The organism is Neptunicoccus sediminis (genome assembly GCF_001719615.1).
Taxonomy (GTDB): Bacteria; Pseudomonadota; Alphaproteobacteria; order Rhodobacterales; family Rhodobacteraceae; genus Amylibacter; species Amylibacter sediminis.
On record NZ_MDVX01000011.1, the window covers coordinates 226,876 to 284,546 of the forward strand.

49 protein-coding genes (2 of these 49 only partly in view) are annotated in these 57,671 nt (G+C 57.8%); 23 read left to right on the plus strand and 26 right to left on the minus strand.

The window, feature by feature from the left end; all coding sequences use genetic code 11:
• A protein-coding gene (gene xdhA, locus BFV97_RS12200; protein ID WP_069300714.1) for a xanthine dehydrogenase small subunit crosses the window boundary here: on the minus strand, window positions 1–449 show its start. The gene continues 1,012 nt to the left of window position 1, outside the view; only the first 449 of its 1,461 coding nucleotides appear in the window; the start codon lies at window positions 447–449; its stop codon lies off the left edge, out of view.
• 158 nt (window positions 450–607) lie between these two features.
• On the opposite strand from xdhA, the gene BFV97_RS12205 reads away from it, so the two are divergent.
• Window positions 608–1,507 (plus strand): LysR family transcriptional regulator, encoded by a 900-nt coding sequence (locus BFV97_RS12205; RefSeq protein ID WP_069300640.1) that lies wholly within the window; start codon window positions 608–610, stop codon window positions 1,505–1,507.
• Between the two features lie 9 nt (window positions 1,508–1,516).
• On the opposite strand, the gene BFV97_RS12210 is transcribed toward BFV97_RS12205, so the two are convergent.
• Window positions 1,517–2,191, minus strand: a complete 675-nt coding sequence (locus tag BFV97_RS12210; RefSeq protein ID WP_069300641.1) for a GntR family transcriptional regulator — start codon at window positions 2,189–2,191, stop codon at window positions 1,517–1,519.
• On the minus strand, window positions 2,188–3,126 hold the full coding sequence (locus BFV97_RS12215; protein WP_069300642.1) for an aminotransferase class IV: 939 nt from the start codon (window positions 3,124–3,126) through the stop codon (window positions 2,188–2,190). The genes BFV97_RS12210 and BFV97_RS12215 overlap by 4 nt, the downstream gene beginning before the upstream one ends.
• Window positions 3,127–3,357: 231 nt before the next feature.
• Here BFV97_RS12215 and BFV97_RS12220 point away from each other — a divergent pair, with 231 nt between their 5' ends.
• A complete protein-coding gene (locus BFV97_RS12220; RefSeq protein ID WP_172827916.1) occupies window positions 3,358–4,071 on the plus strand; it encodes a GntR family transcriptional regulator in 714 nt (237 codons plus the stop codon).
• Here the strand turns inward: BFV97_RS12220 and kynU are convergent.
• The 8 genes from kynU to BFV97_RS12260 form a co-directional block, all read right to left on the minus strand.
• Complete coding sequence (gene kynU / locus BFV97_RS12225; RefSeq protein ID WP_069300643.1) at window positions 4,064–5,314, minus strand: kynureninase; 1,251 nt, start codon at window positions 5,312–5,314, stop codon at window positions 4,064–4,066. The genes BFV97_RS12220 and kynU overlap by 8 nt on opposite strands.
• Before the next feature lie 168 nt (window positions 5,315–5,482).
• On the minus strand, window positions 5,483–6,880 hold the full coding sequence (locus BFV97_RS12230; protein ID WP_069300644.1) for a M20 family metallopeptidase: 1,398 nt from the start codon (window positions 6,878–6,880) through the stop codon (window positions 5,483–5,485).
• Window positions 6,877–8,457 carry a gamma-glutamyltransferase gene (locus tag BFV97_RS12235; RefSeq protein WP_069300645.1) on the minus strand — a complete coding sequence of 527 codons (1,581 nt, stop codon included), beginning with the start codon at window positions 8,455–8,457 and terminating at the stop codon, window positions 6,877–6,879. Before BFV97_RS12235 ends, BFV97_RS12230 begins: the two co-directional genes overlap by 4 nt.
• Window positions 8,457–9,473, minus strand: coding sequence for an ABC transporter ATP-binding protein (locus BFV97_RS12240; protein WP_069300646.1), 1,017 nt, complete (start codon window positions 9,471–9,473; stop codon window positions 8,457–8,459). The genes BFV97_RS12235 and BFV97_RS12240 overlap by 1 nt, the downstream gene beginning before the upstream one ends.
• Complete coding sequence (locus BFV97_RS12245; protein WP_069300647.1) at window positions 9,470–10,465, minus strand: ABC transporter ATP-binding protein; 996 nt, start codon at window positions 10,463–10,465, stop codon at window positions 9,470–9,472. Before BFV97_RS12245 ends, BFV97_RS12240 begins: the two co-directional genes overlap by 4 nt.
• Window positions 10,466–10,469: 4 nt before the next feature.
• A complete protein-coding gene (locus BFV97_RS12250) occupies window positions 10,470–11,381 on the minus strand; it encodes an ABC transporter permease (protein ID WP_069300648.1) in 912 nt (303 codons plus the stop codon).
• A 1-nt stretch (window position 11,382) separates the two neighbouring features.
• Window positions 11,383–12,300: an ABC transporter permease gene (locus BFV97_RS12255; protein ID WP_069300649.1), complete on the minus strand. Its 918-nt coding sequence runs from the start codon at window positions 12,298–12,300 to the stop codon at window positions 11,383–11,385.
• Window positions 12,301–12,426: 126 nt separating this feature from the next.
• Complete coding sequence (locus tag BFV97_RS12260) at window positions 12,427–13,920, minus strand: ABC transporter substrate-binding protein (protein ID WP_069300716.1); 1,494 nt, start codon at window positions 13,918–13,920, stop codon at window positions 12,427–12,429.
• A gap of 216 nt (window positions 13,921–14,136) precedes the next feature.
• Between BFV97_RS12260 and BFV97_RS12265 the strand changes: the two genes are divergently transcribed.
• Together BFV97_RS12265 and BFV97_RS12270 are read left to right on the plus strand one after the other, a co-directional pair.
• A complete protein-coding gene (locus BFV97_RS12265; protein ID WP_069300650.1) occupies window positions 14,137–14,922 on the plus strand; it encodes an IclR family transcriptional regulator in 786 nt (261 codons plus the stop codon).
• A 95-nt stretch (window positions 14,923–15,017) separates the two neighbouring features.
• Window positions 15,018–16,091 (plus strand): hypothetical protein, encoded by a 1,074-nt coding sequence (locus tag BFV97_RS12270; protein WP_069300651.1) that lies wholly within the window; start codon window positions 15,018–15,020, stop codon window positions 16,089–16,091.
• A 6-nt stretch (window positions 16,092–16,097) separates the two neighbouring features.
• Here the strand turns inward: BFV97_RS12270 and BFV97_RS12275 are convergent, their stop codons facing one another.
• The 9 genes from BFV97_RS12275 to BFV97_RS12315 all read right to left on the minus strand — a co-directional run bounded on the left by BFV97_RS12275 (window position 16,098) and on the right by BFV97_RS12315 (window position 26,115).
• Window positions 16,098–17,024, minus strand: a complete 927-nt coding sequence (locus BFV97_RS12275; protein WP_069300652.1) for a carbohydrate kinase family protein — start codon at window positions 17,022–17,024, stop codon at window positions 16,098–16,100.
• Window positions 17,021–18,499 carry a mannitol dehydrogenase family protein gene (locus BFV97_RS12280; RefSeq protein ID WP_069300653.1) on the minus strand — a complete coding sequence of 493 codons (1,479 nt, stop codon included), beginning with the start codon at window positions 18,497–18,499 and terminating at the stop codon, window positions 17,021–17,023. The genes BFV97_RS12275 and BFV97_RS12280 overlap by 4 nt, the downstream gene beginning before the upstream one ends.
• An 82-nt stretch (window positions 18,500–18,581) precedes the next feature.
• Window positions 18,582–19,586, minus strand: coding sequence for an ABC transporter ATP-binding protein (locus tag BFV97_RS12285; RefSeq protein WP_069300654.1), 1,005 nt, complete (start codon window positions 19,584–19,586; stop codon window positions 18,582–18,584).
• Window positions 19,587–19,597: 11 nt separating this feature from the next.
• On the minus strand, window positions 19,598–20,428 hold the full coding sequence (locus tag BFV97_RS12290; RefSeq protein WP_069300655.1) for a carbohydrate ABC transporter permease: 831 nt from the start codon (window positions 20,426–20,428) through the stop codon (window positions 19,598–19,600).
• A gap of 13 nt (window positions 20,429–20,441) precedes the next feature.
• Window positions 20,442–21,308, minus strand: a complete 867-nt coding sequence (locus BFV97_RS12295; RefSeq protein WP_069300656.1) for a carbohydrate ABC transporter permease — start codon at window positions 21,306–21,308, stop codon at window positions 20,442–20,444.
• A 135-nt stretch (window positions 21,309–21,443) separates the two neighbouring features.
• On the minus strand, window positions 21,444–22,739 hold the full coding sequence (locus tag BFV97_RS12300) for an ABC transporter substrate-binding protein (RefSeq protein ID WP_216635960.1): 1,296 nt from the start codon (window positions 22,737–22,739) through the stop codon (window positions 21,444–21,446).
• 108 nt (window positions 22,740–22,847) lie between these two features.
• The gene (locus BFV97_RS12305; RefSeq protein ID WP_069300658.1) at window positions 22,848–23,876 is read right to left on the minus strand and encodes a LacI family DNA-binding transcriptional regulator; all 1,029 of its coding nucleotides are present in this window, start codon (window positions 23,874–23,876) and stop codon (window positions 22,848–22,850) included.
• A 171-nt stretch (window positions 23,877–24,047) separates the two neighbouring features.
• Entirely contained in the window at window positions 24,048–25,217 is a 1,170-nt protein-coding gene (locus BFV97_RS12310) for a M20 aminoacylase family protein (protein WP_069300659.1), read from the minus strand.
• Window positions 25,218–25,308: 91 nt separating this feature from the next.
• Window positions 25,309–26,115, minus strand: coding sequence for an IclR family transcriptional regulator (locus BFV97_RS12315; protein ID WP_069300660.1), 807 nt, complete (start codon window positions 26,113–26,115; stop codon window positions 25,309–25,311).
• A 124-nt stretch (window positions 26,116–26,239) separates the two neighbouring features.
• Between BFV97_RS12315 and BFV97_RS12320 the strand changes: the two genes are divergently transcribed.
• The 3 genes from BFV97_RS12320 to BFV97_RS12330 all read left to right on the plus strand — a co-directional run bounded on the left by BFV97_RS12320 (window position 26,240) and on the right by BFV97_RS12330 (window position 30,877).
• Window positions 26,240–28,108, plus strand: a complete 1,869-nt coding sequence (locus BFV97_RS12320; protein ID WP_069300661.1) for a TRAP transporter permease — start codon at window positions 26,240–26,242, stop codon at window positions 28,106–28,108.
• Window positions 28,109–28,120: 12 nt separating this feature from the next.
• Entirely contained in the window at window positions 28,121–29,152 is a 1,032-nt protein-coding gene (locus BFV97_RS12325; protein ID WP_069300662.1) for a TAXI family TRAP transporter solute-binding subunit, read from the plus strand.
• A gap of 99 nt (window positions 29,153–29,251) precedes the next feature.
• Window positions 29,252–30,877 (plus strand): alkaline phosphatase family protein, encoded by a 1,626-nt coding sequence (locus BFV97_RS12330; protein ID WP_069300663.1) that lies wholly within the window; start codon window positions 29,252–29,254, stop codon window positions 30,875–30,877.
• Between the two features lie 19 nt (window positions 30,878–30,896).
• Here the strand turns inward: BFV97_RS12330 and BFV97_RS12335 are convergent, their stop codons facing one another.
• The gene (locus BFV97_RS12335; RefSeq protein WP_069300664.1) at window positions 30,897–31,577 is read right to left on the minus strand and encodes an IclR family transcriptional regulator; all 681 of its coding nucleotides are present in this window, start codon (window positions 31,575–31,577) and stop codon (window positions 30,897–30,899) included.
• Window positions 31,578–31,755: 178 nt separating this feature from the next.
• Here BFV97_RS12335 and BFV97_RS12340 point away from each other — a divergent pair, with 178 nt between their 5' ends.
• The 5 genes from BFV97_RS12340 to dddP all read left to right on the plus strand — a co-directional run bounded on the left by BFV97_RS12340 (window position 31,756) and on the right by dddP (window position 38,515).
• A complete protein-coding gene (locus BFV97_RS12340) occupies window positions 31,756–34,086 on the plus strand; it encodes a cytochrome P450/oxidoreductase (RefSeq protein WP_069300665.1) in 2,331 nt (776 codons plus the stop codon).
• A gap of 49 nt (window positions 34,087–34,135) precedes the next feature.
• Window positions 34,136–35,164: a TRAP transporter substrate-binding protein gene (locus BFV97_RS12345; protein WP_069300666.1), complete on the plus strand. Its 1,029-nt coding sequence runs from the start codon at window positions 34,136–34,138 to the stop codon at window positions 35,162–35,164.
• 78 nt (window positions 35,165–35,242) lie between these two features.
• Complete coding sequence (locus tag BFV97_RS12350) at window positions 35,243–35,722, plus strand: TRAP transporter small permease (protein ID WP_245667738.1); 480 nt, start codon at window positions 35,243–35,245, stop codon at window positions 35,720–35,722.
• Window positions 35,715–37,016 carry a TRAP transporter large permease gene (locus tag BFV97_RS12355; RefSeq protein WP_069300668.1) on the plus strand — a complete coding sequence of 434 codons (1,302 nt, stop codon included), beginning with the start codon at window positions 35,715–35,717 and terminating at the stop codon, window positions 37,014–37,016. The genes BFV97_RS12350 and BFV97_RS12355 overlap by 8 nt, the downstream gene beginning before the upstream one ends.
• Before the next feature lie 149 nt (window positions 37,017–37,165).
• Complete coding sequence (gene dddP / locus BFV97_RS12360) at window positions 37,166–38,515, plus strand: dimethylsulfonioproprionate lyase DddP (RefSeq protein ID WP_069300669.1); 1,350 nt, start codon at window positions 37,166–37,168, stop codon at window positions 38,513–38,515.
• Here dddP and BFV97_RS12365 read toward each other — a convergent pair.
• Entirely contained in the window at window positions 38,512–39,066 is a 555-nt protein-coding gene (locus BFV97_RS12365) for a TetR family transcriptional regulator (protein ID WP_083225622.1), read from the minus strand. The genes dddP and BFV97_RS12365 overlap by 4 nt on opposite strands.
• A gap of 391 nt (window positions 39,067–39,457) precedes the next feature.
• Here BFV97_RS12365 and BFV97_RS12370 point away from each other — a divergent pair, with 391 nt between their 5' ends.
• Both BFV97_RS12370 and BFV97_RS12375 read left to right on the plus strand, forming a co-directional pair.
• Entirely contained in the window at window positions 39,458–40,510 is a 1,053-nt protein-coding gene (locus BFV97_RS12370; RefSeq protein ID WP_069300671.1) for an efflux RND transporter periplasmic adaptor subunit, read from the plus strand.
• A 10-nt stretch (window positions 40,511–40,520) separates the two neighbouring features.
• Complete coding sequence (locus BFV97_RS12375; protein WP_069300672.1) at window positions 40,521–43,550, plus strand: efflux RND transporter permease subunit; 3,030 nt, start codon at window positions 40,521–40,523, stop codon at window positions 43,548–43,550.
• Window positions 43,551–43,586: 36 nt separating this feature from the next.
• Here BFV97_RS12375 and BFV97_RS12380 read toward each other — a convergent pair whose 3' ends face one another.
• From BFV97_RS12380 to BFV97_RS12395, 4 genes are all read right to left on the minus strand, one after another.
• Window positions 43,587–44,006, minus strand: a complete 420-nt coding sequence (locus BFV97_RS12380; protein WP_069300673.1) for a DUF4112 domain-containing protein — start codon at window positions 44,004–44,006, stop codon at window positions 43,587–43,589.
• Entirely contained in the window at window positions 43,978–44,136 is a 159-nt protein-coding gene (locus BFV97_RS12385) for a YqaE/Pmp3 family membrane protein (RefSeq protein ID WP_069300674.1), read from the minus strand. The genes BFV97_RS12380 and BFV97_RS12385 overlap by 29 nt, the downstream gene beginning before the upstream one ends.
• A gap of 178 nt (window positions 44,137–44,314) precedes the next feature.
• Window positions 44,315–45,262: a mechanosensitive ion channel family protein gene (locus tag BFV97_RS12390; RefSeq protein ID WP_069300675.1), complete on the minus strand. Its 948-nt coding sequence runs from the start codon at window positions 45,260–45,262 to the stop codon at window positions 44,315–44,317.
• 101 nt (window positions 45,263–45,363) lie between these two features.
• Window positions 45,364–46,002: a DUF998 domain-containing protein gene (locus tag BFV97_RS12395; protein WP_069300676.1), complete on the minus strand. Its 639-nt coding sequence runs from the start codon at window positions 46,000–46,002 to the stop codon at window positions 45,364–45,366.
• 205 nt (window positions 46,003–46,207) lie between these two features.
• On the opposite strand from BFV97_RS12395, the gene BFV97_RS12400 reads away from it, so the two are divergent.
• From BFV97_RS12400 to BFV97_RS12440, 9 genes are all read left to right on the plus strand, one after another.
• Window positions 46,208–47,884, plus strand: a complete 1,677-nt coding sequence (locus BFV97_RS12400; protein ID WP_069300677.1) for an amidase — start codon at window positions 46,208–46,210, stop codon at window positions 47,882–47,884.
• A gap of 247 nt (window positions 47,885–48,131) precedes the next feature.
• Window positions 48,132–48,644: a MarR family winged helix-turn-helix transcriptional regulator gene (locus BFV97_RS12405; RefSeq protein ID WP_069300678.1), complete on the plus strand. Its 513-nt coding sequence runs from the start codon at window positions 48,132–48,134 to the stop codon at window positions 48,642–48,644.
• Window positions 48,641–50,530 (plus strand): TRAP transporter permease, encoded by a 1,890-nt coding sequence (locus BFV97_RS12410; protein ID WP_069300679.1) that lies wholly within the window; start codon window positions 48,641–48,643, stop codon window positions 50,528–50,530. Before BFV97_RS12405 ends, BFV97_RS12410 begins: the two co-directional genes overlap by 4 nt.
• 35 nt (window positions 50,531–50,565) lie before the next feature.
• A complete protein-coding gene (locus BFV97_RS12415) occupies window positions 50,566–51,579 on the plus strand; it encodes a TAXI family TRAP transporter solute-binding subunit (RefSeq protein WP_069300680.1) in 1,014 nt (337 codons plus the stop codon).
• Between the two features lie 124 nt (window positions 51,580–51,703).
• Window positions 51,704–53,164 (plus strand): amidase, encoded by a 1,461-nt coding sequence (locus tag BFV97_RS12420; RefSeq protein WP_083225623.1) that lies wholly within the window; start codon window positions 51,704–51,706, stop codon window positions 53,162–53,164.
• Between the two features lie 31 nt (window positions 53,165–53,195).
• Window positions 53,196–54,842 (plus strand): amidohydrolase, encoded by a 1,647-nt coding sequence (locus BFV97_RS12425; RefSeq protein ID WP_069300681.1) that lies wholly within the window; start codon window positions 53,196–53,198, stop codon window positions 54,840–54,842.
• A 191-nt stretch (window positions 54,843–55,033) separates the two neighbouring features.
• Window positions 55,034–55,936 carry a metal ABC transporter substrate-binding protein gene (locus BFV97_RS12430; RefSeq protein WP_069300718.1) on the plus strand — a complete coding sequence of 301 codons (903 nt, stop codon included), beginning with the start codon at window positions 55,034–55,036 and terminating at the stop codon, window positions 55,934–55,936.
• A gap of 87 nt (window positions 55,937–56,023) precedes the next feature.
• Entirely contained in the window at window positions 56,024–56,917 is an 894-nt protein-coding gene (locus BFV97_RS12435) for a manganese/iron ABC transporter ATP-binding protein (RefSeq protein ID WP_083225624.1), read from the plus strand.
• Window positions 56,917–57,671, plus strand: the 5' portion of a protein-coding gene (locus BFV97_RS12440) for a metal ABC transporter permease (RefSeq protein ID WP_069300720.1). It continues 130 nt past the right edge of the window; only the first 755 of its 885 coding nucleotides appear in the window; the start codon lies at window positions 56,917–56,919; the stop codon falls past the right edge of the window. Before BFV97_RS12435 ends, BFV97_RS12440 begins: the two co-directional genes overlap by 1 nt.

Below are 57,671 nucleotides of genomic sequence, written 5' to 3' on the forward strand. Positions count from 1 at the left end.
GTGCAACGGCACAGATTGCCTTGCAGCGCGGTTTCGATCTCGGCTTCGGTTGGATCAGGATTTTGCATCCAGAGCGCATAAAGCGACATGACAAAACCCGGCGTGCAAAACCCGCACTGGCTACCATGATGTTCCACCATCGCCTGCTGAACGGGGTGCAAACGGCCTTGGGGTCCGCGCAGGTCTTCGATTGTGACCACGTGGCACTGGTCAAGCGAGGCCATCAGCCGGATGCAGGCATTCACGGCCTCATAGCGCAGACAGCCCTGATGCAAGCGGCCCACAAGGATCGTGCAAGCGCCGCAATCCCCCTCGGCGCAGCCTTCCTTGGTGCCGGTCAAACGTTGGTCCAGCCGCAAAAAGTCCAGCAGCGTATCGCTGGCGGAAACATTGCTCAGACGCATATCGCGGCCATTGAGCAAAAAGCGAATTTCGGTGCGTGGGGTCATCGTCGTATCCTCCCGACGTTGGTTCGCCTGCTGTCTTGCACCAGAATTTTCTTCATAAAAACACGGCTGAATGGTAATCTTTTTCAACGTTTCATTGATAATCACCGATTCCAGCCTGAAATGGCGGGGTTTTACCTACAAGAAGAAAGGCTAACGCCATGCCATATCTGGAAAGTTTGCGGGTGTTTGTGCGGGTGGTCGAACTGGGCAGCATCACGGCAGGCGGGCGGGATTTGCGCCTGACCCCCGCCGTGGCAAGCAACCGGATCAAGGAACTGGAGAGCCGGCTGGCGGTGCGCCTGTTCAACCGGACCACCCGTAAACTCTCTCCCACAGATGCAGGCATCAGCTTTTACGACCACGCGCGGCTGGTGATTGAAAACCTTGAAAATGCCGAAGCGGTGATTGCAGGATTTGCCGGAAATCCGCGGGGAACCATTCACGTGACAGCCCCCCTTGGCATAGGCAAGCGGATCGTCGCGCCGCTGGTGCCGGATTTTGTCGATCAATACCCCGATATTTCGGTACGCCTGCGCCTGTCCGATCGCAAGGTGGATATTCTGGAGGACGGACTCGACGTTGCCTTTTTTGTCGGTACGCCACCGGATTCCACGCTGAAACTGCGCAAGATCATTGACTGTCCCCGCGTATTATGCGCCGCGCCGTCCTATCTGGAAAAGCACGGCATCCCCGAAACCCCGCAGGATCTGACAGAGGGGGATCACAACTGCCTGCTGCTGCGCTATCCCCGTTCGCCGGAATATTTCTGGACCCTGCAAACCCCGGACGGTCCGCAAAAATGTGAGGTCGCGGGCAAGTATGACAGTGACGACGGAGATGTGCTGACCGACTGGGCGCGGGACGGGCGGGGGATCGCCAATAAACCCCGCTTTGATGTTGAGGCCGACCTGAAGGCGGGGCGGCTGGTGGAACTGCTGCCTGACACGCCGCCGGTTGGCTCGGTCATGGGGTGTCTTTATCCGCACCGGCGATTGCAGGACCCCAAGGTGCGCAGCTTCATTGATTTTATGATAGAAGAAGCCCGACACAGGCTGTGAAAAGGTCGCTCAGGCGGTGTTTATAAAACCGATTGTGGTTTCCAGACCCTGCCGCATGTGATCGTTCAGATGATCCAGCATCGCCTCCAGATCGGTGCCGCTGGCCAGCCGGATATACAAATCGTGCGACTTGCGTTCGGGGCCCTGGCGCGCATGGGCCTGCTGGTGCATGGCAAAATAGAATTGCAGGTTCGGTTTCAGCCGGTTCCAGCTTTGTAGCAACAGACTATGGCCGGAGAGTTCATAACACCAGCTGTGCAGATGCAACTCGGCCTCGATCGGGCCAAACGGATCGGACCCCGTTCCAATGGTTGTGATCAGCCTTTCGTTGCGGCTGTTCAGATCTTCCAGCGCCTCGGGCGTGCGTTTGTCCCATGCCTCCTGAAAGGCAAATTTTTCCAGCATGGTGCGCAGGGAATAGATTTCTTCCAGATCCTTGCGGGTGATTTCCCGCACGAATAACCCTTTGTAGGGTTTGGACACCAGCAGGCCGATGTCCACCAACTCGCGGATCGCCTCGCGCAGCGGTCCGCGGCTGATGCCAAGGGCGCAGGCCAGTTCGGTTTCCGTCAACCGCATCCCCGCCGCCAGTTCACCCGTCACCACAAGGCGGCGCAACTGGTCTACAGTGCGCCCCCGTATGGTGGTGTCTTCCAGCGGTTTCAGGGATGCGAGACTGCTCACGCGGAATGCTCTGCGATGTTCTGGCGGATCAGCTCTTTGTAAAGGCCCTGAATACGCGCCATCACAGGGCGTTCGCCGGTGCCGATGGTCTTGCCGTCGATCTGCGCTACAGGGGTTTGCGCACCAAAGGTTCCGGTCAGAAATGCCTCATCCGCGCTATAGGCTTCATAAAGCGAATAGTTCTTTTCATAGACCGGAATGTCATTTTCGCGGCACAGATCAATGACCTTTTGACGGGTCACACCGTTCATGCAGTAATCGCCGGTAGAGGTCCAAACCTCGCCCTTGCGCACGATGAAAAAGTTACAGGCGTTGGTGGTGTTCACAAAGCCGTGCGGGTCCAGCATCAGCCCTTCATCCGCACCGGCCTGTTCTGCCTGCAAACAGGCAATCACGCAGTTCAGCTTGGAGTGGCTGTTGAATTTCGCGTCCTGACTGTTGGGCAGGCCGCGCACCTGCGGCACAGCGGCCAGACGGATACCCGCACTGTGCAGACTGTCGACCGGCTTGGAATGCTCCATGATGATCACCAGCGTCGGACCGGAGCGGCTGAGCGAGGGATGCTGGAAGGGTTTGACCTTGGTGCCCCGCGTCAGCATCAGGCGGCAGTGCACATCCGTGGTCATATCGTTCGCAGCAGCGGTTTTGCGCAACGCCTCCAGAATGCCCGCGCGATCCATCCCCACATCCAGCGAGACCGCTTTGCAAGAGCCGAAAAACCGGTCCATATGTTCGTCAAAGAAGGTCCAGACCCCGTCATAAAGCCGCATGCCCTCCCACATCCCATCCCCGAGCATGAAGCCGCTGTCATAGACCGAGACTTTGGCCTCGTCGCGATGGAACAATTCGCCGTTGATGTAGATTTTAATGTCCTTGTTGCGAATATCTTCGTCCGCGTCATGGGTGGTGTGGCTGGCGGCTGTCGAGTCGGTCATTTGCGGGTCACTCTTTGTTCTGGAATTGCAGGATCGGTGTTCCGCGCAAGATGACCCCCGATTGTCGGATTGTCAACAATTCGGCTTTGGTCCGGTGCGCCCTGATCAGGTTCGGGTTGCTTACTTGTGGCCAAAGCGAAAACTTCTGATTGTCCTGCGGGGGGCGATATATATACTCGGGCTAAATGCGCTGTGGAATATATCGCGGCCATCTTGCAGGAGCCGTCCACCGTGTCCAAGACTGACGATGCCTATCACGCTCTTAAACAGGATATTCTGTTCACGCGACTGGCGCCTGACACGCCGTTAAATCTCAAAAAACTCGGTGCCCAATACGGGTTCGGATGGACCCCCATGCGCGAGGCGCTGGCGCGTCTGGAATCCGAACAACTGGTCCATTCACGGGAGAATCGCGGGTTTATCGTGGCACCCGTGTCAGAGGCAGAGTTACACGACCTGACTAATGCGCGCCAGACTGTTGAACTGGCCATGCTGCGCGATGCGATGGAACAGGGCGGCGAGGACTGGGAAGAATCTATTGTAACGGCCCATTTCCGTCTGGGGCGTTTCAAGGTGGATGCTGGGCAACTGACCGAGGCAGATTTTGACGCTTGGGAGACGCTCCACGACAGGTTTCACCGCGCCTTGCTTGCGGCGAGTCCGTCCAAAACGCTGCATTACTTTTACGATCACGTGAACGCGCAATTGCTGCGGCACCGCAAATACCTTGCCATCAGTCCGGCCATTCGTGCCGCGCAAACAGACGGGGCAGAGCGTGACGCCGTTGTTGCCCGTCTTGCAGAGGCGCTGTCCCTTGAAGGACATACAGCGATCATGGAAGCGGTAATCGACCGGGACAAAAAACGCGCCGAACAGTTGCTCGGCGCGCATATTGAACTGACGCGTCAGGTGTTTACAGCCGCAACCGGCGTGGCGGTCAGGTAACGGCCTGACGGGTTTTGAATTTCTCCTGATCCCACTCGTTTGTCTCCATGATCTCGCGCAGGTGACGGACCGAGTTCCAGATGTCCAGATAGGTCACATAAGGTGCCGCAAAACCGAACCGCAGGATGTCAGGCGCGCGGAAATCCCCGATGACGCCGCGCGCAATCAACGCCTGCATGATCGGATACCCCTCGGCGTGGGTCAGGGAAACCTGACTGCCCCGCTTGGCCCCGTCCCGCGGGCTGGCCAGTTCAAAGCCCATACCCGCCAGTTCCTGTTCCACCAGCGCGATGAACAGGTCGCCAAGCTGCTGGTTCTTTTTGCGAAGCGCTGTCATATCCACATCAGCAAAAACCCCGAGTGCTTCTTCCAGCGCGATCAGGCCCAGCTGCGAGGCTGTGCCGGTCAGCATCCGGTCGATCTTGGCGTGGGGTTCATAGCCTTGGGTGAATTCAAACGGTTTGGCATGGCCGTGCCAACCGGTCAGCGGCTGGTGCATATCGGACAGGTGGCGGGTAGCCACAAACAGGAACGCGGGCGCACCCGGTCCACCGTTCAGGTACTTATATCCGCAGCCCACAGCGAAATCCGCATTGCAGCCGTTCAGGTCCACGGGCAGCGTACCGGCGGAATGGGCCAGATCCCAGATCACAAGCCCCCCGAGCGCCTGCGCCTGCGCGGTGATGCCTTTCATGTCGTAGATGCGGCCCGTTTTGTAATGCACATGGGTCAGTTGCACAGCAGCAAGGCTCTCGCCAGCCTCGGCAATGGCTTGTTCCACCTCTTCAGGTGCGACGCAGCGCAGTTCGCAGCCCATCATATCGGCAACTTCGGCGTTGATATAAACGTCGGTTGGAAAGTTACCCTTTTCAGAGATGATGACCTTGCGATCCTTGCGCATCCGCAGCGCCCCGACGAGCACTTTATAAAGGTTCACAGAGGTAGAGTCGCAAACGATGACTTCATCCGCTTCGGCGCCGATCAGACGGGCAATCGCCGCGCCGGTTCTTTGGGGGGCCGGATACCAATCCGCGTCATTCCAGCTGCGGATAAGACCTTTGCCCCATTCCTCTGTCACTGCTTTTTGCAGCCGCGCATCAACGCCTTTGGGCAGCGCACCAAGAGAGTTGCCGTCGAGATAGATCACGTCTTCGGGCAATTCAAAGCGATCTTTCAAATGGGCCATAGGGTCGCTGGCGTCCATCTTTTCGATCAATTCACGGGTGTAGGTCTGTTGGGTCATGTCGGGCTCCGGTGAGGGTTGTGGGTGTCTCTATATATATTGTACGGTGAATTTCAATGATTATATATAATTTTTCTAACGACCCGGTCCGGAGTTCGCAAAACCCCCTTAAACGAAAAAGGACCGCACAGTGGCGGTCCTTTCTAACGTTTCGGGTGAGGACACCCTTTAGATTTTTGCAGGCACAGCATCCTTATCTGCGCCGATGTCCCAAAACAGACCTGCCATCACTTGCAACGCATCACGGCAAACGGGTTTAAGCACATGCTCGTTCGGGGCATGTTGCGAACACCCGCGATAGCTGTGGGGGACCCAGACGGTCGGAAGTTCCAGCACTTCGCTGAACGTGTCGTTCGGCAGCGACCCTGCGAGATTGGGCAGCACATGGGGTTCCTGCCCTGCGGTGCGGGTCAGGCTGTTCTTTACATAGGCCACCCAAGGATGGTTCGGGTCCAAACGGGTCGCCGCAAAGAATCCCCGATCCTGCGGGGTGATTTTCACATCCTCATACCCGTTTGCGTCCAGATGGCGGCGCAGGGCGGGCAGGATGTCGTCTGTTTCCGTTCCAACCACGTAGCGCAACTGACAGGTGGCCCGCGCAGAGGCGGAGATGGCATTTACCGGCGCTTCGGGCACGCCAGAGGTCATGGCGAGTACTGCAAAGCTGTTCCAGCCGTAAACCCGTTCCGCAGGGGTAAGGCTCTCCTCGCCCCAATCCGCATTGACCTCGGGGCCGTCCCCTTCGGACACCGGCAGGTCTTTGAGGGCGGCGCGAATATCATCTGTCAGGCTGGTCGGACGCCACTCGGGGATCTGGATCTGGCCGCGTCGGTCACATATCGTTGCCAGCGCATGGGACAGGATCATCGCAGGATCCGCAAGCAATCCGCCCCAATTCCCCGAATGATGCGCTCCTTCACGCAACTCAAGCGTCAGATCAAAGCCGATACCGCCCCGTGACCCCATAAACATGGTCGGACGGTCCGGTTGCAATCGCGGCCCGTCAGATGCGATCAGTACATCGGCGGACAGGCGGTCTTTTTGCGCGTTGAAAAATTCACGCAGACCGGCAGAGCCTGTTTCCTCGCTCATCTCGATCACGATTTTGACGTTAAAACCAAGGGAGCCACGCTCTGCCAGAACGGTTTCCAGCGCCGCGATATTGATCAGGTGTTGGCCCTTGTTGTCCGCCGTGCCACGCCCGTAAAGCCGCTCGCCCTCTTCAACCAGCTTGAAAGGATGCAGACCCTCGCGCCACTGTTCGGTTTGGGCGCGGATCACATCGCCGTGGCCATAGGTCAGAACCGTGGTCAGGGCAGGATCTTCGATCCGCTCCCCGATCAGCAGCGGACCGCCGGCGGGGTTGGGGTTTGGGAAGATCTCGCAGGTGAAACCGGCAGCTTCCAGACGGGGCTGCATGGTTTTTTCAAGGTACAGTCCCAGTTCTTCCTTGCGCTCGGGGTTCTGGCTTTCGGTTTCGTGAGAGACCAGCTCGGCCAGTTCGGACTGGAAAGTGCCATTGTCAAAATAGCTGCTGATACGTTCTATTGCTGCGTCGCGGGTCATATCTGATCCTCGGATATTGCATCGCCCCACGGCGACATGATTTCGGTGCAGCCGGCATTTTTCCCGTTCCGTCGCATGACACCTGCGGTGCAGGCAAAAGCGTAGGGAAAGATCGTCCGGCGGGTGGTGTGGATCGGGTGTTTCTCTGCCAGTCCGGCCTGAACATCCGCTGGCAGACTGTCGTCCACCACCACGGTATCCCCGCCCGACACATCAATGCGCGGGTGGTGAAACGCGTCCGACAGGGACATGCCGTAATCGCTGACAAAAGACGAAAGCTGAGATACAGCGCCAACGATCTTGCGCCCGCCCGATGCGCCAAAGGCAAAGCGTGCGCCATCGCCGGTTTCCCCGATCACAGGGCAGACATTCATCAGACAGGGTTTGCCCGCGGCCAGAGAGTTCGGCTTGCCCTGTGTCGGGTCGAACCACATGATGCCGTTGTTCATCAGAAAGCCGGTAGAGGGAGACACAACACGGCTGCCGAAAATCGACAGCAGGGTCTGGGTCTGGGCGACCATATTGCCGTGACGGTCCACAACCGAAAAATGCGTGGTGCAACCGGGGGCTTCGGGGGATTCCCCGTCATGACCCATCTCAGCCAGTCGTTTGGCATAGGCCGCTTTCAGCCCGTCCACATAGGCGGCATAGGCCGCTCCGTCCGGCGTTGTGCCATTCATCGTCGCAGGGTCGAGGTGTTGGAACACCTGCTGGAAGGTCGGACCAGCGGTCAGACCGGGCAGAACGTTGAATTTCGCGCTGCCGTGGCTGAATTGCAGCGGCGCATGAAAACTGGCGTTATAGGCACGCAGGTCCTCATGGCTCAGACTGCCACCTTTGGCCTGAACATCCGCAGCCATCATGGCCCCCAGATCGCCGTCGTAAAGGGTGCGGTGGCCGTTTTCCGCAATCTCTGCAAGGGACTGGCCCATAGCCTTCATGTCCAGACGTTTTTCAGCAACGCTGGTCCATCCGGCAATGGTCGGCCACTGGCCGTCCTCCAGAAACAGCGCAGCCGCATCAGGGTCTTGCGCCAGCGCGCGGGTGGTAGAAGCGATGATCAGCGCCGCGTACCAGTCCACATAAAGACCCTCATGAGCCAGATCGACTGCAGGCTGCACCAGATCGCGCCAAGGCATTTTGCCAAACCGTTCGTGCGCTTTGCCCACGCCATCCACAAGCCCCGGTACGGCGATGGATTTGGCACCCTGAACGTTGCGGTCGTCCACAACCTTTTCCCATGGGAACAGGTCATCGGCCTTGCCCGCACCCGACAAAGGATAATCGGCAATGTCGAGGTTCTTGGGAGAGCGCATCCCGTAGTTAAGCGCGTAAGCCTTTTGTTCGTCCGCGCGCCAGAGCATCATCGCCCCGCCACCGGCAGGGCCTGACATCCAGGGTTCTACAACACCGATCGCAAAGGAGACAGCCGTGGCCGCATCCACCGCATCGCCCCCCGCCGCGAGCACTTCGGCCCCGATACGGGCCGCGCGGGAATGCTGTGCCGCAACCACGCCGTGCTCGGTTTCGATCACGGTCTTGCGAATTGTCTGGCTGTTAGAGAGGTTGGGGATCATCACACAGCCTCCCGCACCAGTGGTGCGCCGGTGTTATACCCGTTTTCCGTGTCGAACAGGTGACATTCCACATGGCCTTCCGGTGTAGGAACCGGGCGCGGTGCAATCTCTGCGCAGTGGGTCATGGCCATCGGACAGCGGGGGTGGAAATGACAGCCGCTTGGCGGGGCGATGGGGTTCGGATACTCCATCCCGAGTTCGGTGTCCGGCACGCCTTTGCCCGCTTCCGGTGTCAGCACCGATTTCAGCAAAGCCTGCGTGTATGGGTGTCCCGAAGTATCGAACAACCCGCCCACGGACGATTCTTCAACGATCCGGCCAAGATACATCACAGCCACGCGGGTGGCGAGATGTTCGACAACGGCAAGATCGTGACTAATGAACAGGTAGGTCAGGTTAAACTCGGCCCGCAAGTCGTTCAGAAGGTTGAGGATCTGGCTTTGCACCGACACGTCAAGCGCGGAGGTCGGCTCGTCGCAAATCACGATTTCCGGCTTCATGATTAGCGCCCGCGCGATGGCTACGCGCTGGCGCTGGCCGCCGGACATCTGGCTTGGATAGGTGCGCATCACCCGTTGTGGCAGGCCGACGATATCCAGAATCTCCCGAACGGCCTTATCCTGTGAATTACTGTCGCCAATGTGATGCACCCGCAGGGGCAGCGAGATAATATCCTCGATAGATTTGCGCGGGTTGAGAGAGGAATACGGATCCTGAAAGATCGGCTGGATCCGGCGGGCGAGCGTTCGCCTGTCCGTTGCGCCGATGACTTCGCCGTCGACCCGCACTTCCCCTTTCGTCGGGTCTTCAAGGCCCAGCAGGATTTTGGCGAGCGTGGACTTCCCGCAGCCGGATTCACCGACAAGGCCAAGGACCTCCCCCCGTTTGAGGGAGAGAGACACATCATTGATCGCCTTTAGCGGCTTGGGCTTGCCAAACATCCCCTGTTTAACGGTGTAGGTTTTGGAAACGTTGCGCAGTTCCAGCACCGGCTGGTTTGTGTCGGGATTGCTCATACGGCGGTCTCCGCGGTTTGGTGGCCTGTCTCATGGACGCAGCGGAAACGGTGGTTCTCCGCAGGCTTTCTATGGGGGATTGCGTCGCGGCAGGCCGCAACAGCATGATCGCAACGGGTGCGGAAAGGGCAGCCGGTTACACCGCCCACAAGGTTTGGCACGATGCCCGGAATAGTGCCAAGTCGCGCACCCCGTTCGGTTTTACCCGGTTGCGGGATACAGCGCAGCAGGCCACGGGTGTAGGGGTGCATCGGCGCGTTGAACACTTGTTCCGCCGATCCGGTTTCCACCAGTTCACCCGCATACATCACCGCGACTTTATCCGCGACACGGGCCACAACGCCCAGATCGTGCGTGATCAGGATCATCGCCATATTCATTTCCCGCCCGAGGTCCACCAGCAGACGCAGGATTTGCGCCTGAATGGTCACATCAAGCGCGGTCGTAGGTTCGTCCGCGATGATCAGTTCGGGTTCGCACATCAGCGCCATTGCGATCATGACACGCTGGCGCAGACCCCCCGAAAGCTGGTGGGGATATTGCGACAGGCGGCTTTCGGCGGCGGTAATGCCAACCTTTTCCAACAGCTCTACAGCACGGGCGCGGGCCGCGTCTTTGCCGACATTACGGTGCAATAGCAGCGCTTCCATCAACTGGTTGCCGATGGTGAAGGCAGGATTGAGCGAGGTCATCGGCTCTTGAAAGATCATCGCCATCCGGTCGCCGCGCAGGGCACGCATGGTTTTGTTGTTGGCTTTGGTCAGGTCGATGCCGTCAAATTCCATCTGCGTGGCGGTGCGTTTGATCCGCCCGCCCAGCAACCCCATCAGCGCAAGCGAGGTCAGGGATTTCCCCGATCCGCTTTCGCCAACGATACACAGGGTTTCCCCGCGGTTGAGGTCAAAATCAATGCCGCGCACCGCATTCAGAGTGCCCCCACCGACCGGAATGTCGATGGTCAGGTCTTTTACGCGCAAAAGTGGACTGTTCATCAGTTTAACTCCGGTTTTCTGGGGCAGTGACGTCACGCAGACCGTCGCCCATCAGGTTGATCGCCAGAACCAACACAAACAATACGGCACCCGGTATCAGGACCATCCAAGGCTCGAACAGCATCATGTTCTTGCCTTCGGACACCATCAGACCCCAGCTTGGGGTGGGGGGTTGTACGCCTAGACCCAGAAACGACAGTGCCGCTTCCAAAAGGATGGCATGGGCCATTTCAAGGGTCATCACAACGATCAGATTGTTGGCGATGTTGGGCATGATTTCGGACATCAGCACACGGGGGGTGGAACAACCGACGGCCTTGGCCGCTGCTACATATTCGCGGCCCCGCACCTGCAAGGTGCTGGAGCGCATCACAACCGCAAAACGATCCCAAAGCAGCAGACCGAGAACCACGATCACCACTTGCAACGATCCGCCAAGGATCGCCACAACCGCCAGCGCTACCAGAACCACCGGCATCGCCAGACGCACGTTGATCAGATAGGTCACAACGGCGTCAACCTTGCCGCCGAAATAACCGGCTGCGACACCCATTGCAGTGCCGATCACGCCGGAAATCGTGGCCGCGACCAGACCGATCAGCAGCGAAACCCGCGCGCCATAGATCAGGCGGGACAGGTAATCCCGCCCCAGATGGTCGGTGCCAAGGGGATGTTCCCAAGTGCCACCCAGAAACACCGGCGGTTTCATCCGTGCCATCAGGCTTTGGGCATAGGGGTCATGGGGTGCCAGCAAGGGGGCAAAAATCGCCACAAGCACCAGTAGTCCGAGTACGACGACACCGATCATCAGACCCTGATGGCCGAAAATCCGTTTACGCAGCATTTGTCCCGGTGTGGGACCGACAATGGCCTCCAGCATGGGGTCGGTTGGCATGTTTGTTGTTGCGTCGCTCATATCAACCGGCCCTCATGCGTGGGTCAAGCCAGGCGTTAAGAACGTCCGACAAGAATGTGAAAACGATGTAGAAAAGGGAAAACACAAGGATCAGCGCCTGCACGGTCGGCAGGTCGTTCCGCGCGATGCTTTCCCACGCCAGATAGCCTGCACCATGCAGCGCGAAAATGCTCTCCACAACGATGGACCCCCCCAGCATAAAGCCCATTTGCACGGCGGCGAGGCTGACCACCGGAATGATCGCATTGCGCAGCGCGTGTTTGAACAGAACGGTAAATTCGCTGGCGCCCTTTGCCCGTGCGGTGCGGATATAATCCGAGGACAGAACCTCCAGCATACCGGCGCGAGTGAGGCGCATGATTGCCGGCATCGCGTAATAGCCCAGAACAATGGTCGGCATGATAAAGTGCCGCCAAGTGGACGTCCCGGAGGGCGGCAGAATGCCAAACTGGATCGAAAACACCACGATCAGGATCAGGCCGAACCAGAAGGATGGCATGGCTTGACCGGCCACCGACAGAAACAGCGCGATACGGTCAATAATCGAGTTGGGACGGATCGCCGCCGCAACACCCAGCGGCACCGCCGTCAGCAGCGCAAAGGAAATCCCGCACAGGCCCAGCAGCATGGTGACTTGCAGACGTTCCGCAATCAGGCTGGCGACGGGCAGCTTGAAGTAATAGCTTTCGCCCAGATCCCCAACCAGAGCAGAGGACAGCCAGTCCCAGTATTGGATCAACATAGGACGGTCGAAACCATAGAGAACCCGGATCGCCTCGACGTCCTGGTCAGATGCTGTTTCGCCTGCCAGCGCTGCTGCGGGATCACCGGACAGGAACATCAGCGAAAAACTGATGAAAGACACGGTGAACGCAACCAGAACGGCAAGGCCCAAGCGTTTCAAGATAAAATTCAGCACTGGCGTAAATACCTCTTAGCTAAGTGCGGGAAAGGGGCCCGGTCCGTCGCAGTAAAAAATCCGCGCAGGGGGCAAAACAAAAGAGGGCGGAGGCCATGACAGCCTCCGCCCGATATTCAGAATGGATTATTTCCAGCGCATTGTGGTGAAGCGCAGAACCTCGTCCGGTGTCGGTGTGTAGTCGATCTCTTTGGTGTACACATAGTTCGTGTTGTAAGAGAACATCGGCACCCAGTAAGCCTCATCCGCAATTTTCTTCAGAGCTTTGGAATAGTTTTCCTTACGCACGTCAGGGTCGGTCGCGCTGTCGGCCACGTTCAGCCAGTCGCGAATTTCCTCGTCGCGGGCATCATCCAACGCGCCAAACTTGAAGAACTGGCTGGTGATCGCGGATGTGTCGTTGATGGAATATGAACCCCAAGTCTGGAAGGAGACCGGTGTGCCTTCTTTCATGCGCAATTCACGCAGGGCGGAATATTGCAGCATGTTGAAGTTGGTTTCGATGCCAACCGCATTCAGGAAAGAAGAGATCGCTTCGGCATAGTCGCGGTCGCGGTATGCGTAGAAATCGGTTGAGAACCCGTCCGGATATCCGGCTTCGGCCAGCAGGGCCTTGGCTTTTTCAGGGTCGTATTCATAGCTGGTCAGATCCTGTTCACAACCGAACTGGCTGGGGAAACAGGCGGAAGACACGACTTTACTTTTGCCTTTCAGCAGCGCACCAACCAGTGCTTCGCGGTCGATGGCATGGGCCACGGCCTGACGTACTTTCAGCTTGGTGAACGGGTTGTCTTCCCCTGTACGGCCTGCTGCGTCCAATGTCAGATAACCGATCCGCATTGTGCTTTCGTTGGCCACTGTAAACTGCTCCATAGTAGAGAGTTTTTCAGCTTGGTCCGCTGGTGTTTGCCAGATCAGATCGAGAGAGCCCGAGAAGAGTTCCGCAATCTGTGTGTTTACATCAGGGATCGTACGGATGTCGACTTTGGCGATTTCCGGCTGACCTTTCGGGCTGTCATGATAGTTCTCGTTTTTCTCCAGAACAAAGTGGGAGCCGGGCACAACCTTGCTCACTTTATAAGGGCCGGTGCCAACAGGTTCGAGACCCATACCGGACGGGCCGACCTTGGCGTAATATTCGTTCGGGTACATGGACACAGGACCGGAAAGGAATTCAATCGCTGCCGGAAATGCCTCTTTCAGGTGGATACGCACAGTGTAATCGTCGATTTTCTCGGCAGATTTCATCCAGTTTACGTTGCGCTGTGTTTTCACGCCGTTGGCTTCGTCGGCAACGAAGTTGACAGTGTAAACAACGTCATCCGCATTGAACGGTTCGCCGTTATGGAACGTCACGCCCTCGCGCAGTTTGAATTCCAGCGTGGTGTCGTCGATCCACTCCCAGGATGTTGCGAGGTTGCCTTTATACTCGTTCGTGGCCGGATCACGGTAGATCAGACCGTCCCAGATTGCCCGTTGCAGAACAACGCCCTCACGGGAGGAGTTAAAGTAGCTGTCTACGTTTTCCAGCTCTTTAGTGAAGGCTGCGTTCAATACGCCGTCTGCTTTATTTGCGTGAACCGCGCCAGCAGCGATCATCGCAGCGGCAGCCGCGGCCATGCCCAGTGCTTTACCTTTGAAAGTCATATTGTTTCCCTTGTTGACCTGCCGGGTGCCCCCAGCTTCGTTGTTGCCATATTATATTGTAATATGTAGCATCGAATTGTAATTAAACGTATCAATGGGGTTAACGAGTCGTCAAGAATAAAACATTTCCATGTGAACTGTTTCTTGTAGATAACAACCAGACGTTCCGACCTGGGAGGGGTGACGACGGTGAATATTGAAAATAAGCCAAAGCAGAACACGCTGTTTGTGGCCTCTCTTGCCAAAGGGTTGGCCCTTATGAAAGCCTTTGACGAGAACCATACAGAGATGTCGCTGCCCGAATTGGCGGAACGTACCGGATTGGAAAAAAGCGCGGTGCAGCGGTTGGCCAACACGCTTCATCTTGAAGGGATGCTTGACAAAGACCCCCACACGCGGCGGTTTCGCCCGTCCCATGCGTTTCTTAATCTGGCCTATTCCTACCTGTGGTCTGACCCGCTGATCCCGGTCGCCATGCCCAAACTGATTGACCTGTCGCAAGAATTGGGGGAAACCATAAATCTTGCTGAAATGTCCGGCGAACACATCATCTACGTCAGTCGGCTGCCCTGTAAACGCACCTATTTCGCGGCCACGGTGATCGGCCGCCGGCTTCCGGCGCTTAGCACGTCTTCGGGGCGGGCGATGCTTGGCACCCATAAAGAGGAGGTGCGCAGCCGCGCTGTCTCGGACTGGACCCTGCGCCGCCTTACGCCAAGCACAACGCTGGACCGTGCGGATATCGCCCGCAGTGTGGAAAAAGCCCGCGTGGATGGTTTTGCAATCTCGCGCAACCAGATGATATTGAACGAGATTGGCGTCGCCGCCCCGATTTGCGGACCCTCGGGCGAAGCCTATGCCGCAATCCAATGCTCGGTCTCTTCGTTTCAGTGGACGGAAGACGAGGTCAAAAAGAAGATAGTCCCGCTATTGCTTGATACTGCAAATGCGATGGGGCCAGCCCTTCGCCACTGAAATTTAAGGTTTTCGTTGGACTCCACCGCCATTCGCGGTAGCCTTCCGCATGCGTTTAGTATTTCTGTAAAAAAAATTTTCGGAATGTGGGAGAAATGGCCAAAGTTACGATCCATGTCGGATCTCATAAAACGGGAACGACCCTCTTGCAGTCCGTGCTTGCGAACAACCGCGCAGCACTGGAGGAGCGAGGCGTCTATTATCCCGAAACCTACCGTTTTATGGGCGACAAGCGCAGCACGGCGATCAGCACCAACGCCCAATTCGAGGTGCCAAAGGCGCTTGGGGTTTACGGCACGCAAGAGCGGGAGGATCTGGCCCGCTTCCGTGCGCATCTGTTGGAAGTTGCTCCAAACTATTCCCAAATCATCCTGAGCGCGGAAACCTTTTACCGGATGCTGCCAAGTAAGGCGAACCTGAACGCAAAGGAGGCGGAAATCGCTGCAAACACCCGTGGTTTGCGCTCTGTCGTGTTTGAGCGTCTAGCGGAATTTCTTGACGGTTTTGATGCGGAAATTCTGGTGTATTTCCGGCGCCCTGACAGTTTTGCGGAGTCTATGTATACCGAAGGGATTGTGAACGGAAAATCCACCCGCAGCTTTGACGAATTTCAGAATTTCCAGAAATTTCGCTTTGACTACGGGGCGCAGATCGCAACCTTCAAACAGTTTTTTCCGGTTCGATCATATGTGTATGAGGATAAATCGCAGGGCGGTTTGATCGACAATATGTTTGCGGATCTGGGAATTGGTCCGGTGTTCGCACAAGATACCGCGATGGCGCGGCGCTCTGTGCCCAAACCGGCGGCGTTGTGGTTGCGGCGCTGCAAACTGGCCCCGAAGATCACCAAACGCGGATTTAACCAGCGTAAGTTGTTCGCCTATCTGCCGGAGCACCGCGGCTATTTCGGAGGCGAGGAACGATACGGCTTCTGGCCCAGTATCGCAGAGCGGGATGCGTTCACCGCCAAGGCGCTACGCAACGCGCCTGCGCTGTCGTTTCCCCCGGCACCGCGCGATCTACCGCAACAATGTGAGTGGTCTCAGAAAGATCACAAGACCGCCGAAGCCGCCTTCCGCGAATGGCGCGCACAGCAGCGGGACTGGATCAAGGATCGACGGAAAAACCGGATCAAACCCTTTATGATCGAGCAGGGTCCTTTGGACTGATTGCAGCTAAAGCTCGGTTTTCCACGGGGCATCTGCACCGGCGCGGGACACGACGATACCCGCTACATGTGCGCCAAGCGACAGTGCCTCTTTCAACTGCTGTTCGCTCAGCGATGTAATCGCCTTTTTGGTTAACGCACCCGCGCCTGCCAATGATGCCAGCACACCGGCGTTGAAGCTGTCTCCGGCGCCGACGGTGTCCACAACTTCGACATTCTGCGCCGGAACGCTGACCTGCGTGCCGCGCGCATGAAAGCCTGTTGCCCCGTCACGACCTTTCGTCAGAATCACCAATTGCGGCCCCTCTGCCAAAAGCGTTGCGGCTTTTTCCTCAGCGGGTTGTGGGCCTGCGATAAGCCAGTCCAAATCCTCGTCAGAGATTTTGACAATATCCGCCAACGCGATCATCTGCTTTAATCGCGCACGGTAAGCAGGCGCATCAGTTATGAAATTCACCCTGATGTTGGGATCAATCATCACCACGCGCCCGTTCCCTTGGGTCGTTAGGAGCGTCTCATAGGTTTGTGCACAGGGCATAGAGGCAAGGCTGATCCCGCCAAAGAACAATGCGTCGATTATGTCGGGCAATTGCGGCAGGTCTTGGGGGACGATCATCCGGCCAGCGGAATTTTCGTCAAAGAAATCATACTTCGCCTGACCGTCTTGCAATTGCACAAAGGCCAGCGTTGTCGGGCGGCCCGAGACGATGGCGTGCTCGGCGTTCACCTTGCTTTGTGCCAACGCACGCTGTAATTCCGCGCCGAAAAAATCCGAGGACAAGCCGGACAAGAAGCCAACATCAACACCAAGACGCCCCAAGGCAATGGCGGTGTTAAACACTGCGCCCCCTGTGTGGGGCACAAATCCCTGCCGTCCCTTGGCCGTTGGTTCGGGGATCATGTCAATCAGTGCTTCGCCGCAACACAGGATCATGAGGACAGATACTCTTGCAGGGTGTTTTCCAGACCCTTTGTCTCAACCCTCTCAAGCCATTTACAGAATGACGCTGCAAAGCGCGGGTTATTCCCGAGATTGCCGTAGTATCGGGTCATCTCCAGCCAGCGTTGCGGCCGGTTCGATGCCTCTTGTGCGGCTTGTATCAGGTCATCCCAATGAGGATCGTTCGGCGCTATGGTGCTACCGTCCTCGCGCTGGCCCTGACAATACCGCGCCCAGATCGCACTGACGAGCGCGAGGCCCTCTACCGGTGCGCCGTTGTCCAACCCGTCACGGATGGAGGGAACGATAAAACCGGGTTGGCGGCTTGAACCGTCAAAGGCAACGCGGCGGGTGGTGTCGAAGATTTCGCTGTTGGAAAAACGTGCGGTAATCAGATCCAGATAGGCCAGCGGCGTCATGTCCGGAACAGGGGCCACATGGGGCGCAATTTCCTCGGTCTCCACCTTGCGCATCAGGCCATGCAGCAGCGGGTGGGCCATCGTCTCGGCTATGGTTTCCAGCCCGATCAGATCACCCGCTGCGGCGATGATTTGATGTCCGCCGTTCAACATGCGGATTTTCATCGACTCGTAAATCTCCACATCGCCGGTCAGAACCGCGCCAGCGGCTTCCCAACTAGGGCGGCCGGCGCAAAAGTCGTCTTCAATGACCCACTGGCGGAAATTCTCGTGGGTGACGGGGGCGTTATCGGCAATTCCGAAAGCAGCGGCGAGGGAGATTTCCTTGGGTCCGGTGGCCGGAACGATGCAATCCACCATGGAATTTGGGAAGCTGCAATTCTCTTCGATCCAACTGGCAAGGTCAGGGTCGGAGAGGCGCGCAAGCGATGTGACCGTCTGGCGCAATACCGCGCCGTTGCCTTGCAGGTTATCACAGCTCATGCAGGTGAAAGGTCCGATACCGGAGTCGCGCCGTTGCTTTAGTGCAGCAATCATCGCGCCAAATGCCGTGCGCGGTAGGTCGGGGTGGGCAGCATCATGGCGGATGTCGGGATGGGCGGCATCAAACCCGCCGGTGGCCGCATCTATGTAATAGCCGCCTTCGGTCACAGTCAGCGAAACAACGCGGATCTGGGGCTTCGTCATAAACGTAATCAGCGCCGTGTTCGCGGGCTCAACCGGCAGATAGTCGATCATCGAACCGCAGACTTCGGCAGAGGTGCCAGAGGGATCGAGCGTTATCAGTGTTGTCAGACAGTCCTGCGCCAGCAGTTTTTCCCGTTGCAGCCCGTCGGAGGGACGTACGCCTGCGCCGACGATGGCCCAATCGTGATTTTTGCCCGCGTCAAACAGCCGGTGGGTGTACCAAGCCTGATGGGCGCGGTGAAAATTGCCCAGCCCGATATGAACGATCCCCGCCGTCAGCGCAGACCGGTCATAGCGGGGCGTGCGGATGTCACCGGCCAACTGGCCAAGTGATCCATCTGACAGGGGTACAAGCGGTGTCATGGTCGATTGCCTTGTTGCGGCGGGGCCATCGGGCGCCGCCGAACCGCCAGAGCGGTCAGTCTCGTCTTGGAAGTCCATCGTGTCATTCCACGCGCAGGCCGCTGGCGTCAAAGCGGTGGATCTGGTCTTGCCGCGGGGTGAGGTGAATGGTGTCGCCGTGCCGGAAGCCCACTTCGCCGGTGGCCCGCACTGTAATGGTTTCGGCCAGTCCGGTGTCATGGATGTGGAAGAATGTGTCAGAACCCAGATGTTCGGCCACGGCCACTCTGCCCTGCCACTGCCCGCCACTGTCGGTCACGTCGATATGTTCGGGACGAATACCGATGCTATGGGCGTTGTGTTTGGCAGCTTCCGGTCCTTCGATCAGGTTCATTTTCGGAGACCCGATGAAACCTGCCACAAAGCTGTTGCGCGGTTTGTGGTAAAGCTCCAGCGGGCTGCCGACCTGCTCGATATGTCCGGCCCGCAGAACCACGATCTTGTCGGCCATTGTCATGGCTTCTACCTGATCGTGGGTCACGTAAATCATGGTTGTTTCCAACCGTTTGTGCAGTTCGCTGATTTCCAGCCGCATGCCGACCCGCAGGGCCGCATCAAGGTTCGATAGGGGTTCGTCAAACAAAAACGCCTCCGGTTCACGCACAATGGCCCGCCCGATTGCAACCCGCTGGCGCTGGCCACCGGACAGTTGGCCGGGACGCCGCTCCAGATAGTCGGTCAGGTTCAGCGCAGCCGCCGCCTGTTCGATGCGGCGGTCCTGTTCGGCCTTGTCAACACCGGCCATTCGCATGGGAAAGGCAATGTTCTTGCGCACGCTCATATGGGGATAAAGCGCATAAGACTGGAAAACCATCGCCAGCCCGCGTTTGGCGGGGGGAACGTGGGTGGCATCCTCTCCGTCGATTTTCAACGTGCCCGAGCTCATGTCTTCCAGACCGGCGATCAACCGCAGCAGGGTGGATTTCCCGCAACCTGAGGGGCCGACAAAGACCGTGAACTCTCCGTCTTCAATCGTCAGATCAAGCGGCGGGATGACTTCGACATCTCCGAAGGTCTTGCTCACTTTTTCGAGAATAATCTGTCCCATGTGTAACTTCCTTATTTAACCGCGCCGAAGGTCAGGCCACGGACAAGCTGTTTCTGGCTGAACCAGCCGAGGATCAAAATCGGTGCAATCGCCATTGTCGAAGCTGCCGAGAGTTTGGCGTAGAACAAGCCTTCAGGGCTGGAGTAGCTGGCAATAAACGCGGTGAGCGGGGCCGCTTTGGCGGCGGTCAGGTTGAGGGTCCAGAAAGCCTCGTTCCATGCAAGGATGAAGTTCAACAGCAGGGTAGAGGCAATGCCCGGAACCGCCATCGGTGTCAGCACATAGAGGATTTCCGATTTCAGCGTCGCCCCGTCCATCCGCGCCGCTTCGAGGATCTCGCCCGGAATTTCGCGGAAGTAAGTGTAAAGCATCCAGACGATGATCGGCAGGTTGATCAGCATGATGACGATGGTCAGACCGATGCGGTTGTCCAGCAGGCCCAGTTTGATGAACATCAGGTAGATCGGGTAAAGCACGCCCACTGCCGGCAGCATCTTTGTGGACAACATCCACAACAGAATGTCTTTGGTGCGGCGCGATGGAACGAAGGCCATCGACCACGCCGCAGGGATTGCAACGATCAGACCCAGAAGCGTAGAGCCGCCAGCGATGAAGATCGAATTCCACAGGAAGCGGGCATAGTTGGAACGCTCCAACACCACTTCGTAATTTTCCAGCGTCCAGTCAAAAGCAAGGAAAACCGGAGGATCGGCAATCGCTGTCGCTTCGGTTTTGAAGCTGGTCAGGATTGTCCAGAGGATCGGGAAGAAGATCAGGAACCCGATGCTCCAAGCGGCGGCGGTATTGATGATCTTGCGTTGTGTTGTGACGCTGCGAGCCATGTTCAGTTCCTCCTCAGGCGTCCAGATTCTTGCCAACAATGCGCATCAGGAAGACGGCCATGATGTTTGCAAGGATGACGGCATAGATGCCACCGGCAGAGCCAAGACCGATGTTCTGGCTTTCCAGTACGCGTTGATAGATCAGATAGGTCAGTGTGCGGGTGCCGAAGCTGCCTTGGGTGGTCACAAAGATTTCGGCAAAGATCGACAGCAGGAAAATGGTCTGGATCAGCACAACGATCGTGATTGCCCGGGACAGGTGGGGCAGGGTGATATAGCCAAAGCGGGACAGGGGCGGGGCTCCGTCCATTTCGGCGGCTTCCAGTTGCTCGCTGTCAAGGGACTGGATCGCGGTCAGCAGGATCAGCGTTGCGAAGGGCAGCCACTGCCACGATACGATCATCACGATAGAGCCGAGCGACGCCTGACTGAGCCACTCTACCGGCGTCAGTCCGAAGGCCTGCCACAGATGGGCAAACAACCCGTTCACCGGGTCCATAAACATGTTCTTCCAGACCAATGCGCTTACCGTGGGCATCACAAAGAAGGGCGCAATGACAAGGATGCGGACAATACCCTGTCCCCACATCGGCTGGTCCAGCAGGATGGCAAGCAACACGCCGAAAACGACGGTGATGAACAGGACGCCCAGAACAATCACCAGTGTTGCTGTGACGGAGGGCCAGAAGGCGCTGGAGGTGACAAAGCGGATGTAGTTGTCAAAACCGACCCATCCGAGGTCTCCGCCCCGCATTGGCAGGTATTTCTTGAAAGAGAAAAACAACGTCATTGTCAGCGGGACCAGCATCCAGCCCAAAAGCAGGATCACTGCGGGGGCCATCATCATGCGGGCAGCGGATCGGGAATGTTGGGTCGCCATGACATATCTCCTCGCGCAGAAAGGGGCGCGGCTGTTTGCACGGGATCCGTGCAGTTGTTCTTGTCTGTCAGGAAAGGATATAACACAGCCCGGGGCCCTGGTGTCCCGGGGATTGCCCCCGGGCTGTGTGGAGGATTAGTAGCCTGCGGCTTCCATTTCTTCAGCGGTCAGGGACTGGGCCTTTGCCAGCGCGTCTTCCACGGATTGCTGGCCTGCCAGCGCTGCGGAAAATTCCTGTCCCACCTGTGTTGCGATACCGGCAAATTCGGGAATGGCAACAAACTGGACGCCTGTGTAGGGAACCGGATCAACAGTCGGGTTGGTTGGGTCGGCAGAGTTGATGGAGTTCAGCGTCATCTCTGCGAAAGGAACCTTCTTGTATTCCTCGTTTTCATAGAGGGATGTCCGCGTGCCCGGAGGAACGTTCGCCCAGCCTTCGTTTTCGGCAACCAGAGCGGTGTACTCTTTGGAGGTGGCCCATGCGACGAATTTCTTGGCTTCGTCTGTTGCATCGGAACCGGCAGGGATCGCCAGCGACCACGCCCAGAGCCAGTTGCCCCGTTTGCCAAGACCGTTATCCGGTGCCAGTGCAAAGCCGACGTGTTCGGCCACGGTGGAATCTGTCGGGTTGGTGACGAAAGACGCTGCAACGGTTGCGTCAATCCACATGCCGCATTTGCCTTGCTGGAACAGGGACAGGTTTTCGTTAAACCCGTTTGTAGAAGCACCCGGAGGACCGTAGTTGTTCATCAGGTCCATATAGGTGTTCAACGTTGCCGCCCATTCTTCGGTGTCGAACTGGGGTTTCCAGTCTTCGTCAAACCAACGTGCGCCATAGCTGTTTGCCATTGCAGAGAGGAACGCCATGTTCTCACCCCAGCCGGCCTTGCCGCGCAGACAGATACCGTAGATGCCTTTTTCCTTATCGGTCATGGCTTCGGCAGCTTTGGCGATTTCGTCCCATGTCGGGGCTTCGGGCATTTCCATTCCCGCATCGGCCATCAGGTCTTTGCGGTACATCACCATAGAGCTTTCGCCGTAGAATGGTGCTGCGTAGAGTTCACCGTCAACGGTCAGGCCGCCGCGGATCGCGGGCAGAATGTCATCCTTGTCCCATTCCGCTGGCAGGTCGTTCAGCGACACCAGCCAGTCCTGCGCGCCCCAGATCGGCACTTCGTATGTGCCGATGGTCATCACGTCGAACTGACCGCCCTTGGCAGCGATGTCCTGTGTAACACGCTGGCGCAGAACGTTTTCTTCCAATGTAACCCATTCCAGCTTGATGTCAGGGTTCTTGGCTGTGAAGTCTTCGGTCAGACCCTGCATGCGGATCATGTCGCCGTTGTTTACGGTCGCGATGGTGATTGTGGTTTCCGCAAATGCAGCATTGGCTGCAAGGATCGCAGCAATGCTCGTGAAGCGTAGTGGCATAGTCAAATTCATCCCTAGTCCTCCCTTGGTGAATCAGATGCTGCGATCACCCTAGAGTAAATCTTATCGCGGTGTCAATTGTATTTTTACGCGCGTAAAATTATGCACTCAGGCGGAGGACCGCATGATCAAACGACCCTCGTAAAGCGTGGCCTCCCGGTCCCGCTTGGTGCGCCCGTGTTCGATCAGGTCAACCAGCGTATCCACACTGCGTTCTGTTATGGCGTCATAGTCCTGCGAAATCGTCGTCAGCGACGGACAGGTGTAGCGGGCGAAGGGGTGATCGTCGTGGCCTGCAATCCGAAGCGTGCAGTCCGGTGTAATGCCGACCTTGATCTCCAACTCGTATGCCGCAGCCATCAGGCCGATGGCCAGACGGTCGTTGCTGCACAAAATCGTCCGGCTCGGCAGATCACCCGACCCGAGCAGCTTTAGCCCGCCTTTGTAACCGATGTCTTCAAACTCCCAATCCTCCCCCTCGACGCGGATGATATGGGGGGTATGGCCGAGCTCTTCCATCGCTTGCGTATAGGCCGCGCGGCGCTTGTTTGCGTTCGGGTTGACCGGCGGCATCTCGAAAAAACAGGGCGGCTCTCCGGTGCGGCAGAGATACTCCACCATCAAAGGCACGGACTGAAAATTGTTGGACCCGATAAAGGTCGCGCCGATGCCTTCGAGATTGCTATCCACCAGAACGGTCGGGATTTCCTTGCAAAAGGCTTCCAGTTTCTTCTTGTGGGTCGCCCGTCCAATCGGTGCCATCAAAACACCCGCAGGGCGCATGGAGCGCAGAATCTCAAGGATCTCCACTTCATGATCGGGGCTACCGTGAGAGCTGAAGGTTGAGGGGGAGAACCCCGCCTCGATACAGCACCGCTCCAGCTTGCGGGCCACTTCGGAAAAGAACGGATCGGCCACATAGGGCACGACGATGCCGATATTTTTGGTGATCCGGCGGTTCTGGTTTACCGCGTAAAGATTGGGGCGGAAGTCATATTTTTTCAGCGCTGTCTCAATTTTCTGGCGGGTAGACGCACGCACGCTGGTCGGCTCGTTAAAGTACTTTGAGACTGTCGGACGGGACACGCCGCAGATGGCGGAGAATTCTTCCATGTTCCGTATTTTATGTCCAACCATCGGGTGTCCTTGATAAAGCTACACTGCTGCAAAATGAAATTTTCCGCGCGGAAAGTTATACTGTGTTACAATCACGCTGTGGTCAACAGAGCAAGACAGTAAATGCAAATACCAGCGCGGGAATTTGCAGATAGTTTTCGCGTATAGAGGGAATTATCAACCAGAGGTAGATTAATCCGACAACGGCAGGCGCCGCTCTATGATTCGCGACAGAATGCTGGCGCCGACCGGAAGAATATCATCATCCAGCGTATAGGCGGGGTTGTGCACAGACACGGTTCCGCTGTGCCCAAGCGTACAATAAGCCCCCGGCACCACCTTTAGCATATCTGCAAAATCCTCGCTGCCTGTGCGCAATTCGTCGGATCGTTCGATCAGATCGCGGCCGACGATTTCAGCGGCGGCGTCCAGCATCGCTTCGGAGAGATCCGCATCATTCATCAGCACGTCAAACACGTTCCAGATCTTCACGTCTATCTCAATCCCGTGGGCCTGCGCCATGCCCGTACAAATTTCGCTGATCCGCTGCTCTACCAGATCGCGTACCTCATCGTGAAAGTAGCGAACCGTTCCGGTCAGTGTGGCAGAGGCTGGCACGACATTATAGGCGTTGCCCGAATTGAAGGTCGTCACCGACAGCACAGCAGGTTTGGTCGGGGCAACGTTGCGGCTGACGATAGATTGCAGTTCCCCCACCAGTGACGCGGCAATGACAATAGTATCCCGTCCCGCATGCGGCATGGCAGCGTGGCTGCCGATGCCGTTCACCGTGATGTCAAAGAAACTGGCCCCTGCCATCGCTGCGCCGGGTTTCACGCTGACGTGGTTGGGCCGACCATTGGGATTGTTGTGCATCCCGTAGATTTCATCGCAGGGAAACTTCTCAAACAGGCCATCAGCAATCATCGTGCGGGCGCCGCCCAATCCTTCTTCGGCGGGTTGAAACACCAGCACGGCCGTGCCGTCGAAATCACGGGTCTGCGCCAGATATTTCGCAGCCCCCAGCAGCATTGTAGTGTGGCTGTCGTGGCCACAAGCATGCATCACCCCCGGCGTTTTGGAGGCATACGGCAGGTTGGTGGTTTCATGGATCGGCAGCGCGTCCATATCGGCCCGTAACCCGATGCGTTTGGGGCCTTTTCCCTTGCCGTGGATCAGACCGACAACGCCGGTGGTGGCCAGTCCGCTATGGACTTCATCCACGCCGTATTCTTTCAACAGGTTTTGCACGATCCCACTGGTGCGGTGTTCTTGAAAGCCAAGCTCGGGGTGGGCGTGAAGGTCGCGCCGGATTTCGGTCAGGGTCTCGGCGTGGTCGGCAATCCGGGGCAATACGGGCATGGTCTGGTCCTTGCTGGTTTGGTGCACTTTAATCCGCGCACCACAGGTTGACCAGAGAAGAGCCGACAGGAATGGAAACACCCCTTACAGGTCACAGGGACGGCAGCAATAGGTTCGGATGCTCTGCGGCCAGTTGCCTGCCGATAATCTCTGCGGTTGAACGCAAGCGGTCCAAATGCGCTGCCACGACACGATCCGTTTCATACTGCTCGGCCAGCCACACCAGACTGACGGCGCCAACGGTTTCAGCGCCGGACCGTATCGCAACGCTGATCGCCGTTGGCACACCGCCGTAATCCACCGCGCGACCCCAATACCCTTTTTCCCGCGCTGCGAACCCTGTCTTACGGATGCTGTCAACTTTGGCTGGATATTCAAGTGCTGCGGTCCGGTCCGACCCTGTCAGTGTGGCCATTAACCTTGTGGTACACCGGTTGCGGGTTTCTTCGTTTAGCGAGGCCAGAAAAACGCAGCCAAGGGCCGAGCGGAACGGAGAGGGGCGATAGCCGATACAGTCAGGAAAAATCCCGTGCAGCGAAAACTGGCGGGTGGTGTCCACGATCTCCAGTCGTCCGTCCCCGATTGAAGCGGCCAGATCAACCCCGAGACCCGTTGTGTTGGACAGTTCGACAATGGGACTGCTGCCGGATTCCACAAGTGCGTCAATCAGCACGGGTGCGGCCTGCATGCGGGGAAAGCGCGGCCCCATACGGTAGCGTTTGTCGTTGCGGCTTTGGGACAGCCAGCGGCGTGCAACCAGCGTTCCACAAATCCGCAGCACGGTCGGTTTGGGCAATCCGGTCTGCGCCGCCAGAAACGCCAGAGAGCAAACGCCGATTTCCGACACCACTTCGAGAATTTCCATACTGCGCTCAACCGAGCGGTTTGATTTCGTCATTTCCGTTCCACCTAGTGAAACGCAGTCTCGACTATAAACTTTGGTATGTCTAGTTAGTCGCAGAAGAATCACCGTATCCTGCAGAGATGTGCGACCGGAGATGATCATGGAGGAGAACTAACGGATGGACCAAAACCTGCTTTCCCGATCCATAAACGGTGTGAGCCTGGCACTATCTGCCCTCATCATTGCCGTTGTGTTTTACGTTTCGGTTTTCGGCGTTTTTAGCGAATCCTATCTTCGCGTCGGTATGCTGCTGGTGGCCGGACTGCTGGTTCTGATGTTCCATTTCAGCGAGAGTCCGAAGATCTTTGACAAACTGGTCGCGGTGGTGACTGCGGGTTTTCTGGGGATTGCGGTCTGGCAATATTTCAAAGCCGCTGCCGAGATTGAAACGGGCCTTTACTTTCTGACAAATGCCGACATCTGGCTTGGCTGGCTCGGGCTGATCGCAGTGATCGAACTGACCCGCCGATCTGTTGGGATGGTGATGGCGAGCGTGGCTGCTATCGTGCTGATTTACGGGGCTTTAGGCCAACATGCACCCGGTTTCATGCGTCACGCTGGGATCACCTCGGAAGAGTTGATACAGGTGCTGTGGTATTCTTTTGACGGTGTGTTCGGGCGACCGATGGCCACGGTGGTTTCGACGATTCTGATCTTCATTATTTTCGGCGCGGTGTTGGAGTTTCTGACCATCGACAAAGTGTTGGTAAAGCTGGCTCTGGCCGCGACGGGGCGGGTGCGCTCCGGTCCGGCGGCTGCGGCGACGGTGGCCAGCGGGTTGTTTGGAACAATTTCGGGCAGTGCGGTGGCCAATGTTGTGGGCACGGGTGTCATCACCATTCCGCTGATCAAGAAACGCGGTTTCAAAGCCCATTTTGCCGGCGCGGTTGAGGCTGCGGCCTCTAGTGGCGGGCAGATCACGCCGCCGATCATGGGCGCAGTGGCCTTTATTATGGCGGATGTGACAGGCCAGCCCTATTTGACGATTTGCGCCGCAGCGACTGTCCCTGCGATCCTGTATTACGCGGGTCTGTTCATGTCGATTTCAAGCGCGGCACGGGATATGGACCTAGAGGTCGCCCCCCCTGAGAAAATCCGCTTCAACTGGCGTGAAGTTGCGCAGATCATTGTTTTCATGCTCTCGCTCACGGCGATTGTTGTGGCGATGGTGGGCGGTGCGTCTCCGGCCTATTCCGGCTTTATCGGTGTTGCTTTTGCTGTGGTCTTCGGCTTTGCCCTGCGCCCCGGCCTGCTGGCGGATTTGCAGTCCTGGGTTCGGTTTATCCGGTCTGCAGGGATGATTTCGGCGCAACTGGTGGTGATTGTGGGTGCGGTTGGCATTATTATCGGCATCCTGAACCTTACCGGCGTTGGCCTGCGGTTTGCGTCTCTTGTGGCAAGCTATGCCGACGGGCAGTTGCTGGTTTCGCTGCTGTTGATGGCGCTGGCCTGTCTGTTTCTCGGTATGGGGATGCCAACGGTTCCGGCCTATCTGATCATTGTGCTGGTGATGGGGCCTGCATTGCAGCGTCTTGGCGTGCCGATCATTCACACCCATATGTTCGTGCTATATTTCGGTGTGCTATCCGCCGTGACCCCGCCGGTTGCGCTGGCCGCATTTGCGGCGGCCCCGATCGCCCGCTCCGGTGCCATGCGCACAGCGGTTGAGGCATCCCGACTTGCCTTGCCGGGGTTCGTCATCCCCTTCGCCTTCATCTACCAGCCTGCCATGCTGCTTGGCACCGGCTACAGCTTGCTGGAATCTGCGCAGTCCATCCTGTTTGTCGGCTTTGCCGTGCTGCTGATTTCGCGGGCCTGTTATCCGGCCCGTGGCAAGAAACGCTATGCCCCACTGGGACTGGGCATTGCGGTGGCGCTTTTGTTCTTTGGGCCAACCGTGTCCTGGATCGCAGTCGCAGCTGGCGTTGCGCTTTGGTCTGTATCGCGGTTCGGCGCTGTACTTACCCCTGAAAATTCACACACCTGAGGAGGAATTTGAATGACTGAAACAACACTGACCCGTCGCGGCCTGCTGGCCGGAACTGCCGGCGTTGCGGCGCTGGCTGCGCTGCCGAAAGGCGCCTTCGCCAAGGAGTTGCTGCGCATGTCCACGCTTGGGCCGGGCACCAGTCCGAACCTTGTGATGACCACATTTGCCAATGTGGTGAACAAATCCCTGCCGGATTATGAAATTCAGCTGAACGCCACAGGCGCAGCTACCCGTCACGTGCTTGAAGTGGCAATGGGGCGCAGCGATTTTTGCATGTCCTCTCCGGCCATTCACGCGCTGATGCGCAACAAGGCGGCGATGTATGCGAAAATCGATCAAGCGCCTGAGCTGGTAAAGAAACTGCGCACTGTGTTGAACTTCCCGATGGGGGTTTACCACATCGCGGTTTACGGCGATTCCGGCATCACCTCGCTGGATCAGATCAAAGGCAAGCGTGTCTTCCTTGGACCACCGGGCGGTGCGGCCTATGCAACCATGTCGCGTCTGTTCAAGGCTGTGACAGGTCTGGAAGAGGGCACGGATTATGAAGCGGTAAAACTCGGCTGGGACGCAGCAACCGCAGCATTTCAGGACGGGAACCTTGATGTCTACTGTAACCCGACCAACGCGCCGAGCCCTGCGCTGACGCAAATCGCTGTAACCAACAAGATCCGGTTCCTTGGCATTCCGGCAGACAAGCTGGAAACCGAAGCGGTTCAGAAACTGGTGGGTCGTCCGGGCTTTAGCGCGGCAACCCTGCCTGCGGGCGTTTACGGCGACAACCAGCAGAATGAATCCGATGTGACCACGCTTGGCGTGACTGTGGCGATCGTCACAAACGAGCAAGCGGATGAAGCTATGGTCTATGAGATGACCAAAGCCTTCTACGCCGGTGTTGCAGCTGAATCCGACACCTCTCCGTGGTTGCGTGCGGTCACACCCCAAGGTGCGGTGCAGGACATCAACCTGCCCCTGCATCCAGGCAGCTTGCGCGCATTGACGGAACTGGGCATCGAAATTCCCGATGCTGCCAAAGGCTGATAAAGCCCGATGAAACAGGCCGGAGCTCCGAATGCTCCGGCCAGATCACACATAAAGACCGGACCAAAAAGGCCGGCGTCAGAAGACCGAGGGATCGTCATGGCTAAAAACGTGCTTTTCATTATGTGCGACCAACTTCGCTGGGATTATCTGTCCTGCGCCGGACATCCCCATCTGCACACCCCCCATATTGACGCGCTGGCCAAACGGGGCGTTCGCTTTGATCGCGCTTATGTGCAATCCACCATCTGCGGTCCCTCGCGGATGTCGTTTTATACCGGACGCTATGTCAGCTCTCACGGGTCGACGTGGAATAACATTCCGCTCAAAGTCGGGGAGATGACACTGGGCGACCATCTGCGCCCCCTTGGCGTGCGCACAGCACTTTGCGGCAAAACGCATATGTCAGCGGATGTGGAAGGGATGAAACGTCTCGGCCTTGCACCGGACAGTGAAATCGGCGCACTGGTGGCAGAATGCGGATTTGAGCCATACGAGCGGGACGACGGTCTGCACCCGAGTGCTCGCAAACGCAAGCGTAACGAAAATTACGCGGAGTATATGAAGGAAAAAGGCTGGGACGACGAGAACCCTTGGGAGACTGTCGCCAACAGCGGTGAAGACGAAGAGGGCAACCTGCTGAGCGGCTGGTTCCTCGACAATTCGGACAAGGCGGCGCGGGCGGCTGAAGAAGACTCCGAGACACCCTATATCACCCGCCGCGCGATGGATTTCATCCGCGAGGCCGGCGATACCCCGTGGTGCCTGCACCTGAGCTATATCAAACCCCACTGGCCCTATATCGTGCCCGAACCCTATCACGATATGTACGGACCGCAGACCCATATGCCGGTTCTGCGCGATGCTGCTGAACAGGACGATCCGCATCCGGTTTTCGGTGCGTTCATGGAAGAGCGCGTTTCAAAAGTCTTCACCAATGACACCACCCGCGCCAAGGTCATTGGTGCCTATATGGGGTTGATCAAACAGATCGACGACCAGATGGGAGAGCTGATGCGCTTTCTCGACGAACAGGGGATCACGGATGAAACGATGATCATCTTTACCTCTGATCACGGTGATTATCTGGGCGATCACTGGATGGGCGAAAAGGAGCTGTTCCACGATCCGTCCGCGCGGATTCCGCTGATCGTGGTCGATCCGTCACCCCAAGCGGATCAGACACGGGGCACGGTCAGCACTGCACTGGTCGAGGCAATCGACGTGGTGCCAACGATCCTCGATTACTATGACGGACCGGAGCTTGGCCATATCATCGAAGGCAAATCCCTGCGTCCGCTGCTACACGGAGAGGCTCACGCGCTGCGGGAGTTTGTGATTTCCGAATACGACTATTCCTTCCGCCGCGCCCGCCGTAATCTGGGTGTCGACGTGAAGGATGCCAACCTGACGATGTTGTTTGACGGGCGCTGGAAATATATCTTTTCCGAAGGTTTCCGCCCGATGTTGTTTGATCTTCAGGAAGACCCGAACGAATTTTTCGATCTGGGCGGCGATCCGGCCTATGACACGGAATGCGCCCGCCTGAATGGGCTGTTGTTCCAGTGGAACCGGCGCATCAGCCAGCGCACAACCATGTCCCACGCCGAAATCGAAAAACGCGGTGTTTATTTGAGCGAGGCAAAGGCAGGCGTTATTATCGGTTTTGCAACGCAAGAGGATTTGAACGACGCCCTGTCGCGCATTGACGAGCCGGAGGAATAATCCGGCCCGTCCGTCCGGTTCAGGACAGCGCACCCACAAGTTGACGCGCGGCGTCCGGCACAGCTTTGGCGGCCTGCGTTATCTCAAGCGCCTCTAGCGCTACCACCCCGATTGAAAACTCCAGTCCTGTCAGCCCTGCATCCTGCAACTGAACCGGACTGGACACACCCACCGCCCCTTTGTGCAACTGTCCCTTGGTCACGCTATACCCATTGGCACGGCAAAAGCGGATGTCTTCGGAATCCTGTGGAGTTTCGGGGCGGGCGGCCAGTATCGCGATGCCCGCAGCACCGCGGTCAATCGGGTGGCGGGTGCCAAGTTTGTAATGAATGTTAAACACAGCGTCCCGCGGCTCGGCTGTCATGACAACCACGCAGGTATCCCCTTCGGCCATAGACAAAAACGCGGTCGCTCCGGTGGCCTGTGCCAGTGTTTCAAGCACGGGACGGGCCAGCATCTGGATACTGTCCGAAGAGCGTGCGCCAAGCTGATAGGCACCCACACCCATCACAATCCGCCCGTCCTCCAGTCGGCGCACCATTGTCTGATCCACCAGTGTCGCAACGATGCGGTAGGCCGTAGGGCGGTTCAGCCCGAGTTGCTCTGCCAGTTCGTTGATCCGGATACCTTCGGGGCTTTGCGAGACGAGACGCAGCAGGGCGATTCCCCGCTCCAGCGTTTGTAATTTGCCAGTGGACATGGGTGTGTTGCAATCCTTGGTTAAGCCGTCGGTGGCGAAGAACTATATTAAGGCGTCATTGTCCAGACGACAAGATCATGTTGCACTATATGTAACATCTTTTTCACTATTTGCTATTGATCCCCTTGCGCCGCTCGTTTATTTCGTTCCCACCCGAAGGGGAAGAGGAGGCGCAACAATGACCAACACAGCTAAACCAGTCGCGGCAGGCTGCCCGTTTTCCGGTGCTGCAAAGCAAGAAACCTGCCCGATGGGTGATCCTGCCGAGCTTGCCCGCTCCTTTAACCCGTTTGAGGGGGCCTATCAGGTTGACCCCGCCGAAGCGCTGCGCTGGTCGCGGGACCAGCTTCCGGTCTTTTATGCGCCCGAACTCGGCTATTGGGTGGTCAGCCGCTACGATGACATCAAAACCGTATTCCGCGACCCGATCCTGTTTTCGCCGAAAAACGTGCTGGAAAAGATTACGCCTGCCACACCGGAGGCGATGGAAGTTCTGCAAAGCTACAATTACGGAATGAACAAAACGCTGGTGAATGAGGATGAACCCGCCCACATGGAGCGGCGCCGCGTGCTTTTGGATCATTTCGTTCCGGCAGAGCTAGAAAAGCACAAGGATATGGTGCGCCGCCTGACCCGCGAAAAGATCGACGCCTTTATCGACGAAGGGCGCAGCAATCTTGTAGAGTCGATGCTCTACGAGGTGCCGCTGCTGGTAGCGCTGCATTTCCTTGGTGTCCCCGAGGACGAGATCGAGACGCTTAAATCCTTCTCTCTCGCCCATTCGGTGAACACTTGGGGCAAGCCTACAGATGAAAAGCAGATCGAAGTTGCCCATGATGTTGGCCGGTTCTGGCAATATGCAGGGCAGGTGATCGAAAAGATGCGGGCCGAACCGGATGGCACAGGCTGGATGCACCACACCATCCGCATGAACGCGGAAATGCCCGAGGTGGTGACAGACAGCTACGTTCATTCGATGATGATGGCGATCATTGTCGCCGCCCATGAAACCACCTCTCTGGCCTCGGCCAATATGTTCAAGACCCTGCTGACCCACCGCGAGGCATGGAATGACATTTGTGCTGACCCCTCCCTGATTCCCAATGCCGTAGAAGAATGCCTGCGCTATGCGGGGTCTATTGTTGCATGGCGCAGACAGACGAGCACGCCGACCACACTTGGCGGGGTTGATTTGCCCGAAGGCGCGAAACTGCTGGTGGTGCAGGCATCGGGTAATCAGGACGAACGCCACTTTGAGGACGGAGACACCTTTGACATCTACCGCGACAATGCGGTGGATCATCTGACCTTCGGCTATGGGGCGCATCAGTGTATGGGCAAGAATATCGGGCGAATGGAAATGCGGATCTTCCTTGAGGAAATGACCCGCCGTCTGCCCCATCTGCAACTGTCAGAGCAGTCTTTCAGCTATCTGCCGAATACCTCTTTCCGTGGACCGGATGAATTGTGGGTGGAATGGGATCCTGCGCAAAACCCCGAACGGCAGGACCGTTCTGTTCTTGAGACGCGGCGCGACTTTACTGTTGGCGCACCGGCGCGGCGGGATATTGCCCGAAAAGTGCGTGTGGCCGAGGTCCGGCAAGAGGCAGAGGGCATTCTGGGTCTGACGCTAGAGGACGCCCAAGGGCGCCCCTTGCCCAAGTGGAGCGCTGGCGCCCATATCGAACTGTGCGTCGGTGAATTCGATCGCAAATACTCCCTCTGCGGCAATCCTGACAGCGACAGCTATCAGGTGGCCATCCTTCGCGAAGATGCGGGGCGGGGCGGTTCCAGCCATATCCATAAGACGCTGAAAGCGGGCGATGAGATAAAACTGCGCGGACCGTCCAATCTGTTCCGCCTTGACCCGGATGCGGCCCATTACGTGCTGGTGGCCGGTGGCATCGGGATCACCCCGATCCTTGCTATGGCCGACCGTCTGAAAGCCGAAGGCCGCAGCTATGAGCTGCATTATGCAGGCCGTGCATCATCCACCATGGCGTTTACTGCGCGGTTGCAGGCGGATCACGGCGCGGCGCTGACGTTGTATTGTGATGGTGAAAACACCTTTATGGACCTGCCCGCGATGGTGGCAGGACTGGGAGAAGGCGCACAAATCTATGCCTGCGGTCCGCAGGGCCTGTTGCGTGCTCTGGAGGATCTGACAGCGGGTTTGCCCGAAGGCACCTTCCACTTTGAGCATTTCAGCACCTCCAACGCGGGACTGGACCCCGACAAAGAAAGCGCCTTTTCGGTGGAGCTGGTGGACTCCGGTCTAAAGCTGGAGGTTGCCAATGATACGACGCTGCTTGATACTCTCTTGGCGGCGGGCATCGACATTGCCTGTGACTGTCGCGAGGGGCTTTGCGGCTCTTGCGAGGTTGCGGTGCTGGAAGGCGACATCGACCACCGCGATATGGTGTTGACACGAACCGAGCGGAGCGAGAATAAGCGGATTATGACATGTTGTTCTCGCGCGAAGGGTAGCAAGCTAAAGCTCGCCCTGTAATTTTAAAGACTTGTAACAACGACCCACCGACAATAGGGAGGAACTGAAATTGTCACTCAAAAAAACATTACTCGCCGGACTGGCGCTTGCGACAGTCACTGCAACAACCGCGCAGGCGGAAACCACGCTGAAAATCAGCCACTATCTTCCGGCTGTTCACGGGCTCCACACTGACTTTATCAAACCTTGGACCGAGCAGGTCACGGAATGCACAAACGGCGAAGTGCAGTTTGAAATCTTCCCCGCCGGTACGCAGATGGGCCATGTGGCCCGCCAGCAGGAACAGGTCATGGCCGGTGTGGTTGACATCGCCCACGGTCTGCACGGCATACCGCGCGGCCGCTTTCCGCGCACGTCCCTGATCGACATGCCGTTCCTGACCGATGATGCGGCTGCTGCCAGCTATGCGCTTTGGGAACTGTTTCCTGAATATCTGGCCGAAGAATATCGCGGTCTGAAGGTTCTTGCCCTGCACGCCCATAACGGCGGCTTGCTGCACACCAACAAGAAAAAAGTCGAAACTATGGAAGACATGGCCGGTCTGCGCATCCGCACACCAAGCCCTGCGGTATCTGCCATGCTGTCCCATCTGGGGGCCGATCCGCAAGGTCTGCCGCCTGGTGAAGTTTACGAGAGCCTGCAAAAAGGGGTGATCGACGGGACAGTATTCCCTTGGGATCCGGTGAAAAGTTTCGGTCTGAACGAGGTGCTGAACTACCACCTTGATCTTGGCGCTTATACGGTGTCGTTCTTCTACGTGATGAACCAGCGCTCCTATGACAAGCTGAGCAGCGAAGCACAGTCCTGTATCGACCAGCATTCCGGTGCCGATCTGGTTGCAAAATTCGGTGACTGGTGGGATGCCTGGGACGTGCCGGGCCGTCAGGACGCGATTGATGCAGGTCATGAAATCACCGAATTGTCGGACGAGGAACGGGCCAAATGGCGGGAAGCTCTGAAGCCGATGATGGAAGAGTATCTGCAATCCGTCAAAGACGCCGGTGTTGAAAATGCCGATGAAATCTATCAAGCGATGCAAGACAAAATCGCAGAATTTCAGGCGAAAAAAGCGGAGTGATCCGCAAACCGTAAAACCTTTGCCAGCGCGATCCTGTCGCGCTGGCTGTTTCCTTGAAAGGGGTGGCTTTTGGACCTTGTGAAAACCGCAGCCCGCCGGCTGATTGATGGACTCGCCGTTCTTGGCGTTCTGGCCTATGGCATCGCAGCCCTTGTGACAGTGGCAGATGTACTCGGGCGACGGTTCGGTTTTCCGATCACAGGCGTTGTGGATCTGGTACAGCTTTTCGTGGTCACGGGCGCATGGCTGGTGATGCCTTTCGCCTTTGCGACTGCCACCCATGTCAGTGTCGATCTGCTTTTGACCAACGCCCCCCGTTTCATACAACTGCCCCTCGCTTTTATGTCGGCGGTGCTGGCCTTTGGATTGGTGGCGTTGATGTTGTGGCAGGGCTATCTGACCTTTGAAACCCGCACCATGTTCGGGGACCGATCCCAGCAGTTGGGCATCCCGATTGCGTGGTACTGGTATCCGCTGCTGCTTGGGCTGGCAGTGTCGCTGCTCGCAATTCCGCTTTCCCTTTTCACCAACACCGCACCGGAGACCCCAGATGAGTGATGCAGTTCTCGGCCTGATCGGTTTTGCCGCGGCTTTGGGGTTGATCGCCCTTGGCACACCTGTTGCCGTGGCGATGGGGGTGATTGGCGGTGTCGGTTACTGGTATCTGAACGGCTGGATGGGCGCGGCCTATATCCTCGGGTCTTCGCCGTTTGAATCGATTTTTCCTTATTCCTTTTCCGTCATACCGCTGTTTGTGATGATGGGGGTGTTTGCCTCCCACGCGGGTCTGTCCCGCTCCCTGTTTGATGTGATCAATTCATTCATCGGCCACCGCAAAGGCGGACTGGCCGTCACCACCGTCGGGGCCAGCGCGTTTTTCGGGGCGATTTGTGGATCGTCGCTGGCAACTGTTGCCACCATTGGCCGCGTTGCCCTGCCAGAGATGAAACGACACGGCTATGATCCATCTCTGTCAACGGCCACTGTAGCGGCGGGGGGCACACTCGGGGTGTTGATCCCGCCCTCGGTGCTGCTGGTGATTTACGGTCTGCTGACACAAAGCTCCATCGGACAGTTGTTTATCGGCGCTCTTATTCCGGGCCTGCTGGGGGCCTTGCTCTATGCCGGAGCCATTCTGGTACGGGTGCGGTTCAACCCTGAAATCGCCCCCGCCGCCGAACGGACAAGCTGGCCGGACCGCATCCGGTTTCTTGGCAAGGTCTGGCAGGTGGTCCTGTTGTTCGCGCTGGTGATCGGCGGGATTTACCTTGGCTGGTTTTCCCCGACAGAGGCCGCCGCCGTTGGCGCGGTGGGTGCCTTTGTGCTGGCACTGTTTTCCGGCGAACTGACCTTTGATGCGATGCGTGCCTCGGTGTTTGAAACAGCCGGCCTGACGGGGATGATCTTTTTCATCCTGATTGGTGCTTCGCTGTTCAACTTTTTCCTTGAAAACACCGGCCTGCCGCAGATGCTGATCGAGATGATCCACACCTCCGGTTTGGGACCTTATCAGGTGATGATCCTGATCCTTGTGTTCTATGTAATCTTGGGCTGTTTCATGGATGCGATGTCCATGATCCTGCTGACGGTGCCGCTGCTGGCACCTGTGGCGCTGGAACTGGATTTCAATCTTGTCTGGTTCGGGATCATTGTGGTGACGGTTGCGGAAATCGGTCTGATTACCCCGCCCATCGGCATGAACCTGTTTGTGGCACAGGCCGCGGCGGGGAATATTCCGCTTGGCACGATCATCAAGGGGATTTTCCCGTTTATCCTTGCGGATTTCCTGCGTCTCGGACTGCTGGTTGCCTTCCCTGCACTTGTGCTCTGGCTGCCCGGTATGGCGTTTTAGCGCGGTTTCTGACCCGAAACCTGCGCTTGGATGAACCCGCAAGGGTCAGGCCGGATTGACGCCAACAGGCAGTTTGCAGTCGCAAAAGTTTCAGGAACTATCGTGCTTTTGCACCATGCTCGGGATCAGGGCAGGGAGCGGAGGCGCCGGTGGAACAGCATTTCAGAGACAACCGCAAGATCGACCCGTCGCGCGGCGCCCTACTCGGGGATAATACCCCGAATGATGCGAACCGCGTTGAAATTGGCCCGACCCCACTGGCCTATCGGGAATGGGAGTCCGCCGGACTGCTGCTGCCAGATCTGCAGGCGATGCGGCGATACCGCTGGGAACGTTTGACCCGTTTCATCAATGATCGCGATTACGCCGGATTGCTGGTCTTTGATCCGCTCAACATCCGCTACGCCACCGACAGCACCAATATGCAGCTTTGGAACACCCACAATCCGTTTCGTGCGGTGCTGCTCTGTGCCGACGGATATATGGTAATTTGGGACTACAAGAACTCCCCGTTTCTTAGCGCGTTCAATCCGCTTGTGAAGGAGCGTCGCAGCGGTGCGGATCTGTTCTATTTCGACCGCGGTGACAAGGTGGATGTGGCCGCCGATGTCTTTGCAAACGAGGTGCGCATTCTCTTGGCAGAACATGCGCCCCAGAACCGGCGGCTGGCGGTGGATAAGATCATGTTGCATGGTCTTCGTGCGCTTGAGGCCCAGCAGATTGAGGTCCTTCCCGGTGAGGAACTAACCGAAAAGAGCCGCGCTGTGAAAGGCCCGGACGAGATTAGGGCGATGCGCTGTGCCAGCCACGCCTGCGAGACTGCGGTGAATGCGATGGAACAGGCCGCCCGTGCGGGCGTTCCGCGCGGGGATATGTCAGAGGATGATATCTGGTCCGTGCTGCACGCACAGAACATCCGGCGCGGCGGCGAATGGATTGAAACGCGGTTGTTGACCTCCGGCCCGCGCACCAATCCTTGGTTTCAGGAATGCGGCGGGCGGATCGTGCAGAACAACGAAATTGTCGCCTTTGATACTGACCTGATCGGAAGCTACGGGATCTGCGTGGACATCAGCCGGACCTGGTGGATCGGGGATGCAAAACCGCGCCCTGACATGGTTTCAGCGATGCAACACGGGATGGAGCATATCCGCGCAAATATGGCGCTGCTGGGGCCGGGGGTGCCGATTTCGCAGATTATCGCGCAGTCGCACCGGCTTGACCCGCAGTACCAAGCGGGCAAATACGGTTGTCTGATGCACGGGGTGGGGCTGTGTGACGAATGGCCCTTGATCGCCTATCCGGACCGCGCCGTTGCGGGTGCCTTTGACTATGTTCTTGAGCCGGGTATGACCCTCTGCGTTGAGGCGCTGATTAGCCCCGAGGCCGGGGATTTTTCCATCAAGCTGGAAGATCAGGTGCTTATAACAGAGGACGGGTTTGAGAACCTGACAACCTATCCGTTCGACCCCGTACTTGCAGGCACGGACCCGTCCTAAGCTTTCTGCGATCCGGTCATCTGCGCCATGAAGCGGGCCATTGTCGCCGCGTCAGGGGTGCAGCCGGACTCCACCCATTTCAACAGGACGCTTACAATGGCACCGGCGTAAAACGATGGCAGGAACTGCTGTAACTCCGCTGTGCCACAGGGCGGGGGGGCAGCGGGCAAGGCATCGCGCAGGGCAATAATCTGGTCCTGAAACGACCCGAGCGCAGTTTTGCCCGCTTCCCCGCTTAGGATGGCGTGGGCGATATGGGGCAGGGAGGCCACCTGCTCAAACGCGAAAAGATGCACTTTGTAGGACCACTCCTGGGGGGACAGGTTCTCGGCATTTGCAGCGGCCCATTCCATTTGTCCCGACAAAACAGCGTTCAAACGCAGTTCGAGCATTGCGCCGATACTGTCAAAATGCCGGTAGAAGGTCTGCCGCCCGATCCGCGCACGCCGCGCAAGATCGCTGACGCTGATGTCGCGGAACGGTTTCTCGGCGAGCAATTCGTCAAGCGCCCCGAGCAGGGCATCCTGAGTGCGTTGTTGGCGTGGGTCGATCCTGTTTCTCCGTGATCAAATACTTGTGTTGAGCTCTACTTACGGAACACTTGATCCATAAGTCAAATCCGGTATATGGCACGGAGGATCCATCGGCGGGATAATGCGCGAAGGTGGCACCGCTGCAACGGATCGGCTTTGCGAAAGGACTGGGAATGACCGCTTATTCTGGACTCCACAGGAGTCAGGCAATCCGCAAAAACTGTGGCGGATTTACCTAAGCTATGTTTCATTAGGGTCTCTTAAGGGGTGCCTGCCCATCTGTAGAGCGCCCGAACCGGACCAAACCGGCATATTGCTCTGGACATGGCCCGAAAGACCGATTGCAGAATTCCTCTCGACGTGCTGTGTCAGCGGCACGTGTCAAACACTTAGATTCTAGGACTACGAAATGAAATCCTTTGCCAACTGCGGGACACTCGCCGCGATACTGCTGTCTCTTTGCGGAACTGTCTCGATAGCGCAGGACGAAGTGGTCCGGATTGCCAAAACCATGACGGTCAGCGCCGATCACGAAGGCCAGACGCGCCAGTTTTTCGGTCATGTGGTGGCGAAAGAAACCGTTGATCTGGCCTTTCAGGTGGACGGACAGATTGTGGAATTTCCCGTGATCGAAGGGGGCACCGTCGCACAAGGGGAAACCATTGCCCGTGTGGATGTGGAACCCTACGAACTGGCGCTTGATCAGGCGCAGGTGCAATACGATCAGGCAGTGCGCACCTATGAGCGGTTGAAGAAACTGCAAGGCGGCGCGGTCAGTCAGGTCAGCGTGGATGACGCGGATACCCAGTTGCAGATCACCTCGATCGCCCTGCGCGATGCGCAGCGGTCCTTGCGCAATACGACGCTGGTGTCTCCGTTTGACGGGCTGGTCGCATCCCGCAACGTGGCAAAATTTGCAACCGTCGCGGCCGGAACGCCGGTGGTGCGCTTGCATGATATGTCCGATCTGCGGATTGAAATCGACGTGCCCGAAGTGCTGTTCCAGCACGCCGGAAAAGAGGAAGACATCAAACTGATGGCCCAATTCCCCTCTGGCACAACACAATACGAACTGGCCGTGCGCGAATTTAAGGCGGAAACCGCCGATATTGGCCAGACCTATCAGATTACCCTTGGCATGGCACCGCCAGAGGATCTGCTGGTGCTGCCCGGGGCCTCTGTAACGGTCTACGCGACGATCCCGACCGCGGACCAAGCGCCTGTCATCCCCAGCTCTGCTGTCATAACTGATGCGGCGGGCAATCCGGCGGTGATGGTGTTCACGGCGCAGGAAGGTGACATCGGCACGGTGCAAAATGTCCCCGTCACCATTACGCCCGGCGCCAGAGGCGAGGTTATTGTAACCTCTGGCCTGACCGAGGGACAGGAAATCGTTGCAAGCGGTGCCAACCAGCTTGCGGACGGTGAACGGGTCCGCCGCTTCACCGGCTTTGCAAGATAGGACGGGTATCATGAACATTGCACGCGGTTCCATCGAGCGTCCGATCCTGACGTGGCTGGTCATTCTTGGCTGTCTTCTGGGCGGACTCTGGGGGTTTTCCTCGCTCGGGCGGTTGGAAGATCCCGCCTTTACCATCAAAACAGCGGTGGTTGTGACCCGATACCCGGGGGCGGATGCCGAACATGTGGCGCGCGAAGTCTCTGAACCGATTGAATCCGAGCTTCAGAAAATGGCCGAAGTGGACGAAGTCCGCTCTATGAACCAGCCGGGTCTGTCCTGGATCACGGTCGATATGAAGAACACGTATAGCGGTGCGGAACTGCCAGAGATTTGGACCAAACTGCGCAACCGCGTCGGAAATGCCACCCTGCCCAGCGGGACGAGCACGCCTTTTGTGAACGACAGTTTCGGGGATGTTTACGGTATTTATTACGCCGTAACTGCACCCGGTTTCACAGATTCAGAGGTTTACGACCTTTCGACCTTTCTGCGGCGTGAACTGCTGGCCGTCGACGGTGTAGCGGATGTGAACCTTGCCGGGGTGCCAAACGAGATCATCTACGTGGAACCGGACCTTGTTCTGAATGTGAACCAGAACGTCCCGCCCGCCGCCATTCAAGGGGCTTTGTCGGCGGCTAATTCTGTCAGTGACGGCGGCTCGATCCAGTCGGCGGCGGGGCGTACGCTCATTCAAGGGCCCGAAGGGGACGATACGGTCGAAGAAATCGCCGCGCTGTCTGTAGGGGTTGGCGGCAAGGTGTTGAACCTTGGTGATTTCTCCAGCGTAACGCGGCAGCGGGAACAAAATCCCGACCTGATCATCCGCCATGACGGGATGGACGCCTTCACGCTTGGGGTCGCTGGTCTGAGCAGCGAAAACATCGTCGAGGTCGGCGCCAGGGTGGATGCGAAACTGGCAGAGCTGGCGCCGCAAATTCCGGTCGGTGTGGGGCTGCATCCGATTTATCAGCAACATATTATCGTGGACGAAGCCTCTCGCAATTTTCTGGTGAACCTTGCCATGTCCGTTGCCATCGTGGTTGCGGTGCTGGCGATTTTCATGGGACCACGGGCGGCGATTGTGGTTGGCGCGACGCTGCTGCTGACGGTTGTGGGCACGTTGTTTTTCATGGCGATTTTCTCGATCGAGATGGAGCGGATTTCTCTTGGTGCGTTGATCATCGCTATGGGGATGCTGGTGGATAATGCCATCGTTATCGCAGAAGGCATGCAGATCTCCATGCGTCAGGGCAAGACATCCCGTGAGGCGGCCGCAGATGCGGCCAGCAAGACGCAAATTCCCCTGCTTGGCGCCACGGTTATCGGCATCATGGCCTTTGCGGGCATCGGCCTTAGCCCTGATGCAACGGGGGAGTTCCTGTTCTCGCTTTTTGCAGTGATCGGTATCTCTTTGATGCTGTCATGGTTGCTGGCCCTGACAGCTACGCCGCTGCTGGGTCATTATTTTTTCAAACAGGGGGACGGCAGTGTTACGGATGCTTACGGCGGTCTTTTGTTTCGCGTCTACGGAAAGGTGCTGCGCTTTTGTCTGACCCTGTGGTGGGCGATGATCCCTGCGTTGCTGGCCATTACGGTGGTGTGTTTTGCGCTGTTCGGTCAGGTGAAACAACAGTTCTTCCCCGACAGCAACACGCCGCTTTTCTTTGTGCATTACAAACTCGCACAGGGGGCTTCGATCCACGAAACCTCACGTGATCTGGGTGTGATGGAGGACTGGCTCGACGGGCATAAGGACGTGTTGGCCTATACATCCTATTCCGGTCAGGGGGCCTCCCGGTTCATGCTGACCTATCAGTCCGAGAACCCGAACCCGAGCTATGGCCACATCATTGTACGCACCCCAACCGTGGATAAAATCGGACCTCTCATCGCAGAGTTTCAGGATTTCGCAGCGACGGCCCTGCCCCAGGGAGAGTTCCGCGCCAAGCGGCTTGCCTTTGGGCCGGGGGGCGGCGATCCGATTCAGGTGCGCTTTTCCGGCACGGATCCTGTGGTCTTGCGTGAACTGGCGCAACAGGCTGCGACCCGTCTGACAGAGGCGTCGCCCAACATCGTGGCGCCGCGGATCGACTGGCGGGAAATGGAACAGGTGCTGCGTCCGCTCTATGCTACGGATCGCGCAAAAGAGGCGGGGATCGCGCGGGACGATCTGACGGGCACGCTGCTGTTTGCAACAGAAGGCAAACGCACAGGTATATTCCGTGAGGGCGAACGGCAGATTCCGATTGTCATGCGGGCCGATCCGGATGCGGAACTGGCATTGACCGACCATCTGATCTACTCGGAAAGCGGGCAGACCTATGTGCCGCTGGCCCAAATCATTGACGGCTTTACCTTTGATCCGCAAAACACACTGGTGATGCGGCGAGACCGCAGGTTGACCATCACGGTCGGGGCGGATGTAGCCAAAGGTCTGACAGCCGCAGAGGTACAGGCCGAGGTTCAGAACACCATCGACACCATGCCGCTGCCTGCGGGTTACAATATGGCGTGGGGCGGAGAGCTGGAAAGCTCTACCGAAGCGCAGGCCAGCCTTGCGCAGCAACTGCCGCTGAGCCTTGTGGTGATGGTGCTGATTTCCATTCTGCTGTTCAATGCGCTGCGCCAGCCGCTGATTATCTGGCTGTTGGTGCCAATGTCGGTAAACGGTGTTTCTCTGGCGCTGCTCGGGACCGGCTTGCCCTTTACCTTCACCGCGCTGTTGGGGCTATTGTCCCTGTCGGGAATGCTGATCAAGAACGGTATCGTGCTGGTAGAAGAGATCGACATCGTACGCGCAGAACGGCCTGACCGGAGCCTGAAAGAATCAATCGTCAGCGCTTCGACCTCACGCCTGCGTCCTGTGATCCTTGCTGCCGCGACCACGATCTTGGGGATGATCCCGCTGATCTGGGACGCATTCTTCCAGTCGATGGCGGTGACGATAATGGGGGGGCTTGCCTTTGCCTCGATCCTGACCCTGATCGCAGCGCCGGTGTTCTATTACGCTTTTTTCCCCACCGCGCGCAAAGCCGGTTAACGGGGCAGGGCGTTCATCAAAAAAACAGCGCGGCGGTTAGCGTCGCGCTGTTTCAAGGTGTTCTGCCGCTTCGATCCGCGCCAGTTCCTGTTTCAAAATCCCGACATTGCGCCGGTGGGATTTGAAGGCCACGTCAAACAGATCCCCGACCAGTGGTATACTGCCAAACAGCATGTCCACGCCAGTATTCACGGCGATCTTTACCTTGGCCCGCTTGCGTGCACCGATCCTGTGGGCCTCGTAAAACATGACTGCGCCGGGTCCGGCGGTGACAAGGTCGCCAACGCCCGGAATAAACCCGAGGATGGAATCCCAGCCGACCGGAATGCCAAAGACGCGGAACCGCGCGTCCAGCTTGTCGGCCAGTCGCTCCAGCCGTTCTATGCGGGCACGGCGGCTTTCAGCCTCACGCGGGGGGGCGGGGCGGTTAACGGCGGGCGATGATGTAGACAGCATGAACGATCCCTGGGATATAGCCGAGAAGTGTGAGCAGAATGTTAAGCCAGAAATGCTTGCCCAGCCCGACTTCAAGAAAAACGCCGAGCGGTGGCAGCAGAATAGCGATGATAATTTTGATAAGGTCCATTTGACTTCCTAAAAGTGACTTCCTTGGAAATTAAACGCACGAAAGGGGCATCGGGTTCCGGTGGAATTGAATTTCGCTGTCGTCCATGTTCAGTCGCAAGGCATGATGCGGTGCATCCCAACGTCAAAGACAGGGTTCCCCTGCGTGGAAACCCTGTCTGAAGTATGGCTGCCAGTGGTTATTCCGCAGCTTGCCGTGCGGTGCGGGCAGGTTTTGGCACCTCGGATTTACCCGCGGGCCAACCTTCTCTTTGTTTCGCACGGTCGCCGTCAACTTCCTCGGTTTGATCGTGGAACAGATGCACTTGCGTTGGGTAGGGCATGTCGATGCCTTCCTCGTCCAGCGCCTTATAGACGGCCTGCAGAACATCGCCAAAAGTGTGAATCTGACTTGCACGGTCGGATTTCGTCCACCAGCGCAGACGGACCACATTTGCGGAATCGCCCAGTTCGATCGGAATGGTTTCAGGCTCCGGATCGCTGCACACACCGGACACGCCAGCGCAGGTCTTGAGCATCAAATCGCGGGCTTTGTCCCAGTCATCGTTGCATCCGATGCCGATGTCATATTCGGAACGACGGGTTTCAAAGGCCGTATTCACTACAACGCTGTCGGTATAGATGTCGGCATTGGGTATCACCACGCGGCGCCCGTCATAGGTCTTTATCAGCGTCGCCCGCGTTTCAATCCGCTCTACTGTGCCTTCATGCCCACCGGACACAATCTGGTCGCCAATCTCAAAGGGCTGGCGCAGCAGGATGAGGATACCAGCCAGCATATTTTGCAGGATGTCCTTGAAGGCAAAGCCGATGGCAACGGAACTGACCCCCAAGCCGGCGATCAGATCTCCGGGCGAAATTGTGGGCGCGACGATGGTGACTGCAAGCATGACACCGACGATAATAATCGCCCATTTCACCAGTGACCCGCCCACATCGGCAAGACTGGGCCGGTCCTGTTTTTCGGCATAGCGCCTGACAAGTGAACTGATGCCCCGTGCAATCAGCCAGAATATGACCAGCACCACAATCGCCACCGCAATATTGGGCAGCAATCGAAACAGGCCATCCAGCCAAGCGTCAATCTTATCAAATATAAGACCGGGGTTTGTGTCCACTTCATCCATGTGCGTTTCCTTACTGTTGATACTCATTGAATTAGGCTGGGTGTCCGGATTGGCAAATTCCCGCTAAAGGCGCATCAATCGCGCCATGTTTAACGGCGGGGTCACGGACTGAGCGCGCGTCCCCGCGCGATAAACAATCGGGCCAGCGTGACCACGGCAACTATGGCGATCAGCCCAAGATAACGTTCGTAAATTCCGTCAATTCCGGTGGGCAGAAAAAAGAAGACCGGCGCTGAGATCGTCCAGACAACAGCGACCCCGATCAGCATCACCCCGTAAAACCGGCCCGCGCGATAGGCACCTTTCGCCATCAAAAGGGGGATCAGCGTCATCAGCGCCCCGAGCACGTAGACAAGATAAATATGGATAACCACGCCATCCTTGTCACTGTCGCCGTATTCATTGCGGGCGCCGATCAGAAAGACGATCAATCCCAGAAGGGCGAAGCCTGCGGACCCGAGGCTCCAACCCCAACCGCCCAGATGCACATGGGCGGACAGTAATGCGATTGCGATGAGCGCGGCAGCAAAGGCATAGATGCCAATATCGACGATAAATTCATATTTGCCCGCGCCAAGGTCACTGATCGTGTCTGCAATCCAGTCGTGATCGGGAACGACGAAATCAGCCACAAGGATCGACAGGCCAAGCACGGCGCAGCCGAAAATGGCGAAAGCACCAAGGCCGATAAGAAATCTTGGCTGGTCATGAACCTGCGGGGTCGTGGCTTCATCTGACATGGCTCGGGCCCTCGCCTGTTTGTGCTGGTTGAAACTGCGTCAGGGGGTTTGGTGTCCTGCCGTGTTCCCGTCTGCTTTGCAAAAGAACGTGCGGTGTCGGGAATTGGTTCCCGTATTGTGGTCTTGGAAATGGAAATTGCGCTGTTTCGGCGCGATTTTTGGTGTAGCACGTTGGCCAGAGGATAACCGCGCCAAAGGACAGTCCATGAATATTGTCGAAGCCTCCATCGCTGATTTGCGTCTTGCGCTAGCGAACGGAACCACCACCAGTGTCGAACTGGTGTCCGCCTATCTGGACCGGATTTCAAGGCTCGACCAAGCCGGACCCTGTTTGAATGCTGTGCCGGTTCTCAACCCTGATGCGCTGCAAGAGGCGCAAGCCTCTGATGCACGCCGCAAGGCGGGGCGCTGTCTCGGGCCGCTTGACGGGATACCGTATACGGCAAAGAACAGCTACAAGGTCAAAGGGTTGACGGTGGCCGCCGGATCCCCTGCCTTTGCGAATCTTGTGGCACAGGATGACGCTTTTGCCATCTCGCGGTTGCGCGGGGCCGGCGCGATCCTCTTGGGGCTGACCAATATGCCGCCGATGGCCAATGGTGGTATGCAGAGGGGGCTCTTTGGTCGGGCGGAATCCCCTTATAATCCGCAGTATTTGACGGCGGCATTTGCATCGGGTTCGTCCAATGGATCAGGCACCGCGACGGCTGCGAGCTTTGCCGCCTTCGGGCTGGCGGAAGAAACATGGTCGAGCGGACGTGCCCCTGCGGCGAACAACGGTTTGTGCGCCTATACTCCCAGTCGCGGGGTGATTTCAGTGCGTGGCAACTGGCCTTTGGTGCCCACGATGGATGTGGTGGTGCCCCACACCCGTAGCATGGCGGATATGCTGGAACTGCTTGATGTTCTGGTAGCTGATGATCCGGACACGCGCGGCGACCTGTGGCGGCGGCAGCCTTGGGTGCCTCTGCCAGCGGCCTCTGACATCCGGCCCGACTCTTATGCAGCACTGGCAGGGGGGGCTTTGCGCGGAAAACGCTTTGGCGTGCCTGCCATGTATATCAACGCGGACCCGCTGGCGGGTACGGCGCAAGGCGGTGGCATCGGGGGGCCGACAGGCCGGAAAATCCGCACACGAGAGTCTGTCATGGTCCTTTGGGATGCCGCACGCAAGGCGCTTCAGTCAGAGGGCGCAGAGGTTGTCGTCGTCGATTTTCCAGCCGTGACGAACTATGAGGGGGATCGCCCCGACGCGCCCAAGATCACCACCCGTGACCTGCTGCCTGCGGGGTATCTGAAACGGGAGATTGCCGATCTGTCGGCTTGGGCGTGGGATGATTTCTTGAAAGCGAACGGGGATGCGCGGATTCCCGATCTGGCAGCGGTGGACGGATCGCAAATCTTCCCCGCACCTGAAGGGGCCTTGCCGGACCGCTACACTGGTTTTGAAGATGACATCGCAGATTATCCAGCCCATGCGCGGACTTATCCGGTGGACAGCTTTCTTGACATACCGTTGATCGAAGAAGGTTTGCGCGGATTGGAAGCGATCAGACGCGCGGATCTTGAAGACTGGATGGACGGGTTGGAACTGGATGCTGTGGTGTTTCCGGCGGTGGCGGATGTGGGTCCGGCCGATGCGGATGTGACACCGGAATCTGCGGAAAAGGCATGGCAAAACGGGGTTTGGGTGGCGAATGGCAATCTTGCGATCCGCCATCTGGGTATCCCGACGGTCACGGTTCCAATGGGCATGATGTCCGACATCCATATGCCCGCAGGTCTGACCTTTGCGGGACGCGCCTATTCCGACAATGCCCTGCTGTCCTACGCCTGCGCTTTTGAGCGGACCGGACCCTACCGCATGCCGCCCCCACTCTGACACCGCCTCAGTTATTATAAACAGAACCGTCACGCATCCCCGCGTGATTCCCTGCGCTGTGCCAATGCAGACATCAGCGCAGTGCCGGAAAGCCTCAAGTCCTTAAGATCCTGACATCTGGCGACCTAGCTATCGCACGGATTCTAAAGAGAAACCGTCCTCGTCCTGCTTTTTAAGTGACATTGTCACTGAATTTACGTGACATTGTCACGCAATATGGTACACATGTTAATCAGGAGGACGGGAAATGCCGAAAGATAAGTTGACCAGCGACACCGCACCAATGACCGGGGAGTCCCCGATTGAGAATCTTTCAGAGGCTCTCAGCTTTCGCATTTCCCGTCTCGCCGCGATTAACGAAAGAAACGGCTCCCATCACTTTCGCAACCATCTCGGTGTAAACCTGTCGGAGTGGCGGGTTATCGGTCTGGTGGCCGAGTATGAACCGATGCTGACAAGTGCACTGCGCGACATTCTGGTAACAGATCACGGATTGCTCAGTCGTATCGTAAAGGAACTGGTTTCACGGGGTTTGCTGATCAGCCAGCCCTGTGCGGCGGACAAGCGGCAGACGGAACTCTCTCTTACGCCAGAGGGCCGCGACCTGCACAACAACTGCATTCCCTTCACCATAGAGCGCAACGCGGTAATGGCCTCTGTGCTGTCACCCGAAGAACAAGCGGAACTCTACCGTCTGCTCGATGTGATGATTGCCCATAACGCCGCCTTGTTGAAAGCCAAACAGGACCTGAAATCATGACCGACACACCGCTGGCCCCTGCCAACCCGCTTCAGTCGTTCGGTCGGGCTCTGGCTGTGGTGTTTTCACTGCTCATCATTTCGGTCATCGCGTTTTTTGTCATTGACGAGGCCAACGCCCGTTTCGGGGTTATGGCGATCAGCCTTGCGGTGGTCGCGCTAACCTCTGACAAGGGGCGGATGGGCCGTTTGGGATGGGCGCTTGATCTGGGTCTGGTGCTGGCATTTCTTTACTCGGCCATCTGGTTTTTCCGCGTGAAGGAAGAACTCTATACCGGATTTTTCACCGCGACCCCTGAAAATATTGTGGCAGGGCTGGCAGGTATGCTGGCGATCCTCGTGCTGTCGACCCGCGCTTGGGGCGTGTCCCTTGCGATCATGGCCGTGGTCTTTGTGCTCTTCGGGTTTGCCGGTCCCTATATGCCAGGCATTCTGGAACATTTTGGTATGGATATGGCCGGTTTCATGCAGATCGGCTGGTATTCCTTTGACGGGGTGTTTGGTCGTGTGACCGGACTGGTGGCGGATAATGTGCTTATCTTTCTGATCTTCGGTGCGGTGCTGGAACGGACAGGCGCGGGCGAGAGTCTGATCCATCTGTCCACCGCCCTGACCGCCCGAATTCGCGGCGGCGCGGCCCATGCGGCCATCGTAGCTTCGGCCGTCTTTGGCATGATGAGCGGAAGCGTCGCCGCCAATATTGCAGGGACCGGTGTGTTTACCATTCCGATGATCAAGCGGCAGGGATTTTCCAAGAACTTTGCAGGGGCGGTTGAAACCGCCGCGTCCTCGGGCGGGCAGTTGACGCCGCCGATCATGGCCGCTGCGGTGTTTGTTATGGCCGATCTGGTGGGCATGCCCTTTGTGATGGTTATGGCGGCGGCGGCGATCCCTGCGCTGTTCAAATACATCGGCCTGTTCGCACAGGTCTATGCCGAGGCGATCCGCCTGGACATCAAGAACCTGCCAGAAGACCAGATCCCCCAGATCACCAAACGGGACTGGCTGAATTCCGCGCTGGTCTTCGTGCCTATCGGGGCGTTGATGGTGGCCTTTATTTCCGGCAAAAGCCCGGCAATGGCCGGTCTGTTCGGCCTCGTTACTGCGATCATTATGGGGGCGCTGCTGAACCCTGATTTCCGGCGAGAGCCGAAGCGGATCGTCCATGCGTTTGCGGACGGGGGTGTCAGTGCGGCGCAGATTATTCTGGCGGTCGGCGTGATCGGCATCGTTCTGGCTGGGGTGAATGAAACAGGCGTGGCGATCCGGTTCGCAACTTCCATCGCCGCTGCGGGGGAGAGCAGCCTGATCCTTGCACTGATCCTTGCCATGTTCGGAGCGCTGATCCTTGGAATGGGGCTGCCGACCCTGCCCGCCTATCTGATCATTGCGATCATGATTGCCCCGGCCATTATCAAAGCGGGCGTAGAGCCGATTGCAGCCCATATGTTCGTGCTCTATTTCGCGGTCTATTCCTCTATCGTGCCGCCGATTGCCTATGGATGCTACGTGGCTGCGCCGATAGCGGGCGGCAATCCGCTGGCCACGTCCTTTGTTGCCCTGCGCATCTCGGTGATCGGTCTGGTGGTGCCTTATGTGTTCGTCTATTCGCCGTCGATCCTGCTGGTGGCAGACGGATTTTCATGGGTGGAATTTGCCTGCACGGTCCTGCGGTTGCTCGCGGCGGTCTGGATGCTGGCCAGTGCTTTGGGCGGGGCCGATCCGCGCTTGGGACGGCTGGGAACCGGTCAACGCAGCATCCGGCTGGTGGTGGGGGCCGCTGCAATGATGCCGCTGATCTACATCTGGGCGCCTGCGGTTATCGCGACCCTTGCGGTGGGGCTGTTTTCCAAAACGACAGCACCCGCAGTCCCCCTGAGACACTGAACTTTTTTGACATCAAGCAACGGGAGTAAACTTGAATGAAGAATATTCTAACCAAAGCAAAAGGCGTCACGTTGGCCGGATTACTGGCAGCCTCGCTGCCCGCAACTGCCGCCTTCGCTGATCTTTACAAAGTCACATCCACCGCACCGGGCATGTCGCCTTTTGTGGTAAATACAGCCATCGCAAAAGTGGTTAACAAACACGTTGATGATGTGGAGTTTCAGGTTCGCGCGACTGGGGCGGCGACCAAACACATGGTTGATGCGGGTCAGGGGAAAGTGGACTTTCTTTTCGGGTCCTCCACGATCAACTGGCTGATGGCAGAAAACATCGGTCCTTTCAAAAACATGAAAAACGCGCCGGAGCTGGAAAAGAACATCGGCATGATTTTTGCCTACCAGATCGGGCCGTATCATTACGTCACGCGGGCAGATTCCGGTATCGAAACGCTTGCCGATCTGAAAGGACGCACGGTGTTTGCCGGACCTCCGGGCGGGGCTGCGAAAAGCGTGGTGTTGCGCAATATCGAGGCCGCAACCGGGATCAAAGCGGATGAGATGGACGTTCAGACCTTTGGCTTTGATGCCGCAATTCAGGCGTTTCAGGACGACAAGATCGACGTGATCATCCTGCCCACCAATATGCCAAGCCCGCCGATCCAGCAATTTGCGCTGACCAAGAAAATCCGCATGCTCGACGTGGATATTGACAAGCTGACCATCAACGCAGCAACCGGTGGCACGGTCAACACCATCCCCGCAGACACCTACGGCAGCAATCAGATGGGCGGCGATGCCCGTACCCACGGGGCTGTGGTCAACTTCTCTGCCGGAATGCATGTGGATGAAGAGGTGGTCTATCAGGTCACAAAGGCAATCTGGGAAAACATCGCAGAGATCCATGAAACGGCGATCTGGATGCCCTCGACCGTGCGCAAGGAAGATGCTTTGCAACAGATTGCAAGCCGCCTGCACCCTGGCGCGGAACGCTACTACCGCGAGATGGGTTGGGAAATTCCCGAGCCCGTGACCTTTGGCAAAGCGGACTGATCCAATCGACCGACCTGCGCCCGGTGCCAGACTGGCAGGGCGCAGGTCAGACCCGTTATAACCGCACATAATCGCCTGCCGCCCATACTGACAAACCCCGAACGACACAAACGCGAGAGACTTCATGGACGATACCACAGACAGAGATTTCACCGGCGATCCGCTGTTGTCCCTCCAAGCCTATGAGGTGGTCGATCTGCTGAAACGCAAGGAAGTCTCTCCTGCGGAGCTATTGGACGCAAGTTTTGCGCGTATCGAAGCGGTCAGCCCTGCGATCAACGCCACCCCTACGGTTTGCCCTGACCGTGCCTACAAAGCGGCGGCCGATCTGGACATTGAGCACGCAAATCGTGCGGGCTGGCTGGGCGGGCTGCCGCTGGGGATTAAAGACCTCACTCCGGTTGAGGGGGTGCGCACCACTTTTGGCACCCGAAGGCTGGCCGACAATATACCCGCCGCCAGTGACCCTCTGGTGACACGGCTGGAGACGCGCGGTGGCATCGTGGTTGGCAAAACCAACACGCCGGAATTTGGCGCGGGGGGCAACACCTTTAACGATGTTTTCGGTCCGACCCGCAATCCGTGGGACACAACACTGAACGCGGGCGGCTCTTCTGGCGGGGCGGCGGCGTCGCTGGCCGCCGGAGAGGTCTGGCTCAGCCACGGGTCCGATCACGGCGGCAGCCTGCGCACGCCAGCCGCATTTTGCGGGATTGTCGGTATGCGCCCCAGCCCCGGACGGATCAGCAGCGGCAATTTTGACAATCTTTATATGATCGAAGGGGCGCAGGGGCCTATGGCGCGCTCCACACGGGATTGCGCCTTGTTTCTGGACGCGATGGCGGGTTTCGATGCGCGCTATCCCTTGTCTATCCCCGCGCCCGAGACGTCCTTTCAGGATGCGGTGCTGCGGGCCGACGGAAAGCTGCGCATTGCCTATTCACCGGATCTGAACGGATTTTCGCCCGTGGATATCGAGGTTCGGGACCATCTTGACGGGGTGCTGGCGCTGCTGTCGCGCAATGGTGCAGTTGTGGAGCAAACCTGCCCCGACCTGAGCGGGCTGGAGACCGCCTATCGCAGCTTGCGCGGTTTGATGTGGGCGGCGATGGGGCAGGGGGTCAAACCCGAAATCCGCGCCCACTTCAAAGAAACGCTGGAAGAAAATATCGCCAGCGGCGAAGCCTTGGGTGTCGCGGATATAGCCGCCGCCCACCGGACGCGCTCTGCGATTTATACCAAAATGGTTGGGCTGTTCGAAGATTTCGACGTGCTGGCCTGTCCCACCGTCGGCTGTCTGCCCCACCCCCAGAGCGAGGAATGGGTGCGCAATGTGGGCGGGGTGGTCTTTGAGGATTATCTCGGTTGGCTGCGCTTTGCCTATCTTGCAACGGTTACAGGATTGCCCGCGATTTCCGTGCCTGTCGGTCTCGGCCCGCGCGGCCTGCCCGTTGCGATCCAACTGATTGGCAAGCCGCGCGGAGAGGCCGGACTGCTTGCCGCCGCCCGTGCGGTGGAACTGGCGGTTGGCGGGCCGTTGGGACCGATTGACCCGAAGGTAACACATATGGCCACCGGCGGGTGACTGACGGGCTGTAACGGAGAAAGGCGCTGACATGCAAAAGGCCGATACGGTTTATCTGGGGGGCAACATTCTGACACTGGACCCCGCGCAACCGGACGCGCAGGCCATTGCCCTTGCTGGCGGTCGGGTGTTGGCCTGTGGCAAGGACCACGACATCGAAAACCTCGCAGGGCCGCAGACGCGGGTTGTCCGGCTTGGCGGTCGGTTTGTCATGCCCGGTCTGATCGAGTCCCATACCCATGCGTTGTGGGGGGCGTGCCGCGATCTGTTTGAAGTCTACGTCGGCTATACGGCCACATCTGGGGCGTTGGCGCAGGCGCTGCGCCAGCGGACGGTACAAACCGAAAAGGGGCAGTGGATTAGCGGCGGGCCGTGGCGCTATGAGATGCGCGATGACCTCGGGACGACACCGCGGGACTGGCTGGACACTCTGGCGCCAGCGCATCCGGTGGCCCTGTTTGACACCAGCCAGCACGCGGTCTGGTGCAACAGTCTGGCGCTGTCCCTTTGCGGCTATGACGAAGACACCCCGCCGCCGGATGGCGGCGTGATAGAGCGGGACGCGAACGGCAGGCTAAGCGGTATGCTGGCGGAAGCCGCCCTCGCCCCCGTGCGTCACAGCATCAGGGAAACACCAAAGCAACTGCAACAGGCCTGTGACTATGCGCTGCGCTATCTCAACAGCTTGGGATATACCGGATTCAGGGAACCAATGGCGGACGAACGCACGCTGGCCGCCTATGCCGAGGCCTGTGATGCGGGACGTTGGAGCCTGCACGGGGCGGCCCATATCACCGCCTATTCTCCCCTGACAGACGGCAATGTTCCATTAGCGGAAATTGACCGCATGCGCGAAACCTACGCGCGGGAAGATCTGCGGTTGGGCTATGCAAAACTGTTTCTCGACGGGGTTGCGCCAGCCCATACCGCGTCTTTTCTTGACCCTTATCAACCTACAAACGGTTACGATCCGGCAGTGCACGATCCTGACGCAACGCTGCTGATGTCTCCATCCGTTTTGAACGACCGGGTGGCAGAGCTGGATCGTCACGGCTATGTGGTCAAGATGCACGCAGTCGGAGACAATGCGATCCGCAAGGGGCTGGACGCGATTGAGGCGGCGCGGAAGGCGAACGGGTTTTCAGGTTTGCGTCATGAAATCGCTCATTCCGCCTTTGTCAGCGACCTGGATCTGCCCCGCTTTGCCGCGCTGGAGGCCGTTGCCGAAGTCTCTCCGAAACTCTGGATGCCCAATGCCGCGACGCACTCGCAAAAGGCGGTGCTGAGTGCGGAGCAGATGGGCCGTTTACACCGCATCCGCGATCTGCTGGATGCGGAGGCGGAAGTCATATTTGCCACCGACTGGCCCGCAAGTGCGCCGGATGCCGACCCTTGGAGCGGGCTTGCGGGCATGTTGAACCGACAGGATCCGACGCAACACTTTGCGGGAAGCCTGAACGCTGCGCAGTCGATCCCGCTGGAAAAAGCGTTGGACCTGTTTACAAAGAACGCCGCCCGCGCCATCGGTTTGGCGGGAATGACTTCGGTGTTAAATCGGGGGGCGTTCGCGGATTTCATCATTCTTGACAAGGATTTAAGAAATCTGAACCCACAGGAGATTGCCGCCATCGAAGTGCAGGAAACAGTCTGGAAAGGGCAAACCGTTTTCGCGCGGTAGCGATGGGTTTTAACTGCAAAGACAGCGTTCTGCCAACGCTTCGATGTTGCTCCTCTTGACTGGATCACTCCCAAAGTTGGCAAAGTCTGGATCGCGGGACGGCACGTTATTGCGAGTAGTTCGCAAAAACTGTTGACAGTTGCGAGTGATTTGCATTTACAGGAGGCAGATTTCAGTTGCAGGAGAACATGATGCTTCCCCGTTTTGTTAAAAAGATCTGGATTGCGGCGGTTGTTGCCGTTGCCGCGACCGCCGTTCAAGCGGATGGGAAAATGAAGGTGGTTACAACCTTTACCGTGCTCGCGGATATGGCGGCAAATGTAGCGGGGGAGGCGGCAGAGGTGGTGTCCATCACCAAACCCGGTGCCGAGATTCATGGCTATGAACCCACACCCCAAGACATCGTGCGGGCCTATGATGCGGATTTGATTTTGTGGAACGGTATGAATCTGGAGCTGTGGTTCGAGCAATTCCTCTCCAACATGAAAGACGTTCCCGCTGCCACATTAACTGACGGGATTGTGCCGATTTCAATTTCTTCGGGCAGCTATGAAGGCAAGCCCAATCCCCACGCGTGGATGGGGCTCGACACGGCGCTGGTCTATATCGACAATATCGCCAAAGCCTTCGTTGCGCAGGATCCGGACAATGCCGAAACCTACACCACCAATGCGCAGGCTTATAAGGAAAAGCTTCGCGCCACCATCGAGCCGCTGCGCAGTGCGATTGCCGCGATTCCGGCAGAGCGCCGCTGGCTGGTGACATGCGAGGGCGCGTTCAGCTATCTGGCGCGGGATTTCGGGCTGAAGGAAATGTATCTCTGGCCGATGAACGCGGATCAGGTCGGCACGCCGCAACAGGTGCGCGCGGTCATTGACGGGGTGCGCGAGCATGACATTCCGGTCGTGTTTTGCGAAAGCACGGTAAACACCGCACCTGCAAAACAGGTCGCCCGTGAAACCGGCGCGGCGTTCGGCGGGGTTCTTTACGTTGACAGTCTTAGCGCGCCGGACGGTCCCGTTCCAACCTATCTCGATCTGCTGAGCGTAACGGCACGGACCGTGGCAGAGGGGCTGGCGGGGGCTGCCAAGTGACCTACATGCGAAAGGGTCGGTCCTGCGCACAGGCAGCCGCAGGGTATTTGATTTGAAATCTACGGCATTGCTGCCAAAGGAATTGTGATGGGCGACGAGGCAACACGAAACGGACCGGACGGGCAGAGCAGCACTGCGGGCATCCGTGTGCACGACCTGACCGTCAGCTACCGAAACGGGCACACCGCGTTGTGGGACGCCAGTTTTGAGGTGCCGCGCGGCACCGTGACGGCGCTTGTCGGGGTGAATGGGGCGGGGAAATCCACGCTGTTCAAGTCGATTATGGGCTTTGTGCCCGCTGCAAAAGGGTCGATCAAAATCCTCGGGCTGGATGTGAAACAGGCGCTGGCAAAAAACCTTGTCGCCTATGTCCCACAATCCGAAGAGGTCGATTGGGCCTTTCCTGTGCTGGTGGAAGACGTGGTGATGATGGGGCGTTACGGCCATATGGGTTTCCTTCGCCGCCCGAAGAAAGCCGATCACGACGCGGTCGATCTGGCGCTGCAACGGGTCAATATGCAGGAATTCAGAAAGCGCCAGATCGGGGAGCTTTCGGGCGGGCAGCGCAAGCGGGTTTTTCTTGCACGGTCACTGGCGCAGGACGGTCAGGTGATCCTGCTGGACGAACCGTTCACGGGGGTGGATGTCAAAACGGAAGAGCAAATCATCCGGTTGCTGCGAGAACTGCGCGACGAGGGGCGGGTGATGCTGGTTTCCACCCATAACCTCGGGTCAGTGCCAGAGTTTTGCGACCGGACCGTGCTGGTGAAAGGGACGGTTCTGGCCCACGGGCGGACCGAGACCACCTTTACCCGTGAGAATCTCGAGATGGCCTTTGGCGGCGTGCTGCGCCACTTTACCCTTGGCGGTGAGGCCCTGCACGACGACGATGACGTCCGCTCTGTCACCATCTTCACCGATGACGAACGTCCGTTGGTGCAGTATGACGACAAGACCCAGCGCACCAAGCGGGGCAGATGATGGACTATCTGTTAGAGCCTTTTTCCTACGGCTATATGACCAACGCCATGTGGGTCTCGGCGCTGGTCGGGGGGGTCTGCGCGTTTCTGTCGGCCTATCTGATGCTGAAAGGCTGGTCACTGATCGGGGATGCGCTGTCTCATTCGGTGGTGCCCGGCGTGGCAGGAGCCTATATCCTTGGCCTTCCCTTTGCGTTGGGTGCCTTTATCGCGGGCGGGCTGGCGGCAGGGGCGATGTTGTTTCTTTCCGAACGCTCCGGCCTGAAAGTCGATGTGATTATCGGTCTAATCTTCACGTCCTTCTTTGGATTGGGGCTGTTTATCGTCTCGGTCAATCCGATGTCCGTTTCGATCCAGACCATCACTATGGGCAATATTCTGGCGATCACACCAGAGGACACGCTGCAACTGGCAATCATCGGATTTGTGTCCCTTGCGGTTCTGGTGGCCAAATGGAAAGACCTGATGGTTACGTTCTTTGATGAAAATCATGCACGCACCATCGGCCTGCGTCCGGGTATGTTAAAAGCGGTGTTTTTCATCCTGTTGTCTGCCTGCGTGGTGGCCGCGATGCAAACGGTTGGTGCCTTTCTGGTGATTGCTTTGGTGGTGACGCCGGGTGCTACGGCCTATCTGCTGTGCGACAGGTTTCCGCGCCTGATCGTGGTGTCTGTCGCCATCGGTTCGATCACCAGCTTTCTGGGCGCATATGTCAGCTATTTCCTCAACGGTGCCACTGGCGGGATCATTGTAAC

Coding starts and splice junctions, on each gene's coding strand:
- BFV97_RS12375 (WP_069300672.1), top strand. CDS start 40,521: ATGAACATTGCACGCGGTTCCATCGAGCGTCCGATCCTGACGTGGCTG.
- BFV97_RS12415 (WP_069300680.1), top strand. CDS start 50,566: ATGAAGAATATTCTAACCAAAGCAAAAGGCGTCACGTTGGCCGGATTA.
- BFV97_RS12420 (WP_083225623.1), top strand. CDS start 51,704: ATGGACGATACCACAGACAGAGATTTCACCGGCGATCCGCTGTTGTCC.
- BFV97_RS12280 (WP_069300653.1), bottom strand. CDS start 18,499: ATGACACCGCTTGTACCCCTGTCAGATGGATCACTTGGCCAGTTGGCC.
- BFV97_RS12380 (WP_069300673.1), bottom strand. CDS start 44,006: ATGCTGTCTACATCATCGCCCGCCGTTAACCGCCCCGCCCCCCCGCGT.
- BFV97_RS12320 (WP_069300661.1), top strand. CDS start 26,240: ATGGACCAAAACCTGCTTTCCCGATCCATAAACGGTGTGAGCCTGGCA.
- BFV97_RS12235 (WP_069300645.1), bottom strand. CDS start 8,457: ATGATCCCCAACCTCTCTAACAGCCAGACAATTCGCAAGACCGTGATC.
- BFV97_RS12295 (WP_069300656.1), bottom strand. CDS start 21,308: ATGGCGACCCAACATTCCCGATCCGCTGCCCGCATGATGATGGCCCCC.
- BFV97_RS12240 (WP_069300646.1), bottom strand. CDS start 9,473: ATGAGCAATCCCGACACAAACCAGCCGGTGCTGGAACTGCGCAACGTT.
- BFV97_RS12250 (WP_069300648.1), bottom strand. CDS start 11,381: ATGAGCGACGCAACAACAAACATGCCAACCGACCCCATGCTGGAGGCC.
- BFV97_RS12400 (WP_069300677.1), top strand. CDS start 46,208: ATGAATATTGTCGAAGCCTCCATCGCTGATTTGCGTCTTGCGCTAGCG.
- BFV97_RS12285 (WP_069300654.1), bottom strand. CDS start 19,586: ATGGGACAGATTATTCTCGAAAAAGTGAGCAAGACCTTCGGAGATGTC.
- BFV97_RS12230 (WP_069300644.1), bottom strand. CDS start 6,880: ATGACCCGCGACGCAGCAATAGAACGTATCAGCAGCTATTTTGACAAT.
- BFV97_RS12335 (WP_069300664.1), bottom strand. CDS start 31,577: ATGTCCACTGGCAAATTACAAACGCTGGAGCGGGGAATCGCCCTGCTG.
- BFV97_RS12340 (WP_069300665.1), top strand. CDS start 31,756: ATGACCAACACAGCTAAACCAGTCGCGGCAGGCTGCCCGTTTTCCGGT.
- BFV97_RS12315 (WP_069300660.1), bottom strand. CDS start 26,115: ATGACGAAATCAAACCGCTCGGTTGAGCGCAGTATGGAAATTCTCGAA.
- BFV97_RS12215 (WP_069300642.1), bottom strand. CDS start 3,126: ATGACCGACTCGACAGCCGCCAGCCACACCACCCATGACGCGGACGAA.
- BFV97_RS12330 (WP_069300663.1), top strand. CDS start 29,252: ATGGCTAAAAACGTGCTTTTCATTATGTGCGACCAACTTCGCTGGGAT.
- kynU (WP_069300643.1), bottom strand. CDS start 5,314: ATGACCCAACAGACCTACACCCGTGAATTGATCGAAAAGATGGACGCC.
- BFV97_RS12310 (WP_069300659.1), bottom strand. CDS start 25,217: ATGCCCGTATTGCCCCGGATTGCCGACCACGCCGAGACCCTGACCGAA.
- BFV97_RS12390 (WP_069300675.1), bottom strand. CDS start 45,262: ATGGATGAAGTGGACACAAACCCCGGTCTTATATTTGATAAGATTGAC.
- BFV97_RS12270 (WP_069300651.1), top strand. CDS start 15,018: ATGGCCAAAGTTACGATCCATGTCGGATCTCATAAAACGGGAACGACC.
- BFV97_RS12425 (WP_069300681.1), top strand. CDS start 53,196: ATGCAAAAGGCCGATACGGTTTATCTGGGGGGCAACATTCTGACACTG.
- BFV97_RS12430 (WP_069300718.1), top strand. CDS start 55,034: ATGCTTCCCCGTTTTGTTAAAAAGATCTGGATTGCGGCGGTTGTTGCC.
- BFV97_RS12355 (WP_069300668.1), top strand. CDS start 35,715: ATGAGTGATGCAGTTCTCGGCCTGATCGGTTTTGCCGCGGCTTTGGGG.
- BFV97_RS12325 (WP_069300662.1), top strand. CDS start 28,121: ATGACTGAAACAACACTGACCCGTCGCGGCCTGCTGGCCGGAACTGCC.
- BFV97_RS12410 (WP_069300679.1), top strand. CDS start 48,641: ATGACCGACACACCGCTGGCCCCTGCCAACCCGCTTCAGTCGTTCGGT.
- BFV97_RS12260 (WP_069300716.1), bottom strand. CDS start 13,920: ATGGCCGCGGCTGCCGCTGCGATGATCGCTGCTGGCGCGGTTCACGCA.
- BFV97_RS12370 (WP_069300671.1), top strand. CDS start 39,458: ATGAAATCCTTTGCCAACTGCGGGACACTCGCCGCGATACTGCTGTCT.
- BFV97_RS12385 (WP_069300674.1), bottom strand. CDS start 44,136: ATGGACCTTATCAAAATTATCATCGCTATTCTGCTGCCACCGCTCGGC.
- BFV97_RS12205 (WP_069300640.1), top strand. CDS start 608: ATGCCATATCTGGAAAGTTTGCGGGTGTTTGTGCGGGTGGTCGAACTG.
- BFV97_RS12405 (WP_069300678.1), top strand. CDS start 48,132: ATGCCGAAAGATAAGTTGACCAGCGACACCGCACCAATGACCGGGGAG.
- BFV97_RS12395 (WP_069300676.1), bottom strand. CDS start 46,002: ATGTCAGATGAAGCCACGACCCCGCAGGTTCATGACCAGCCAAGATTT.
- BFV97_RS12275 (WP_069300652.1), bottom strand. CDS start 17,024: ATGATCCTGTGTTGCGGCGAAGCACTGATTGACATGATCCCCGAACCA.
- BFV97_RS12435 (WP_083225624.1), top strand. CDS start 56,024: ATGGGCGACGAGGCAACACGAAACGGACCGGACGGGCAGAGCAGCACT.
- BFV97_RS12245 (WP_069300647.1), bottom strand. CDS start 10,465: ATGAACAGTCCACTTTTGCGCGTAAAAGACCTGACCATCGACATTCCG.
- BFV97_RS12305 (WP_069300658.1), bottom strand. CDS start 23,876: ATGGTTGGACATAAAATACGGAACATGGAAGAATTCTCCGCCATCTGC.
- BFV97_RS12300 (WP_216635960.1), bottom strand. CDS start 22,739: ATGCCACTACGCTTCACGAGCATTGCTGCGATCCTTGCAGCCAATGCT.
- BFV97_RS12290 (WP_069300655.1), bottom strand. CDS start 20,428: ATGGCTCGCAGCGTCACAACACAACGCAAGATCATCAATACCGCCGCC.